Source organism: candidate division KSB1 bacterium, assembly GCA_022562085.1.
Classification (GTDB): domain Bacteria; phylum Zhuqueibacterota; class Zhuqueibacteria; order Oceanimicrobiales; family Oceanimicrobiaceae; genus Oceanimicrobium.
Genome location: JADFPY010000008.1, coordinates 1 through 42571, shown reverse-complemented (window position 1 = coordinate 42571; position 42571 = coordinate 1). Strand labels below are relative to the sequence as shown.

Genomic DNA, 42571 nt, shown 5'->3' with positions numbered 1-42571 from the left:
ATCAAAATAACAAATCCCAAGCTTGTCCCCGAATAAACAAAACAACAGCTACTATCAAGTGACTTTATCTTTGTTTGAGATTTCGGAAATTGAGCATTGGATTTTATTTGTTATTTGGCTTTTGCGATTTGTGATTTCAAGTCTTGCCAAAAAGCTTGTGCTCGAATGCTTCCCCGATAAAAACATTCGGGGACAAATTTATCGAGTATGGCAGAATTTGACTTCTCAGGTACTAACTAATCGGTTCGTTGGGTAGTAATTTGCTCTTTCGATTGAAATTGTGTTAGTCCCTCCCCAACACATGCCGCAACGCCCCCTCCAACTCAGGAAATTGAAATTGATAATTACTCGAGTTTAATTTAGTGGGTTCCACTCGGGTACTGGCGAGCAGGAGTTCATCTGCCATTTCTCCGAACGCCAGGCGGGCAGCAAAAGCCGGCATGGGAAAAATCGTCGGGCGTTTGAGAACAAGGCCCAGAGTTTTGGTGAATTCGCGATTTGTGGCCGGATTTGGTGCGACAACATTAACCGGGCCATTCAGAGATTCGTTTACCAGTGCATGATGAATCGCGCCGACCAAATCATCGATGGCAATCCAGCTCATGTACTGGCTGCCGCTCCCGATAACGCCGCCGACGCCCATTTTAAACGGCAAAAGCATTTTGGCAAGTGCGCCTCCGGCCGCACTCAAAACCACACCGATTCTTAAATTTACAACCCGGATGCCTTTTTTTCCGGCAGCTTCACAGGCCTCTTCCCACTCTTGACAGACTTCGGCAAGAAAATTTGAACCAGACTCGCTTTCTTCATCTAAAACTTCATCGCCGCGGTCGCCGTAAAACCCGATTGCCGAGGCAGACACAAGCACTTTTGGCGGGGCTTTTAGTTTTGCTAAAGTCTCTGATAATAACCTGGTTCCCTGTACACGGCTCTCGCGAATAAGTGCTTTTCTCTCCGACGTCCACCTGCCACCGGCAATATTCTCACCGGCCAAATGCACCACAGCATCTAAACCTTCAAGAGCTGCCTGTTCTATTTCAGAAGATGCCGGGTCCCACTTAATCTCGTTGGCATCCGGTTTGGGTTCTTTCCGAACAAGCTTCTTGATGTAATGACCCTTTTGGGTCAAGAAAGCTACGAGTTCGGAGCCAACTAATCCGGAGGCTCCGGAAATAAGGACGTTCATCTTTTTCCTCCTAAAATCTTTAACTGGTTCTAAGTCATCTGCGTTGGGTAAATAGTACAGATAACATATTTTTTAGCCACGGATTCACCCCATTAGATAAAGATATCAGCTTACCGGAAAACATCAAAGACTCTTATCTAACGGGGTGACCACTGATAAAAACACTGATTCTCTTAATTAATAAATGAAACACTTCAATCCTACTTCCTCTTTTCTGATATTCATAAGTAAACCTACTTTCATTTCTGTTGCTTTTAATTCATTGAGTAACTGTGGCTCATCTTTTGGACAGGATTCTTTTGACTTTTTCTAAAAAACCATATCGGAAATATTGTGCACTTCAAAGGCTGAACCTATAATTGCTTCTGTTATGTCTTCATATTATAATTTCATTTATCCGTGTACAATCAGTGTAAATCCGTGGCTTAATTTTTTCTAAATGTTTATCCATACAAAAACAACATAGAGCGTCTTACTGAATTGTTCAAGGCATTTTTTTTGTTGAATACTTTTTAAACATAGTTTATATTAGGTACATTAAAAATAATCAAATAAAATAAAAAACGCAACAACCGCCGGAGAAGTCAGAATGGCTAAATCTTATCTTTTTGGTCTTGGTGTCTTTGTTCAACTCACATTTCTTCCAAACAATTCAAACGCACTTTTACAAACAAACTTACTCGACAACCAAACGCGGGACCTCCTTCATGAAGAACTGAGTGGTGAAATTGGCAAAGACCACGTCATTCAAATTACGCGTCACCACCGGATACAGGGGTCGCGCGGTTATCGGCACGCTGCTGAATATGTCCTCGAACAACTCCGCCAGTACGGTTTCTCAGAAAAAAACGCCTATATCGAGTCCTTTAAATCAGACGGTAAAATAAAATATCAAACCTGGCAATCGCCTTCCGGTTGGGATATCAAATTTGGCGAGCTGCGCATGCTCCAGCCTTTTGAGGAAAGAATTGTCGGCTATCCCGAAGTGGCCATGAGCGTCATCACTTACTCAAATCCCGGAGACGTAACGGCGGAGCTGGTCTGGGTCGGTAAAGGCACACGCGATTCCGACTACACCGGCAAGGATGTAAAAGATAAATTCGTGCTTGCCACGGGGTATGGCGGTTCAGTGCATCGGCTCGCTGTTTTAAAATATGGCGCCAAAGCAGTTATCTGCTATCTCGATGATGAACGCGCTAAAGAATATCCCGACATGCTGCAGTACACCGGGATGTGGCCGAAAACGGAAGAATTGCAGCGGGTCACGTTTGGTTTCAATCTCACTAACCGTCAAGGCGGGAAACTCAGGAATCTTCTTGAGTCGGGCAAGAAAGTGGTGATGCAGGGCAAAGTTGAAGGCATTGGCTTGGAATCTTACTTTATGGATGTGGTAGTTGCACATATCCGCGGCTCCGAACTTCCTGGCGAAGAGCTTGTTTTCAGCGCCCATTTAGATCATCCGAAGGAATCGGCAAATGACAACGCCAGCGGTTCGGCCGCAATTTTGGACATTGCCAGAAGCCTCAAAACTCTGATTGACAACGGTCGCATGCAGCGCCCAAAACGCTCCCTGCGATTTATCTGGGTGCCGGAGTGGTATGGCACCATGGCTTACATCGACAAGCACCCTGAGATGAAAGGGCCGGAATTAGGCGGTAAGTTTTTGGCGAACATGAATCTCGATATGGTTGGCGAAAATCTTGAGCTGCTTCACTCCAAACTCATCCTGACCCGCACCCCTGACTCCATGCCATCTGTGGTAAACGACGTGGTCGAAAATATGGCCGAAATGGTAGATCAAATGAATGTCCGCACGCCTCGGGGGAGTCTTTCCGCGTTTAACTTTCGCATAACTCCCTACAGCGGTGGCAGCGATCACATGATGTTCATCGAGCGAAAAATTCCCGGAGTCATGTTTTCTCACAGCCCGGATTACACCCACCACACCTCTGAAGACACCCCTGACAAAGTCGATCCGGTAGAATTAGAACGCTGTGAAATTATTGCAGCCTCAGCCATGCTGTACTTAGCAAATCTCGAAACCGGCCAGGCTGCGGAGTTGACCTATCTGGCAGCTTCGAATTCTGTGGGACGTTTATCAGCAGCGCTTGGCAAAGCCACTCAACAAATTTCAGCGGCCACAAACAGCACAACCGACAAAAATTGGGCTGAAGGCCAGAATATCCTCGATCATGCTTTGCAGCTTGAAATGCAAACGATCAGTTCGGTACTCAACTTCAATAATGATAATTCAATTCACAGATTAGTTAAAAAATTCCGGTATGAATTTCAGCGCCAACATAAATTCTATTCCGGGTTACTGGAAGAAGCTGCCACAGAAAGAGGTGCAGAACTGGACTCCCCGGCGGCCCTTCAAATCAATCTTGACAATCGCGTCCCGGAACGCAAAACACGAGGGCCTTTGGATTTCGGTCTTCCCGAAAGTGCACTTCCAGGGTCCGAAGCAGCCTGGTACGCCTCTCCCGAATTTAATCTCAACGGTTCAGCTCGATTTGAGTTGGCAAATTTTATTGACGGCAAAAATACGGTTTGGGAAATTCGAAATGCACTTAGCGCAGAATTCGGGCCCAAAGATTTGAAAACTATTTCACGCTATATCGAGGATTTGGTAAAAGTCGGTGTGGTTAAATGGAATATACTTTAACCTTTCAAAGGTTAAAGTATATTCCTGTAAATAGGACACAGAGAACACTGAGGTGCACAGAACTCACAGAGAAAAGAATTTAAATAAACGAGAAGATAAGAGATGGCCGACATGGAAGATTAAATGCTCTTTCTGAAAGACGGAATCCTTAGAAAAAGAAATTAAATCTCTGAGTTTCTTTGTGATTTTCAGTGTTCTCTGTGTCCAAAAAGTTTTAAACGAATTCGCTCTTAAAAAATAAAGGTTAAAAACCAAAAGGAGAATCTAAAATGAACAAATTTTACTTCGTTCTGACATCTTGCTTTTCTTTATTTCTCACTGTCTATCTGTTTGCGGGCAATCCTTCCGATGCGAAAAAAAACTGGCCGCAGTGGCGCGGCCCTGATGCAACGGGAGTGGCACCCAACGGTAACCCTCCCCTGGAATGGAGCGAAGATAAAAATATCCGCTGGAAAATTCAGGTGCCGGGTAAGGGACTTGCTTCTCCCGTCATTTGGGATAATATGGTTTTTATTTTAACTGCCGTTCAAAGTGACCAGGGGGGAAATCTGAAAGAAGACGTAGAAGACCTAGAACCGCAAGAGCGCCGTCGTCATTTTTTTAGAGGACAGCGTGCCAAACCAACATCAGTTATTAAATTTACAGTATTAGCCATCAATCGAAAAGATGGTTCAATTACCTGGCAACACAGCCCACGGGAGCAAGTGCCTCATGAACGAACCCATCCGGATGGAAGTTGGGCGTCCAATTCAGCTGTTACCGATGGCAAGCACGTTTTCGCTGACTTCGGATCGAACGGCCTTTACTGCTACGATATGAAAGGTAACCTTAAATGGGAGAAAGATCTCGGGGACATGACCACTCGCAATGGCTTTGGTGAAGGCAGTTCGCCGGCCGTTTATAACGACAAATTAGTCATTAACTGGGACCACGAAGGGGATTCGTTTATCGTGGTCCTCGATAAAAACACCGGGAAAGAAGTGTGGAGAACTCAACGTGATGAAGTCACTTCCTGGGCCACCCCGATCATAGTCGAACAAAACGGCAAACCACAGGTTATTTCCAGTGCAACCAAACGCATCCGCAGTTACGACTTAGCCACCGGAAAAGTAGTTTGGGAGTCGGCGGGTATGACGACAAATACAATACCATCACCGGTGTATGGAAATGGAATGGTCTATGCAATTAGTGGCTTTCGCGGCAACGCCTTGCTTGCCATCCGTCTTGCGGCAGCAAAAGGCGACATCACAGATTCGGAAGCAATTGTCTGGAAATTTGACCGAGACACACCATATGTGCCCTCGCCCCTGCTTTACGATAACACGCTTTATTTCCTGAAAAGTAACAAAGGAATTCTCTCGGCTTTCAACGCCAAAACCGGCGAACAATTTTATGGCCCGCAAAGGTTGGAAAGCATTAAAGGGGCTTACGCCTCCCCGGTTGGCGCTAATGGTCGGGTTTATATTCTCGGGCGAAATGGCGTGACCCTGGTCATAAAGCACGGGCCGAAGTTTGAGGTACTGGCAGAAAACTCCCTCGACGACCGGTTTGATGCTTCACCGGCGATTGCCGGGAATGAGCTATTTTTGCGCGGACGTAAAAACTTATATTGTATTGCGGAAAAATAGAAATGTTTTGGGATTATTATTTAACCTTGATTAATTCATGAACTTCCATTTCAAGCAAAGGCTTCAATATTGTCAGGCCCGAGTAGTCGGGCATCCATTAGCTGCACTAAGTTATTGATATTTAATGGATTCGTGACGGAGTTTATCCCTGCGAAGGCAGGGACGGGAAAGACGACCCACTCCAAGCACAGGATGTAAACATGGTTACAATTTTATTAGTCGCGCTTTTATTGATAACCCCTTTGAGTGATGAAAAAGGGACTTCGATGTTTTTTTCGCAAGCTGACATGTTTTTCAGCAAACATGTTAAAGACGCTAGTGTTGATTACAAATCCATCCAGAAAAGCCCCGAGCAGCTAACGAAACTTTCTTCGACAATCTCAGCTTTTAATTTAAAAAATGTCGACAAAGATACAGAAATGGCTTTCTGGATTAATGCTTACAACATTCTGGTTATCCAGTCAGTTGTAAACAACTATCCACTTAAATCCCCTTTGGATGTGAAAGGCTTTTTTGATACACTGAAACACCTTGCTGCCGGTGAAAAGTTAACCTTGAACGAGATTGAAAATAAAAAGCTGCGTGAGAAATTTGGGGACGCGCGAATTCATTTTGTGCTGGTCTGTGCCGCACAAAGTTGTCCGCCAATTATTAACGAAGTTTACCTTCCGGCCAAACTCGATGAACAGTTAGATGCCCGAACAAAGGCAAATCTTAATGACGACTATTTTATTCAAGTGGATTCAAAAGCCAGGAAAGTTACAATTTCTGAAATCTTCAAGTGGTATGAGCCAGATTTTATAACCGGTGGGAATACGGTTCTTCAATACATTAATCGGTTCAGAAATGAAAAAATTCCTGAGGACTACGAGGTGGGTTTTTATCAGTATGATTGGAGTTTGAATCAAGCGAATGAATAAAAGGAGTTAGGTTTTTCTTTCATAGCCTAAAAACTTGCTCGCTTGAAGATTCGTTTCACACTTTGTCTAAAGTGTGATGTTTTTCCTGCTCCTTGCGAGGTTTTTTTATTTTAAAAATTACACCTACTAATTATTAAGAAACAAACTCAATGCTAGAATCTACGCGAAACGAGAATGAAACCAAAGCGTTAGCGCCCTATTCCAAATGGGGAATAAAAAATTTCGTTCAAGCAGAATTTCGGAAAGCTGGGATTACGATTAATGGAAATTCTTCCTTTGATCCTCAGATTAAAGATGATTCTTTTTTTAGAAAACTAATTTTGGGAGGCATTCTTGCGTTGGGCGAGATGTATGTTGACGAAATTTGGGATGTAGAAGATCTCTGCCATTTGATTTACAAAATGAAATTAGCTGAGTTGGATCAAAAGGGGAAGTTCCATTTTGGATCGATATTTTTGGGGATCTCTAATCGAATTCAGAATAAACAGAATCGTGTTAATGCTTGGCTCGTAGGTCAAAAACATTATGATTTGGGAAATGACATTTTTGAGCATATGTTGGGCAGACGTATGGTATACTCATGCGCCTACTGGGACAAAGTAAGTTCGTTGGATGAGGCCCAGGAAAATAAACTAGATTTGATTTGCAAAAAATTAGGACTTAAGCCTGGAATGTCAGTTCTTGACATTGGTTGCGGTTTTGGAAGTTTTGCTAATTTTGCTGCTGAAAAATATGGAGTAGAAGTCTTTGGGATCACTGTTTCAAAAGAGCAGAAAGCTCTGGGCGAAGAACTCTCAAAAGGATTACCAGTAAAAATTGAAACTTTAGATTTCCGTGATCTCCCTAAATCAGTTCAGTTTGACCGAGTAGTATCAATTGGAATGTTCGAGCACGTTGGGGTTAAAAACTACAGGGTATTTATGGAAACGGTGTTTCACCAGCTGAAGGAAGATGGGTTATTTCTTTTGCATACAATAGGGATGGAAGATCAAACTTGGCAACGGTCACTTGATCCTTGGACAGAAAGATACATTTTTCCAAATGCATCAATTCCATGTCTTTCCAAACTGAGTCGTTCCTTTGAAAAGCTGATGCTGCTAGAGGACCTACAGAATTTTGGGTACGATTATTACAAGACCTTAGTTTCATGGTATTCAAATTTCAGTGCAAATTGGCATAAAATAGAAGAAAAATATGGATCCAAGTTCTATAGAGTGTGGAAATACTACCTGCTAGTTAGTGCGGGTTGCTTTCAGGCGAGAAAGCTCCAGGTCTGGCAATTACTTTTATCGAAAAATGGAGTCGCCAATGGATATAGGAGCTTTAGGTGATCCGCCGGGCCGCTCAGCGACTCGCGACCGTTTTGTGCATGTTCACTATTAAACAAGAAGTGGCTGCCTGAGAAAATCTTGACATTAAATTAGGATTTCGTTATCATTTTGCGATGAGTGGATGCGTTTCCCCAACTTAAACTTTTCTCCATCTGTCAGAACCCCACACAACTCCTATTTACACTTTGGTAGAAGTGTAAAATTTACCCTGGTTTTGGCAAGAGTTTTTTTGTTCCCTATTCGCCCAAACGTGAAATAGACACAGCCATCTCACGCTCCCGGCTTCAAAATAACCCCTTTATTCTCCCGACCTTTCATCTTGATTTTGATGGGTTTTTCAAATCGAAAATGCTTCGTAAACTTTTTCTCTTCACAAGGCGTTTGTTTTTTCAGCCACTCCCAGTCGACAAAACTGTCGTTCGTATTGGCACTGACGGTAAAATAGCCGACCATAAAAGAAGTGATATTATGAAAAAAATGTGACCCTTGCGAAGGCTCAACATAAATATCCTCTAAACCAGTTTCCACGATTACCCGCGCTCCTGAGATCTGTTCCCATTTTACCGGAATGCCTAACCAGGGATCCAATGTCCCCCATCTACCCATTCCAAGCAATAAATAGGGCTTGTTCAGAGAAACCAATTTAGAATTAAATTGACTTACTTCCCTTGCTATTTCGCGGGTTTTGGCACGGTCAAATCGAGCAACATCCACTGAAACAACATCATAGATTTCATCAATGACCCCATTGCCCATAACTTTTTCACTCATGCAAATGAGATCTTCCTTGTCAAGTTTCTCAAATTTTAATGCTTCTGTTTCGCTGCTCAAGACCATGGGGCGCAGCTGCAGCAGGTTGAATTCTTTGGGGCTCTCTTGCGGCACCGAAAGGTTGACTGCAAACTCAATTTCGACCGCCGTACCCATTCCCCAGGCACCAATCTCCAGGAGCAATTCGGTGATTTCCGGCAATGGAAAAAAATTGTGTTTTAAAATAGGGGCAAATGTCACCAGCCGGTTTCCAGGACGGGAGATGCCGTCGTAAATTGTATCATTTTCATGAGAATAAGTCGAACCTGCGTGAGTCAGAGTTCCATCTTTTTCAGCCACTTCTAAACTGTGCTTTTCCAGAAGAGTCTCCTGGGTTTCATTTTCGTAGGTGGCTTCTTTGTCAATTGGCAGCGCGTAGAATTCGTGCTGATTATTTTTCAAGGCTTCATCAGTAGAAAAAAGCTGCGGTAAATGTTTAGGAAATTTCGGAGAAAATTTGACACAGTTGCCGCCCTCTACCACGGTTTTGCCTAAACCCAACGCTACCGAAACAATACCATCTGCTGATTGCTGTGGTCCGATTGGATAAAAATTGTGGGACTTAGCAACGCCGGAAAATTCCGGATAAAAGCGGCTGCCCCGGGAAGACCCGACCATTTTCTGAATAATTACCGCCATCTTTTCCTCTTCCATGCTGTAAGAGGTAAACTTCATGTAATCTTTCGCCGCCTGATAAAAAGTGGAGGCATAAACCCGCTTGATTGCGGTCAACAATTCTTCTAGTCTTTTGTGGGGATCCAGATTATTATTGGGGAGCATAAAGGTCTTATAGACGCCGGCGAAAGGTTGGAATTGTGAATCCTCGAGCAGGCTCGAAGAACGGATTGCCAATGGAACCCGGGCAACTTCAAGCAAATCGGCAAGATCAGAGACCGCATCTGTCGGAAAATGCGGCGCTTCTATAAACCTCTGCGTAATTTCTTGATCGTCTTCAGAGTTCAACGCAAAGTCGCATAAATCATTTTCATCGAGAAATTGATCGAAAACATTTGTGCCAATAACAATTACCGGAGGAACGCTAATTTTAATACCATCAAACCTGTTGTCTACATTGTTGTTGTAAATCAATATATTCAAAAAGCTTAAGCCCCGTGCCTTCCCGCCCAAAGAACCACCCCCAATTCTGGCAAAACCAGTCTGTGGATCAAAGGAGTCTTTATCAAAATCTGTGATTATTCCAACCTGGCGTATTTTTCTATATTCGCTGAGAGTTTTAATCAGATTCTGCCGTAACGCATCTATCGTTGGAAAATCAGAGACTCTACTCGGACGCAATTTATGGGCAAGCCAAAACTCTGTTCTGGCTTTTAACCAGTTTGAAAAATGATTCTTTTCACCGTGGTACCGGATACTTTCCGAGGGCACAGAATGAAGTTTCTCTTCAAGCATCAAGAGGTTTTCTGCGCGGCCAACTTCACTCCCATCCGGCGTCCGGAACACAAAATCACCAAAGCCAAAGTTATCATTCATGAACTTACGCAGATCATTCAAGAGAGTCGGCGAATCTTTTTGGACAAACGAAGCGCCGACTTCATGCGCCTTTTTTTTATTTTCAGGAGATCTCGACTGCAGCAGGATGGGGATATCAAGATGCTGGCTCTTCACATTTTTGGCAAATATAAGACCCGCATTGGGGTCCGCATTGCCCTTTCGTGAAAAATTAATATCCGAGATCACACCCAAAATATAATCTTTGTATTTAGAAAAACAATCCCAAGCCTCCTCATAGTTGGTAAAGAGAAGTATTTTCGGTCGGGCACGCATGCGTAGAAACCGGTGCTGGAAATTAACCCCTTCGGAAATCAATCGTTGTGATTGTTTAAAAACCTCGGTGTAAATGATGGGCAGAAACGAGGAATAATAACGAACGCTATCTTCGATGAGGATAATTGACTGGACGCCGATGGCCTGAGTATCGTGTTCAATATTAAGCCGGTCCTCAATCTGCTTGATGATTGCGATGATCAGGCGAAAATCACCGTGCCAGACAAAGACCCGGTCAAAAATAGAGGTGTCGCGATAGAGAGATATTTCTTTCAACTCTCTGTTGTCATAAACGAGCAGGACAATGGGAATTTTAACTTCGGCTCCTTTTACTAATTTTGCAAAAGTATGAGCCTGCATATCTTCGATATGTAAGGTTATGATAATTAAATCGAAGCGTGTTTCCTCCAGCACCATTTTCATCGCTTCCTCGCCGCTTGATACCCGGGTCAACTCGGGTGCGTGACTAAGATTGAGACCCTGGTATTCTTCCCTTAAGAGCTCATAGAGTCTACCATCCTCCTCGAAGAGGTATAAGTCATATAAGCTTGAAACCAAAAGTATATCTCTGATCCGGAAGGGCATCAATTTTTGAAATCCATGGGCACGCGTTCCATATCCCTGCTTCTCCCAAAGTGGATCAGAGCGGGCAACCGAATCTTTGATTTTGTTTTTCGTTTCTTTCATAAAAAATAAAGCTGACCTTCTTAGATTCCTAAGTTAAATATGACCCGAAAATTCGAGTATTTTTAACATGAGAATAACTTTAGTTCTGAGAAGTTCAGCTTTAAAATTGATATAGAGTAATTGGGATTTAAACCAAACCCTGATCCATCATTGCATGTGCAACCTTCAGAAACCCACCGATATTTGCGCCATCTACATAATTACCAGGGACGTCATATTGCTCGGCTACATCAACACAGGTCTTGTGAATACTCTTCATGATTTTCTGCAAGCGTTCATCTACTTCTTCCCGGGTCCAGGGCAAACGCATGCTGTTTTGAGTCATTTCCAAACCGGAAACGGCCACGCCGCCGGCATTTGCTGCCTTTGCCGGGCCAAATAGAATTCCTTTATCAAGAAAAAGTTTCACGCCTTCAAGTTCAGTCGGCATATTTGCGCCTTCGCAAACAAGATAGACGCCATTGTTTAATAAATTCTGAGCATCTTTTACGTTAATTTCATTTTGAGTCGCACTCGGAAATGCGCAATCTGCTTTGTGGTTCCAAAGTGCGTTTGAATCTGCACTTGAATCAACCGGCGTGTAGACGGCTTTAGTATATTTGTCCGCATATTCTTTAATTCTGCTGCGTCGAACATTCTTTAATTCCATAATGAATGCCAGTTTTTCAGAAGAAATGCCTTCTTCGTCATAAATATACCCGCTCGAATCTGAGACCGTTACGACTTTGCCACCTAGTTGATTGATCTTTTCAGTCGTATATTGGGCCACATTCCCGCTTCCGGAGACCAGGCATGTTTTCCCCTCAAAAGTCTCCTTTCTCGTGGCCAACATTTCTGCGGCAAAATAAACCGAGCCGTACCCTGTAGCTTCCGGACGAATCAACGAGCCGCCCCAGTCTAAACCTTTGCCGGTTAGCACCCCGGTAAATTCATTTCGTAATCTTTTATATTGGCCGAACAAATACCCAATTTCCCTGCCCCCGACTCCGATGTCACCGGCGGGCACGTCGGTGTTTGGTCCGATATGGCGGAACAATTCACTCATGAAACTTTGACAAAAACGCATAACCTCATTATCGCTTTTACCCTTGGGATCGAAATCTGAGCCGCCCTTGCCACCGCCCATTGGTAATGTCGTCAGGCTGTTTTTAAAGACTTGTTCAAACGCCAAAAATTTCAAAATGCCTAAATTGACCGAAGGATGGAACCGCAGCCCACCTTTGTAGGGACCTATCGCACTGTTCATCTCGATGCGAAATCCACGGTTGACATGGACTTCTCCCTGGCCATTCATCCAGGGCACCCGAAACATAATAACACGCTCCGGTTCGATCATCCGCTCGAGGATTTTTGCTGCCCGATACTCAGGGTGACGATCGACAACAGACGTCAGTGATTCGGCGATTTCTTCAACCGCCTGATGAAATTCAGGTTCGCTCGGGTTTTTAGCTTTAACCATACCTATTAACTCTTCAACGTATGCAGACATGTTTGTCCTCCATATGGGATATTGAGTGTGAGTTGTGTGAAAAAAATAAAAGCCACCTAATTTACAGAGGCTTTGTTGAAATTTACAAGTTTCTTTTGTGTGTCCGATTTCTCTTTGTTTGCTGTAATCAAGGACTCAATTCTTTGGGCAACCTCCTCGTTATTTGAAAAATCACTGGTTCTAAATATTTCTCCGTTAATAATAATTGACGGGACAGCAATCATCATGAAAAGTGCCTTCAAAGTGGACTTAAGTGATGGCCGAAAGACAAAAACATCTTTCAAAATTTTAGGATACAAATACAAAAAGTTTCGGGGATCTACAACGGAAATTTCAATCGAATCGGAAAATCTTTTGGTCAAAGTCTGAAAAACATCCCCCATGGTTTCCTTGATTTTTCTGGTTTCGGCAAAAACAAAGGAGTCATTGAATTTTGCGTTATCACCCTCCAGCTTGCCGCAACAGCCGCTGCCGGTCAACTGAGCATCGGTTTCACGAATTAAAATAATAGATGGCTTGAAATGCATTTCGTAAAAACGATTTTAATTTCAACTCGCTTCCGATTTGAAAGCAACTTTCTTCGAATTCAGGGATCTCTTGAAAATAATTACGCCTTCAGAAATAAACCAAAGGATCATAAATAAAATAATGCTTCCGATAATTAAAAGCGGTTTGTTTCCTTTTTGCCAAAAATCTATTAAGTTTAAAATCATAGCCCAGAGCGCCATGGATAACATCAAAATCATTGGCACTAAAGTATAAACAATCGGCCTGTCGGTTTTCAATAAATAAATTGTGACTGACAGAAGAACAATACCAGCCAGAATTTGATTGGTTGTACCGAACAGACCCCAGAGAATCAGACCCGCCGGGTTTCCATCAACTTTCAGGAGACCGAAAAACGCGATTGCGGTCACACCAATTCCCGAAGCAAGATAGCGATTGGAAAGGGGCTTAATTTTCAGACGGTTGCCGATTTCTTCGATATTAAAACGCAGCAAACGTGTTGCAGAATCCAGGGTGGTTAAAGCAAACCCAACGACTACGACCGCTACAAAGGCCTGGGCAAATGTTTCTGAAATTCCCAGATAAGAAATAAATTTGGCAGCCCCTTGCACAAAAGCGTTAATTTCCGGGCCCAAACTTGAAGCCGTACCCCAGGATTTATAGTGCTCCAGCCAAGCCTCCTTGGAAGCTAAACCGGCCGTGCAGGCGAGTACTGCCATCATACCCAAAATGCCCTCCGCAATAGCGCCTCCGTAGCCGATCAACCGTGCATCCGGTTCTTTGTCGATCTGTTTTGCGGTGGTTCCTGAAGAAACCAGGCCGTGAAAACCGGATATGGCTCCACAGGCAACCATTATAAAAATAAAAGGAAATAGCGGCGGCAGTCCGGAACTTTCAGTATTAATAGCCGGTGCTACGATCTCGGGCTGATAGATGAAAAGGCCTAAATACATAGCGCCGAGGCCCAAATACAACATGAAAGAATTGATGTAATCCCGGGGCTGCAAAAGCAACCACACAGGTAAAACGGAAGCGATGAAGGCATATCCAAGAAGGATATAAATCCAGGCCGTGTGCGAAACACCGGTGACAGGAAATTTAATTCCGACGGCCGTCGTAATGAACATGAGAATTACGCCAATGAGTGTCACCGGGCCAATTGTCATACGGCGTTTATAAACTGCCACACCCACTGCCATCGCAATGACCATCAAAGAAAAAGCAGGAATGACTGCCTCCGGATTGAAGGCTTCACTGAATAGGGTTGCAATCACGATAGCAAACACGCCCATCGCAAGCGCGATCAAAAAGAAAATAATCAGTAAAAATAATAGTTGGGCCCGTGGACCGATAATTTTTTCTGCAATATCGCCAATCGAGCGGCCCCGATTCCGCATCGAAACTACCAGAGCAGACAAATCGTGGATACCGCCGAAAAAGATGGTCCCGAAAAACACCCAGAGGAAAGCTGGAAACCAACCCCAAATTACAGCAATGGCCGGGCCGAGGATTGGACCGAGGCCGGTTATAGAGGCGAAATGGTGGCCAAAAAGCACAGGCTTCTTGGTAGGGACGTAGTCGATGCCGTCGGTCATGGTGTGTGCCGGTGTTTTAGCATCGGGGTCTAAGGCGAAGATTCGGCGTGCTATAAATTTAGCGTAGGTAAAGTAAGCTAAAAAAAAAGCACCAAGTGCAATAACCGCAACAAGTGCAGCGTTCACAATTCCCTCCTGAAGCCAGTTTAATGTTTTCGACTTAAAAAGAAAAACGCACCTAAAGTCGCCGAAAGCTTAAAGAAATGAAACAAATAAAAAACTTTGCGAAACTCAGCGGCTTTGCGTGAAATGGCTGTTAAACAAAAATCTCCTTGACAAAGATACTAATTCGTGCTCGACGAAAAATCGATCTTCGGCACCTCCTGTGCTTGGGGGCTTGCTTCAAAATAGGGGCGTTGTTGAAACCCAAACATGCCTGCAAAAATCAATGTCGGAAACGTGCGAACTTTTTGATTGTAACCCTGAACCGTTTGGTTGAACCGCCTGCGTTCGACCGCGATTCTATTCTCTGTGCCGGCCAACTCGTCTTGCAGGCGCACAAAGTTTTGGTTAGCCTTTAAATCGGGATAGCGTTCGATAGTAACAAGCAACCGGCTCAGAGCAGAGCTTAATTGGCCTTGAGCCTGTTCAAACCGCTGAAACAATTGTGGACTCAATCCCTCTGCGCTCACATTAAATTCTGGTCGCGTGGCACTCGCTCTTGCTTGGATCACCGCTTCGAGTGTTTCACGCTCATGGGACGCGTAACCTTTGACTATTTCAACTAAATTCGGAATCAAATCCGCCCGGCGTTGATAGACATTTTGCACTTGCGACCAGGAACCGTTAATGCTCTCATCGAGAGCAACTAATGAGTTGTATGTCCCTTTAATTGAAGAATACGTCCAAATTCCCATTAAGAGTAAAACGGCTAAAATGCCTAAAAATATTTTCATACCTTTGCTCATTAAAATCCTCCTTTTTACTCCATTTTGTCAACGATTTCCACCAACTTTTTAATTTCTCCAATAAAAGTTTTCGCGATATCCTGGAGTTGGACTTTTGACCCGTGCCACTGGCCGTTTTTGATGTTAATTAATTGCACCAGAACATTTTTTTGCAGGCCAAGCAGCTCCGCGGTTTTCTCAAAAATTTGCGCTTTTGTGGACGGAATCTTTTCTCCTTTTAAATGAAGTAATCCTTCAAATATTGATACAAAAGTCGAAACCGACGCGGCCAGCATCGCACGCAAATCATCGCGTTCGTTTCCGGTACTGAGAAAACCTTCCCGCAGGTGCAAAAGTTTTCCGCGGAGTTCGCGCTCGACCTGATGACGCAAATCGTCGTTTTTTATTTCAATATCCTTTAGAACATCTTCCCCGTAGACCAGTTTGTAAGCGTTTTTCATATCGAGAAATTCGATCGGAAAAGTGTCTAACGCAGAAGCAATGTACTCTTTAGTCAGAAACAAGGGTACAGCAACATTTCGTTTCTGCCATTTAGGAATAAGCTCTAAGGCCTTGTCTAGGTTTTCGATACCTTTCTGACTCAACACAATGAGAAAGTTAATATCAGATTTCTTGGGAACATACTCACCTTTGGCACCACTGCCATAAAGAACAATTGAAGTTAAATCAGAATTGTAAACCGATTGAACGTCCTGAGTAAATTCTTCGAATATCGATTCAGGTGAATGGGGAATTTTAGCCATTGACGTGCTCCAAATTATTCAAAAAAATCAAAACTTCTAATAGCTTCCGCCTGCTCCTCCCCCGCCGAAGCCGCCGCCACCAAAGCCTCCGAATCCACCCCCAAAGCTGCCGCCGCCGCTGAATCCCCCATACCCTCGTCCTCCGCTCATGAGGCCTCCCAAAAGAAGCCAGGGTAAAACTCCACTTCCTCTTCTTCTTCCTCGTCCGCCACCACGGAAAAATAAGAAAATAAGAGCGATTAAAAAAAACTTGAACAGAGATGCCACGGGACTTTTCCTTCTAACTGCTCTTCGGTCTTGGTTGATCCGGACAGCGCCGGTAATTTCCACTCCGGCATCCCTGGCGATAATGCCCGCAATCGCCTGAGTCCCTGCAAGCAAACCATTTCCGTAATCGCCCTTCTTGAAAAATGGAAAAACGTACCTGTCGCGAATCTCACCCGCTAAACCATCGGGAATGATACCCTCCAGCCCGTACCCTACTTCAATTCTAAATTTTCTCTCTTGAACGGTTTGAAAAATAAGCACGCCGTTATCTTTGCCTTGCTCCCCAAGCTGCCAATTTTCATCTTCCATCAGCCTGATAGTATAATCGGTGTATTGTTGATCTCCAATAGTTTCGACCGTTAAAATTGCGATTTCGGCGCCGGTCTTTTGTTTCACCTCCAGGCAAATCGCTGCTATTTTTCTCTCGGTAGCTGCCGGAATCACGTTGGCAAAATCATTAACGTGCCCAACCGGCTTGGGAAATTGATTTTGGGAAAGCAATGCTTGCGGGGTGAGAATCAAAGATAAGAGACCTACAAAAAAAACGATACTTAAAAAAGATATAACTTTATTTTTTAAAATTTTCAACCTGTATAGCCCCTTTATTATTTCGATTATTACGGACTTTTTTCCACTCCCAACCAAAAAATACCGCAGCAAGTTTTCTTGTCCATCTGCGTTTGCTCATTTTGCGTTTCAGCCAACCCCGGTTGCGTTTATCAGAGGAACGTTCGTGCGAATCGGCCGACCCGTCTGTTTTTACTATTGAAATATCCTTCACTGAATTCAAATAGAGACGCCGGGTCTGCTCTTCCTCAAATAACTCCTCTGCTGTGCAAATGCCGTTGCGAATTAAAACATTTACCAGCGCTTCCAGGGAAACAAGATCAGCTGCAACAGGGTTTTCCGAATTTTCAGAACCATTCTCCGGTTGTTCATTTTGGTAATCATCCGATTGATTCGATTTTGAATTTTCCATGATAAACCCCAAGTTGCAGATTATTCATAACATTGGTGTAAACATTTTACACCAGCATCACTCAATGTTTTAATTTATCAACTGTACAATCCCTTGTCTTCCCAATTACACAACTCGAAGATGACGCACTCTCCACATTTCGGTTTTTTGGCTTTGCAAGTATAGCGGCCATGCCATTGAATGACAATATTACCCCGATGCCACTTCTCTTTTGGTAACAGATCGCACAATGTCTGTTCAATTTTATCGGTATTTTTTGTGTTAACCCAACCAAGACGATTCGGCACCCTGATTGTGTGCGTATCAACACCGATGGCGGGGATTCCCATCGCATTGGCTAAAACAATATTAGCTGTTTTACGGCCAACCCCCTGCAGCTTGACCAAATCTCCTAAGGTATTTGGGACTTGACCGCCGAAGTCATTCACCAGCATTCCACAACAATTTTTTATATACTTTGCCTTGTTCCATGCAAACGTTATCCCGGCAATGTCACTTCGCAATTCGTCGTCAACGGCGCTCAGATAGGCTGCTGGATCCGGGTATTTTTTAAACAAACGCTTAGTGACTTCGTTGACTTTTACATCGGTGCACTGGGCAGCCAGGATGGTCGCAATCAAAAGTTCAAAAGCAGTTGAGAATTCTAATTCCTGATGGGCTTCAGGATACGCTTTGTCAAGTTTATCTACTATCTCCAAAGTTTGTTTGCGTAAATCTGCTGACAATCCCGCCTCAATTTTTCGTAAATAATTGCATGGAATTTATATGTTAAAATATAGAAAGTCAAGCTATTTTGTGGTTGTGCGGGTGGCAAAAAAAGAGGATCTATTTCATAAAAATCATCTTTCGGGTTTGGACAAATGAACCGGCAGTGATTCGATACGCATAAATTCCGGAAGCAACGGTTTCACCATTTTGACTGGCACCATTCCAGGAAATTGAATACCTCCCGGGGGGTTTGACTTCATCTAAAAGTAAGCGAACTCGTTCTCCGGCCAAATTAAAAATCTCAAGCTGAATCCGGGTTCCATTCGAGACTGAAGCTGGTATTGCTATTTCAATGGTCGTCACAGGATTAAAAGGATTCGGATAATTTTGCTCTAAAACAAAATCATTGGGAAGCGAAGATTCCGGTGTTTCTTTATCCTCAACAGAGGTTACAGGCTCAACAAAAAAGTCAGCCAAAATATTTTGTCCGGCCAATTGAATGTTGGTAACCGCTACACTTGTCGGAAAGCCATTATTACTATTCGAATTTGGGATAGAGCTTTCATCAAAAGCAGTTAAATCTCTTGTTCCCACATAATCTGTTGCATCATTGTTGAGCTGGCTAAAGCCGGGAAACGGATCGCCGTTATCCCCCCGGTTGCCGTTAAACAGGAATTCATGTGTAGGTAAAATCCGCTCTAAATCGAGCTGCTCGATAGCCTGGTTATTTAAGATGTAGGGACTGGCTTCTTCCACGTCGATCATCCGGTGGTTTTCGTTGCTCTGCCTTCCGGAATTATCGATGTGATAAACAACCAGACCGTAGGAATCAGAAAGCCCAAAGTCCTTTTGCCGCCGGGTGAGCCCGGCGTCAAAGCCAAGATTCTGGCGGTTTTCAACTAAAAAATATTCACCACCGGTTTGGCCGTTGGTCCAAAGGCGATAAGCGATCGGGTTCGACTCAACTGGTGGGATTTCGATCTGCATGACATTTCCCGTCACCACAATCGGCTCGAGCCACCCCAAACGCTCTTTACTCCAGGCAGTAAAATGAGATGGTGAGGTCCCCAATGGATCGCCTGACCTGTAGCACCAGCCGCCGCCTGCCATAAGGCCCCATTCCCCGATTCCTTCAGAAGAACCATCCGTATCATACAAATCCGGCAGTCCCAGGGCATGACCAAACTCATGACAAAAAACACCAATGGTACCATTTCCCGGTTCCAAAGAATAGTCCCTGACATTAACACCATCCAGGTTTAATGTTGAAATAGAAGCCTTGTGTGACCACAAATATTTTGCGTGGTCGGGAAAATTGACCGTATAAATTTCCTCAGCTCCCGGACCAGCATGTACGACAAACAATGCATCAACCAGGCCGTCATTATTATTGTCAAATTCGCTGAAGTCGATATCCGGGTCAGCCAATGCCACAGCTTCCTCTACCAATTTCCTGCTGCTATTCGGATAGAGACCAAAGCCTGAGTTAGCATTGGCATAAAAATCTAAATTCTCAGGAGCTGTGTACCAAACAGTTGTGACGCCCGTGACCTCAAATTGCCCATAAGAATTTTCAAGAAAAAAATCCCGCATACTGCCGGTATAGTCGCTTTGGCTGTACGGTGCTTTATATGTCCCCACACTAAACAGCATGTCCTTGAAGTGCTGTGTTGAATAAATAGAATCGGCGTTGTTGAAGTTTGCATCGTTCTGGTGATACCAGCGGTAGTCAGGAAAGTCGATAAGAATGACCAGGGCTTGCCAGGTACCGCGCGCCTGACCTTTTTGAATATGCGTGCTGGGTTCGCTGATTTCTTTTGGAAAGGGTGTTCTTTGCTTTAGTAATCTTAAAGTCGTTTCATTCAATGGGCCGGGAGGGCCGGCGGGCGGCATCAGGCAGAATTCCTGAGCAAATAGATTTAAATGGCAAGCTATAATTAGAAAAGAAAAAATCCAAAAGGTTTTCACAAATCACCTCAACTATTGTGAAGTTGGGAACGTAACAATCCTAAGAATAAAATACAATATTTTTTTGATTATACTTCGTCATCGGATTGACTCATAAAAAAGGCGCCAACAACAACAAACAGGTTACGCCCTTATTCTTCTGTATCCTGAAAATTACGTTGCTGCGGTGCCTATTTCAAAACTACGCCAGTCGCTTGTTTGAACCTTCCTTTCCTGAAAAATTGTCTTAAAAAGCAAAGAGAATTAAGAAATCAAATTAGCTGCTAAAACCTCAACGGGATGCTTGGCGCTCCTGCCGGTACCGTGTTCTATTTGTTGCCGGCAGGATACACCTGGCGCAATGATCTCCCAATTATCCTCTTTGGCGTTTACAGCTTCAAAAAGACGCCGTTGTCCCATCGCCATGGAAATCTGATAATGTTCTTTTTCAAAGCCGAAAGCACCGGCCATGCCGCAACAGCCGGAATCGACGGCTTCAATTTGAACATCGGGAAGTAAGTCCAACATTTTAAGAGTGGGTTGCATTCCCACAAGCGCTTTCTGGTGACAATGGCCATGAAGTAAGAATTTCTTTTTTAAATCTTTAAACTTCAGAGTTTTTACATTTTCCCTGCTTAAGAATTCTTCAATTAAAAATGAGTTTTTTGCCAAAGTCTCAACTCGTGAATCGTCGACTAGGTCAGGGTACTCATCTCTGAAAGTTAACATACAACTCGGTTCACAACCAATAATTGGCAGGCCATCCTTTATAAATGGGTGAAGATTCTCTACATTATACCTTGCACAACGTTGTGCCTGCTTAAGCATGCCTTTTGACAGAAACGGCCGACCGCAGCATTTTTTTTCAGGAAGGACCACTTCATAACCTGCGGCCTCGAGAAGCCTTACCGTGGAAATTCCGATTTCGGGATGGTTATAAGTCATAAAACAGTCATTAAAGAGTACGACTTTGTTTTCTCGTTTGCTTGAACTTCGCTTGTGCTGGCTAAACCAATTAGTAAAAGTTTGATTCGCAAAATGCGGCAGTTTCCGATGATTACTAACCCCAAAAAAAATGTGCAGCAGCCAACGCACAGGGAGTGTCCCGACAAACCAGTTTGAAACTGGTGCCAAAGCACAGCCCAATCGATTCAGAGATTCAATGTTGCCGAACAAGCGATCACGCAACGGTAAGCCGTTCTCTTTGTGATAATGATACAGAAATTCGTACTTAATCTTGGCCATGTCCACGTTAGTCGGGCACTCGCCTTTGCACCCTTTACAGGCAATACAAAGATCCAAAACATCATACATCGCTTTACTTGTAAATTCTTTTTTGTCTAATTTACCGGAAATAACCGCCCGAAGTGCATTTGCCCGTCCCCGAGTTGAGTGCTCCTCTTCCGAGGTTACCATGTAAGAAGGGCACATGGTTCCGGAGTCTTTTTTCCGGCAGACGCCATTGCCGTTGCAAATTTCAATCGCTGTATCAAAGCCGCCTTCTTTGGAAAAATCCAGAAAGGTCGGCATAGATCGAGACTCACCCTCCGGGATGACTCTCAGGTTCTCGGTTAAAGACTGGGCATCGACGATCTTGCCCGGATTTAGAATATTTTGGGGGTCGAAGGCTCTCTTGATCTCTTTAAAAGCTTGATAAAGTTTAGGGCCGAACATCTTCTCATTAAAGCAGCTTCGAGCCAGTCCATCGCCATGTTCACCGCTGAAAGCGCCGCCATATTTCAGCACCAAATCACTGACATGATCCGCGAGGGACTGCATTTTGGTGAGATCTTCTTTGGATTTTAAATTCAAAAGCGGCCGAATATGTAAACAGCCGACGCTGGCGTGGGCATAATAACAAGCCTCAGTTTCATGCTCGCGAATCAGTTTGTCGAACTCACGGATGTATTCTGCCAGTCTTTCAGGTGGTACAGCGGTGTCTTCAATAAAGCCAATCGGCTTTCTGACCTCTTTGGTTCCCATCATGAGGCCGAGGCCGGCTTTGCGAATGAACCAGACATTCTCCTGCTCGTGCGGTTTAATCACAGCCACATGTGCATAACCGAGTTTATGCTTTTTCAGAAAATTAATGAGTTTATTTAGAGAATCCAGCAAACGCTTCTCCGAATCTCCTTGAAATTCTACAAGGAGTATTGCTCCCGGGTCGCCCTCGACGAAAGTCATCCGACGGGCATATTCAAGGGTCATCTTGGTTTGCCTGATTATAAACTGGTCAAGCAGTTCAATCGCCGACGGTTGAAAATCCAGAATTGGTGTAACGGAATCCAATGCTGAAAAAAGGTCGGAGAAATGCAGAACCCCTAAAACTCGGTGTTTAGGTAATAAAACTAAATTGACTTTGGCTTCAGTTACCACTCCCAGTGTCCCCTCCGAGCCAACGATCATTTTAGCTAAATTAAATTCCTCCCCGTTTATAAATCCATCTAAATTGTATCCACCGACACGCCGGAGTATTTTTGGAAAACGTCTATCTATTTCTTCTTTATTTTCATGTGAAATTTCGGAGACCGATTTATAAATAGACCCTTGAAAGTCAGATCGCCTAACCTTGCTGGCCAATTCGTGAAGATTTAGTGGTTTAAAAACTGCCTCCTCGCCAGTAGCAAGCTGCATCTTCAGTTCCAGTACATGATCGATTGTCTTGCCGTAAAAAATAGACCGTGCACCGCAGGAGTTGTTGCCGATGAGTCCGCCTAAATTAGCCCGGTTGCTCGTTGCAGTATCCGGTCCGAAAAAAAGGCCCAAATGCTTGACGTGAGCATTTATTTGATCCAGGACCACGCCGGGTTGAACACGCGCCCATTTTTCTTCCTGATTGACTTCCAAAACCTGATGCAGATATTTCGAGCAATCCACGACAATTCCCGAGCCAATCGACTGACCAACAAGACTGGTTCCTCCGCCTCTTGGAATTATTGGGACTTTGTTTTTTGCGGCGATTTCGACAATGGCCTGGATGTCTTCAGGAAATTTTGGAATGACAACGCCCATCGGTTCAATTTCATAAATGCTGGCGTCGGTGCTGTAGAGAATGCGGGAGATTTTGTCGAAACGGACATCCCCTTGAACCCGCTTCTTTAATTCATGGATAATGTCTTGCATGTTTAGTCCAAAAAGAAAAGGCAAGCAGAGTTTTCTACTTGCCTTTTCTTTCTATCTTAATTGACAATTTAAGGAGTTAAGCACTCATTAACTGCTCTAAATCGATATTTCGAAAGCTCATTATCTTTTCAATGGCTTCGCCTATTTTGTTATTCGGAGTCGAAGCGCCGGCGGTTATGCCGATTTGCAAACGGCCGTCAGGAAGCCAATTTTCAGTCGTTTCGATTTCCTCACTCCCGATTAATTTGTATCTAATTTGATTTTTATTTAATATGGATCCGGGGTCATCAATGTGATAAGTGGTTGTGTGTTGAGAAGTAATCTCGGCCAGATGGTTGGTGTTGCTGCTATTGAATCCGCCAATCACGATCATTAAGTTCAACTTCCGTTTTTTAACCAGATCGATTACTGCGTCCTGCCGATCTTGAGTCGCGCTGCAAATGGTGTCAAATGTTTGAAAATGTTCGTTTAATTTTTCTTCGCCAACTTTATTCACGAACATTTTTCTCAGTTCTTCGGCTATTGCTAAAGACTCGCTGCTAAGCATCGTCGTCTGGTTAGCAAGACCGATTTTCTGTAAATCCCGGTCGGGGTCAAAACCCGGTGACACAGCTTTAGAAAAATAGTCCATAAATTGTTTTTTATCACCGCCCGTTAAAATATAGTCCAGAACCATCTGCGCCTCTTCCATCGAACGGACAATCAGATACTTGCCATTGGCATATTTCAGCGCTTGAGAGCTCGTTGCAATCGTTTCTTCGTGGTAGTACTTCCCATGAATGATCGACGTATAGCCGTTCTGCGCATAATAATCGACGCGCTTCCAGACATTGAGCACAGACCCGCAAGTCGTGTCTACTAAAATGCAGCCCTGTTTCTTGAGTTCCTGAAATTCGATAATTGACACACCAAACGCCGGTAGAATGACGACGTCTTCCGGTTTCAAATCTGCGATGGTCGTGCCGTTGCTATATTGACCGCTAAGAAACAGCACGCCCATTTCAATCAGTCGATTATTAACATGTGGATTGTGAATAATTTCACCCGTCAGAAATATCCGGCGGTCGGGAAACTTTTCACGGGTTTGGTAGGCATAATCCACAGCCCGGTCCACGCCGTAGCAAAATCCAAATTCCTTCGCAAGATGAATCGTTAAATCACCGCCCTGAAGTTTGAAATCATTCGCCCGCAGATATTCCACTAAATTGCTGTAGTAGTCTTTTTTGAGGATTCCCTGGACTTCCTTCTTGAGGCCCAGTCCCCGCTGATAAAATTGTGGCGATTGTGTTGCGTGTGCTGTATTCAAGGATTCTCCTTCCCTGGGTGTATTCAAAGGGATTTCAAAATAGTTTTTCATAACGACAAATATAAGTAATTGCAGAAATAAAGTCAAAACAAATTACAAGAAACCAAATCGCAAATATCATGCACTATATTTTGAGATTGGTTTTTTTATGTTTTGGAATTTGTTTATTTATGGTATTTCTCACCTTTCAAAATTGAAAAAGCCCGATAAATTTGTTCCAGCAAAATCACTTTGCATAATTCATGCGGCAAAGTCATCCGGGAAAGTGAAAAAATCGAATCAACCTGATTGAGAAAATCGTCTGACAGTCCTAAAGGTCCGCCAACAATAAAAGTGATTCTGCTAGCGCCGTGCAGCATCTTGAAGCTTAAAAATTCAGCAAATCCTTGGGAGGATATTTGCTTTCCCTGCCTATCTAAAGCGACCGCAAATTCGTCCTGCTTGATCTTCGCCAAAATTGAATTCGCTTCGAGCTCCATAACTTTCATGGCGTTTTTAATTGATCCGGCTGGCGCATTTTTCACCTGGACATGTTCTAACTGTGCATAGCGCATGATACGTTTCGAATACTCAGCCTCTGCCGCCCGCCAACTTCTTTCTTTAGTGTTGCCAACTGAGATTATTTTGATTTTCAACTTCTTGCCCTTCGCTGAAATTGCTCGTACAAACTTCGTAATCGGTCCATTGCGTCAGCTTGCTCCGGAAACTTATCTCAACGAATCCTATTAACACGCGCACACCGTAAAACAATTTTATATTTGCAAATTCGGAAAAAGAGATTTTATTGCTTATAAACTAAAAAACCCTCAACAATGATTGAGGGTCTCGTTGCCTTATAACTTCGTTTATATCTTAGAAATTTTTCACATCGACCCACGCTTTCTTTGCCACTTCTGAGGAGTAATCACCCACCAACCCCATTAAACTTCGGCCTTTTTCGTTCTGGTTTACGATAACCTCTACCGGATTGGACGTGGCACAGTAAATTTCGGAAATATTCGGTACGCGTTTAATGGCCTCCATCGCATTAATAGGATAGTCATTACTCAAAAATAAAATAAACACGCCGCCGGCGCCAATTTTACAGGCGTTTATTCTCGCTAAATGGACGAGTGGCTCATCTGTTCCTGAATATTTGACAACGGTAGGCTTTGAAGCCTCTATGTAAGTCAAACCGAATTGGATCCTGGGAAAAGTCTGCAGCAATTGTTGGTGAATTTGTTGAACCGTTTTCAAGTTGTGTACTTCCCCCAGAATGATGCTGGAACCGTTCGGATTTTCGACTTTAATGGTTTGAAACTGCACGGGGAAGCCTCCCTGCTATTTTCGGCTAGAATTGAGCTTTCTAAGAGAGTAACGGAATGAATGAAAAATTAATAATTCATACTACAAAAAGTTAATTGAAATGTCAATAAAATTTGTGGGAATTGGGGGAAAGCGTTCAAGCATGAAAAGAAACCTTGTTTAGATTCAACCTGAATCAGAAAAAAAGAAAAATGGCAGACCCATGCTGGCCTGCCTTGAATATCTAAAAAATGATAAAGGTTAGCGCTTCTCAGTAATTCGTGCGGCCTTGCCTTTTAATTCACGAAGATAGTATAATTTTGCCCGACGAACTTTGCCTGATCGCTTATTTTCAATCTTGGAAATATTAGGAGAATGTAAAGGGAAAATCCTCTCAACCCCGACGCCATTTGAAATTTTGCGCACGGTAAACGTTGCGTTTATTCCGCCGCCTTTTCTTTTTATTACGACGCCTTCAAAAATTTGTATCCTTTCCTTGTCACCCTCCTTAACCTTCGTGTGAACCGTCACCGTGTCACCTGGGCCAAAATCCGGAATATCGGTTTTCAGTGTGTCGGCTACAAGCGCATCAATTTTATTCATTTTTACCTCCCGTGTTCAACTAAAATATTCAATTCTTTAATGCTTTATCATTTATAAAATGAAGGTTTTGCACTCCAGGAACAGCCCGCAATAACTTTCTTTAATTTTTTATTAGCAAATCAGCGCGTTGTTCCTGGGTTCTTGCAAGCGCCTTCTCTCTGCGCCATTTCTCAATTTCACCGTGATGACCGGAGAGAAGCACTTCCGGAACCTTCATGCCATGAAAGTTCTCAGGCCGGGTGTAATGCGGACAATCCAGCATGGCTCGCTCAAAAGAATCCGTTTTTGCTGAATCAAAGTCACCGATAACGCCAGGCAGCAGCCGTACGACTGAGTCAATGACAACCATCGCCGCCAACTCCCCGCCGGTCAAAATGTAATCCCCAATGGAAATTTCTTCAGTGATCAGGTTCTCCCGAATTCTCTCATCCACGCCTTTGTAATGACCGCAAAGAAAAATGATTTCTTTAGATTGCGCCAATTCTTTAGCTTTTCCTTGAGTAAAAGTTTCGCCTTGCGGCGTCATTAAAATAATCAAAGGATCTGCCAGATTCTCGGCGGTTTTTATATTTTCAACAGCTTTAAAAAAAGGCTCCGGCTTTAAAATCATCCCCGGACCGCCGCCGTAAGGATAATCATCGACCTGCTTATGCTTGTCTTCAGTGAAATCCCGCAAATCTACCATCTTAATCTCGACGAGTTTTTTTTCCTGTGCCCGCTTTAAAATACTTTCATTCAACGGGCTATTCAGTAGCTGCGGAAAAGCTGTGACCACAAAAATTCTCATACTAATCTTTATTCTAAAAGACCTGCCATGGGTTCTATAATAATCTCTTCTCTCTCCATGTCCATTTTTTTTACAACATTCTGAATCACGGGAATAAGATATTCTCGATTCTGCCTTTTGACGACAAGAACTGCGTTTGCGGGCAAATCCAGAACCTCTTCAACATTTCCTAAAACCTCACCTGATATTGTTTTAACTACAAAACCTAGAATCTCGAAATGGTAAAACCGTCCGTCTTCCAGGGGTAAGATATCTTCCCTTTTTATATTGATGAAAGCCCCTCTTAAGGATTGAGCCTCATCGCGTGTGTCAATGCCCTTGAAATTAAGATATACTACATTTCCACGCACCAAGATTTTGGAGATTTCAAACTCTTCTATCTCCCCGGCAGGACGCTCAACAATCACTTTGTTCAGAGATTTAAATCTTGGCGGGTAATCCGTAACCGGTCTTACTTTTACATCCCCCTTGATTCCGTGCGCCTTTTCAATAATGCCGATGGCGACGAAATCAGGTAATCTCATTTTTCTCAAATTTTCTGTTTATTCAAGAATTTCAAGTACCGACCTTTTACCCATTTTGGCAGAAGCCGCTGCTAAAAGGGTCCTCAAAGATTTGGCGGTCTGCCCTCTGCGTCCAATCACTTTACCCATATCCCCTTGATCGACACGCAATTCAAAAACAATTGTGCGCTCGCCGTCGACCTCGTTGACATGCACTTCATCAGGGTTATCGACTAAATGCTTAACGATGAATTCAAGGAACTCTTTCATAATTCACCTCCATTTGAATAACAATCGTCTCCTTCATAGATACTAGGCTCTTTTTTCACTACACCTGTTATTCGAAATTCAACCCAGAATGCGGCTTTGCTTTTTATATTGTAATTGTCAGCGCTCAGACCCTCAAATTTGTTTAAACTAAATTTTGCCTTTATGGTTATTTAGTTTCGTCCTTGCTTTTTTTCGCCGTAGTTTTTTTTGGCTGTCTTCTTTTCACTCCCACTATCTGCTTCTGACATTTCCGATGCTTTCGCTTTACTCTCTTCTTTTACATCCGATTCGTCAGCAAGCTTCTCTTCTGCCTTTTTTGCTTTGGTCTTTGCTGCGGCTTTTTTTTCCGTTTCCTCGTCTTTCTTCTTATCTTCTGTCACCGGCTCGGCCTCAGCTTCTGTATCCGCTTTCGCTTCGACTTCCGGCTTGGTTTCTTCTTCAGATGTCGCGTCTTCGGTTTTTTCTTCCTCGGCGAGTTTGGCTTCAGCGGCGGTCTTAGCTTCTTCCTTTGGCTCTTCTGGTGCAGGTTCGGCTTCCGGCTTTGCGTCTGCTTCTTTTGCTGGTTCCTCAGCGGCTTCGGCCTCAGCTTTAACCGCTTCGGTTTCTACTTCAGATTTAGCTTCCGCTTCGGGTGTGGTTTCAGCTTCCTCCACTTTTACTTCAGATTCAGCTTCCACTTTAACTGCAGGTTCAGCTTCGGCTTTAACTGCAGGTTCAGCTTCGGCTTTAACTGCAGGTTCAGCTTCGGCTTTTACTTCAGGTTCAGCTTCGGCTTTAACTGCAGGTTCAGCTTCGGCTTTCGCTTCTTCGGCTTTCTTGGCTTTCTTCTCGCGTTTTTTCTGTTCCGTTAACGCTTCCATGCGTTTCTCCTTTTCGAGCTGCAGAACTTCCCACTTTTTCAGCTCTTCTTCGATGGTAGCCTCGTCAACGCCTTTTTTCAGCAGATGCCATTTAAGCAAAACGCCTTTCTTTTTCAGGAAACTTTTTACGGTAAAGCTTGGAATAGCCCCTTTGCCAAGCCAATATAAAGCTCTGTCTTCTTCAATCTTGATGTCCATCGGCTGTGTAAGCGGGTTATACGTTCCCAACTTTTCGATATACCTGCCATCACGGGCAGCTCTGGAATCAATCACAACGATTCTATAGAACGGTTGTTTTTTCTTGCCCATTCTTCGCAAACGTAACCTTACTGACAAACTAAACCTCCTTTTGAAATATTCATATCATCCTTAGAATCCCATCGGCAAGCCCTTCATGCCGACTTTACTCATTCTTTTAACCATTTTTTGCATCATTTGAAATTGCTTCAAAAGCTTATTAACTTCCTGAACATTGGTTCCGCTTCCTCTTGCCACGCGTTTTCTGCGGCTGCCGTCAATCATTGTAGGCCTCCTTCTCTCTTCAGGAGTCATCGAGTTAATGATAGCCTCGATGCGAATCAAAGCATGTTCGTCAACTGCCAAGCCTTTCATGGCTTTCCCGCCCATTCCGGGAATCATTTGCATGAGCTCTTCGAGTGGCCCCATATTTTTGATCTGTTGAAGCTGATCATAAAAATCTTCAAGGGTAAACTCCTGTCGGCGGAGTTTCTTCTCTATTTTCCTTGCTTTTTCTTCGTCAACGGCGTGCTGGGCTCTCTCCACCAGCGACACGACATCTCCCATCCCGAGGATTCGAGAAGCCATCCGGTCCGGATGAAATTTTTCCAATGCATCAAGTTTCTCGCCGACGCTGATAAATTTGATCGGTTTTCCAGTAACGGCTCGAATTGACAGCGCTGCACCGCCACGGGCATCTCCATCCAATTTAGTTAGAACAATTCCTGTGAAATCCAGGCGTTGTACGAATTCTTGCGCAGTATTTACCGCATCTTGACCGGTCATGCCGTCAGCCACGAAAAATATTTCATGAGGCTGCGTCTTTGCTTTGATTTCGGAAAGCTCCTCCATTAAAGCCTCGTCAACATGCAATCGACCGGCAGTATCAAAAATTACGGTGTCATTTGATGCTTTCTGAGCCTGTTGCAGACCTTGTGAACAGATTTTCACCGGTGTGCTTTCGAATTCGGCAAGCACACTAACCCCAACCTGGTCGGCAATGATTTTTAATTGTTCCACAGCAGCGGGCCGTTGAAGATCTGCTGCCACCAACAAAGGATTGCGGCCTTTATTTTTGAGGTGTTTGGCCAACTTACCAGCCAAAGTTGTTTTTCCTGAACCTTGCAACCCTACCAACATAATTACCGTTGGCGGAGTACTGGCTGTCTTGATGCCCGCCTCTGACTCACCCATTAGAGCGGTCAACTCAGCATGCAAAATTTTGATAACCTGTTGAGCCGGAGTGACACTTTTGATGACCTCGTGGCCTAATGCTCTTTCCTGTACGCTTGCAATAAAATTCTTTGCGACCTTGAAGTTTACATCTGCCTCAAGCAAGACCCGGCGGATTTCCCGCATAGTATCCGCAACATTTTTTTCGGTTAATTTACCGTGGCCGCGAAGGTTTTTAAAAACAACTTCAAATTTTTCAGTTAAATCCTGGAACATCTCTTCAATATAAAAGAAATTCACAGAGGATTCTGTGAATTATTTGAACTACGTAAATCCTTAATTTTACCTCTTCAGGTGCCGAGTTTAGCACAGCAATGTAAATAAAAATCGTGCCAGATGCAAGATATTTTTGAATTTATTTAAGCAAAAAAAGAGAGCTATTGACTGGCCAACAGCTTTACCAAGTCCGAAACCAACGCGCCATCATCATGGTTCAAGAAACGAATGTTTCTCTTTAAATGCTCTATTTAAGCAGATCCCTTAATTTAGTATTTACTTTTTGAGTGCTAATCTTACCACCGGCCTCGGTTGGTGTCAAAACGCCTTCTTCGGTAATGATACCGGTGAAAAGATCTAAAGGCACGGAATCAAAGTAATAGTTTTCAATCGTGGTCTCGGGTGGCGGGTCCGTCCAAACTTCATTTGGGTCGCGGGATTGCTCCTTTTTAGGGCTAAGTTTTTGAGGAATGAATTTACTGGATTCACAGGCTGCATAACATGGAACTACGGCTTCTTTTGCCAACAAACAGATTGCTTTAGTGCCGGTTTTATTAACCAGTGAACCTTCAGATAAACTATCTGCTCCTAAAAGCACAACATCTGCCCGTTCAACGCCGCGCCCAATCGCTGCATCGAACAGGTAAATTGATTGAATTCCCAACTCCGATAATTTGGCAGCAGCGGCCCGGCCTTCGCAGATGGGCCTTGATTCCGATTGAATAACTTGAAAAGATTTCCCTGCCTGGTGTGCTTTTTTTATGATTTCAAAAATCGTGCGACTGTTGCTGTGAACAAGCACAAACGCGTCCTCAGAAATCAATTCAGCGCCAAATTCAGCAACCTTTGAAACCGCGTTCCTCGAAAACTCGTCAAAGCGTTTAGCCTCACCGGAAATTTTTCTGGACAAAGCCAGAGAGTCTGTCGAAGTTTCTTTTTCAATTGTAAAAAAGATGGAATTAAATAAGTTCGTTAGTTGCGCCATGCCGACCTGTGCTTTCAATATTTCACCGGCGACCCGCTCAACTTCAGAAATCAACTTCTTTACCGGCTCAGCTGATTTTTCCTTTGCAAGAGCTTCCAAACAATCGGCCGTTTTCTGGGCTATCACAGAGGCCCCGGATTTATTATCACTTTTGATATCTTCTAAAATATTTTTGTAACTAAGATTCATTAATCATACATCTCCAAAACAACATCTAAAACATGAAAAGGAGTTTAAAACTTCTTTCGTCAATCAACATAATCGGTGTTTACTTCCGGTTAAATCATCGAGACCATCATTTTCTGAAACATCTCAATCCAGTGAGATGGGAAGAGTCCTAAGCCTAAAGTACCTACTGTAGCAAGCAGTAAACTTAGAGAAACAGCAGATACGCGTCTCGTCGAAGGCCATTTTTTATCAGATTGCCTCATAAACATGGCCACGACGACTCCTAAATAATAGTATACGGAAATCATCGAATTGACAACACTCAGTATAACCAACGGAATTTGACCCGCTTTTACCGCGGCCGAAAATAGATAAAATTTCCCAATAAATCCGGCGGTTGGCGGCAGGCCGGCGAGTGAAAACATAAATAGTGCCATGACGACCGCGATTACGGGTTTTTGAAACCCCAAGCCTTTGAAGTCGTCGAGTTCAAGAAACTCCTTCTCTTTCGTGCTTAAAAAGGAAATAACCCCCAAAGCACCGATATTCATAAAAGTATAAGAGAGCAAGTAAAAAACCACACTAGAGGCACCTGCCTGATTCCAGGCGACGATGCCAACCAGGATGTAACCCGCATGCGCAATTGATGAGTAGGCCAACATTCTCTTGATATTTTTTTGCACAAGCGCTGCTATGTTGCCAAAAAACATGGTAAGTACGGATACCACCCAGAGAACCGTGACCCAATCTGAAACCAATCCATCGGTTGCGGAAAACAGCACACGAAGCATCGCAGCAAAACCGGCCGCTTTTGAGCCGGTCGACATAAAGGCTGTGATTGGCGTTGGCGCACCTTGATAAACATCCGGGGCCCACATGTGGAACGGGAACATGGCTACTTTGAAACCAAGCCCGACGATGATCAAAATGCCTCCCAAAATCACCAACGGATTATCTTTAATTGAGGCGCCTAAAATAAAATTAGCGACTTCACGCAAATCAAAACTCCCGGTAGCGCCATAAATAAAGGCAATGCCATAGAGTAAAAACCCGCTGGCAAAAGCGCCGAGCAGGAAATATTTGAAAGCGGCTTCAAGGGATTTTTCTTCGGTCCTTTTAATGCCCACAAGAATGTAAAGCGAGATTGATAAAGTTTCGAGGCCCAGGTAGATAATCAGCAAATGACTGCTTGCAACCATGAGCATCATGCCCACGGTCGCGAATGCGGTAATGGCAAAAAACTCGGCATATAATAAATAACCGCCTTCATGCTGATTAAACGCGAGCATCATGCTGAGCGCTGCGCCAATCAGAAAAATAAAATTAAATACCAGAGAGAAATTATCGGCGCGAACCATTCCCCCAAACGCCAGGGCGTTTTCATTCCAAAGGCTTACAGAAAAATAAGCGCTCGCTGCCAGGCCCAACAAAAATATGATTAGGAGCATACTCTTGTTAATCCTCGAAAAAGCGAGGCTCAGACCTATCACGAGAAATCCCGTGAGGGTTAAGGCAATAATTGGTGAAATTGCGAAAAGGTTAAAAGACATAACTGAACTTATTTACCCTCTTCATCATTGAAAATATTTTTAAAAGCTAACTCACTTTCCGCTTTCAGAGAAACTATTTGCTTATCTTTCACAGTTTTGATCAAAGCCTCAACCGTGGGTTCCATTTTTTTCAAAAAGGCGTTGGGATAAACCCCAATAAATATGATGAAAGCTAGAATGGGAACCAGTACAGCAATTTCTCTTTTCGAAAGATCTTTCAGATCTTGGTTTTCTTTTTTGTCTAGTTTGCCAAACATGGTGCGCTGGAACATCAGCAGCATGTAGACCGCTGCCAGGATCACACCTGTTGCCGCAAGTACCGCATAAATTTTGTTATTCAGAAAAGTGCCCAATAAAATCAAGTATTCTCCGACAAAGCCATTCAGTCCTGGCAAGCCAATTGAAGACAAGGTTACGATCATAAAAAATGTAGTAAAAACCGGAAGCTGTTTGGCCAAACCGCCGAAATCCGCGATGAGCCGGGTGTGTCTGCGTTCGTAAAGCATTCCGACAATCAAAAACAAAGCACCGGTTGACAAGCCGTGATTGACCATTTGGAGCAAGCCGCCCTGCACGCCTTGATTATTTAAAGCAAAGATACCGAGCATAACCAACCCGAGGTGACTTACGCTGGAGTAGGCAACAAGCTTCTTCAAATCCGGCTGCACCATCGCGACCAAAGCGCCGTAGATAATGCCAATGACTCCGAGAATGAAAATCAGTGGTGTAAATTGTTCGATTGCGGACGGAAATAACGGAAAGCAGAATCGCAGAAATCCGTAAATCCCCATTTTTAAAAGTACACCGGCCAAAATGACACTGCCGCCGGTGGGCGCTTCAACGTGGGCATCCGGGAGCCAGGTATGAAATGGGAAAAGAGGGACTTTAATTGCGAAACTTAATCCAAATCCTAAAAACAGCCAGGTCTGATAGCCAAGAGGAATGTGTATTTGCTGGATTTTAAGAATATTAAATGTATACTCGCCGGTCAAGCCGCCGTGATAAAAATACAGAACGAGAATTGCAACCAGCATGAGCAGACTTCCGACAATTGTATAGAGAAAAAACTTGATTGCGGCATAGATGCGATTTTCTCCACCCCAAACTCCAATGAGAAAATACATCGGAATGAGCATAACTTCCCAGAAAACGTAAAATAAAAACAAGTCCATCGAAACAAACACACCAAGAATGCCGGTTTCTAAAAGTAACATCGAAACCAAATATCCTTTGATGTTTTTTGCCACTGCATTCCACGAAGCCAGGATGACAATCGGTGTTAAAAAGGTCGTCAGAAGCACCATAAACAAACTGATACCGTCGATGGCCAGGTGGTAGTTTATTCCGAATATGGGAATCCATGAGTGAAATTCCTCGAACTGCATTCCAGCTTTATTTTCAAAGACAAAGTATAAGGGTAGTGACAACAAAAAAATGGCCAGGCTGGATATCAAAGCCACATTTTTGAGCGCCGCCTCCTGGTCATTCTTAATAAAAAGAAGTATTGCAGCCGCTAGAATGGGTAAAAAAATTAAGAGTGTGAGTATTGGCAAATCCATTTCGTAATTCTTATCTCCATAAAAAATAACCGACCAAAACCACCACTCCAAAAATTATCGACAATGCGTAATTCTGAATGACCCCTGTTTCAATCCGCCGTAAAATATCGCTGCTCTTACCAATAACCCGCGCAATTTGGTTTACAAATCCATCGATAACTTTTATATCGATCCAGCGCCACAAGACTAAGTCCGAAACCAGTTTAATTGGGCGAACGATTAATGTATCGTAGACTTCATCAACATACCACTTGTTGGCAAAAATCCGGTAGATTCCGCGAGCTTTTTCGGCAACATCATCTGCCAGGTTGGGTCTGGCGACATAAAAAATGTAAGCAAATCCAATCCCCAGAAACGCAATCAGGATTGAAATGCCCATAAAACTCAATTCTAAACCCGGAAGATCGTGAGTGCTTTCGAAGATTTCAGCGTGGACATATTGAGTAAACACCGGCTCAAGGAAATGTTCGAATTTGTTAAAAATATGCGGGATTCCGATATATCCGCCCACAATTGCTAAAACTGCCAAAACGCCAAGTGGGATGGTCATGATTTTCGGCGATTCATGAATATGCTTGGCAACTTCCTTAGAAACTCGCGACCGACCATGGAACGTCATGAAAATCAGCCGGAACGTATAAAAGGCGGTTAGACCGGCTACCACTGCGCCAGCAAACCAAAGCCAGAATCCGCCAAACGGACTGCTCACGGCTTTCCAAAGAATTTCGTCTTTTGAGAAAAAGCCGGACAACAGCGGCACTCCGGCTAAAGCCAGAGCTCCGATTAAGAAAACCCGGTAGGTAATCGGCAATTTCTTTCTTAAACCACCCATTTTCGTCATATCCGTTTCATTACCCAGAGCGTGCATAACGCTGCCGGCGCTCAAAAACAAGAGCGCTTTAAAATATGCGTGGGTGCTGACATGGAAAATAGCTGCTCCAAAAGCTCCAACTCCACAAGCCAAAAACATATACCCCAATTGACTGATCGTCGAATAAGCCAGGACTTTCTTGATATCGTTACTCACCAAAGCAATCGTCGCGGCTAAAAAAGCAGTGCAAATACCAATAATGGCAATCACATTTAGCACAAAGGGTGAGCTTAAAAACAAAACATGGCAACGAACCACCATGTAAACGCCGGCGGTGACCATCGTGGCAGCATGAATCAAAGCGGAAACCGGCGTCGGACCGGCCATCGCGTCCGGCAGCCAGACGTAAAGAGGGATCTGGGCCGACTTCCCGGTCGCTCCGAGAAAAAGCAGCAAACAAATCGCAGTTGCAAGACTGGTGGTCAGTACTTCAGGTGCTTGGCTAAATACTACGTTGAAATTCAATGAACCAAAATGCAGGAAGATTAAGAACATTCCCAACAGGAAACCGAAATCGCCGATTCTGTTCATGACAAAAGCTTTTCTACCAGCATACGCGTAGTCGTTATTTTCAAACCAGAACCCGATGAGCAGATAGGAACAAAGTCCCACACCTTCCCAGCCGACAAACAGCAGGAGAAAATTGTCGGCTAAGACCAAAAGCAACATCGAGAAAGTAAACAGATTCAGGTAAGCAAAATAGCGGGCGAAGCTCCGATCGCCGTGCATGTAACCGATGGAGTAAACATGGATTAAAAAGCCGACTCCGGTCACCACTAAAAGCATCACCAACGAAAGCGGGTCGATGAGGAAACTAATATCGACTTGAAAATCGCCGGTTCGAATCCACGTGTAAATTGTTCTGCTAATGCTGCGTTCAGAAGCCGGAAGTTGCAGCACCTGAAAAAAAACAGTCGCAGACACAAAAAAGGAGAGTCCGATGGAGCCGCAAGCAACGGCACCGATTTGGCTCTCTTTCAATCGAGATCCGAACAACCCGTTAATTAAAAATCCCATTAAAGGGAATAAAGGAATCAGCCAGACGTAGTCGATCATTCTTAATGATTAAGATTTGTGGTTTATGGTTGTACTTAGAAATCAATATAAAATGAGAATTGGCGAGGAGAGAATAAAATAACGAGATTTGACAACAGCATTTTTCCCAGTGATTAAGGCCAGAAGCTAAACACCTCACTTCGCCTCTGAGAACGCCAGATTTCTCCTCCGCTATCGCTTCGTCGAAATGACAAAAACGTGCTCTCGAATCCGAATTCTTTCTTATATCTTCTATCCTCCATCCTCGATCTTCTATTCTCTATCTTCGAAAATTACCACTTCAAGATATTTATCTTGTCAATGGACACGGTCTCTTTAAGTCGAAAAATTGCAACGATCAAGGCAAGGCCCACTGCGACTTCTGCTGCAGCAACAACCATTACAAAAAAAACAAAAATCTGGCCGTCCAGAGCATTGAATTGTTTTGAAAATGCCACCAGGGTTAAATTAACCGCGTTAAGCATCAATTCAATGGACATGAAAATAACGATTGCGTTCCGTCTGGTCAGAACTCCCACGACGCCAATGGTGAAGAGTATTCCGCTTAGGAGCAAATAATATGAAATTGGTATTTCCATTATTTTAATTTAAGTTTCGCAAGAATGACTGAACCAATAATCGCGGAAAGCAGCAGAACGGACGTAATTTCAAATGGCAAAAGGTACTCGGTAAAAAGTAAGTTTCCAATTTCTTTGGTGCTGCCAATTTTTAAATCGCCTTCAACCAAAGGCGGGTTTGTAGTTCCGGAACGTAAAAATAAAACCAACTCGGCAAACAAAACGCCTGAGACTACAATACTCAAAATACGCAGAAGTCCGCCGGGACGCTGCCGTGAAGTCTCGCTTTTTAAATCTAAAAGCATGATCACAAACAAAAATAAAACCATAATTGCGCCGGCATAAACAATGATATGCACCGCTGCAATGAACGGTGCATTCAATAAAACAAAAAGACCGGCGACGGCAAAAAGGGTTAAAATCAGGAATAAGGCACAATAGATGGGATTACGATGAACAATCATCATAATCCCGGATGCGATAGCCACTGCAGCAAAAAGAAAAAATAAGATTGGAATCATTTAGAAAAAAATCCAGGCCGTAAGAGCAAACAACGGAACTAAAATTAAAACTGAATAAAGCATGTAACCGAAAAAGCTCGGCATTTTTATTTTCGATTCTTCCGCAATCGATTTTACCATAAAATTGGGTGCGTTGCCAATATAAGTATTGGCTCCAAAAAATACTGCGCCACAGCTAATTCCTAACAAATACTTGGAACCGTCCGTCATCAGCCAATCAACTGTTTCACCGAATTGTCCAAGAGCCGTATTAAAGAAGACCAAATAAGTCGGCGCATTGTCCAGAAAACTGGAAAGAGTTCCGGTTATCCAGAAATAATGGACGGGCTCCTTTACCGCATCGATAATAAAACTAAGCTGGCCTTCCTGTCCTGCTTTTAACATAGCAAGGGCGGGGATAATCGTGATAAAAATTCCGGCAAACAGCTTGGCGACTTCCTGAATCGGAAACCAGGTGAATTCATTGCCTTCGCGATAAGGTTTAGGTGTAATTTTTAATGAAAGCAGGCCCATTGAAATTAAAAAGAGATCGCGAACAATGTTTTGCCATTCCATGTGGACGCCGAAAATCGTGACTTCGCCCAAATGAAACTTACCGCTGAACAAAACCCCGCCAATCACGCCTAAAAGGAAGAGGACATTAAACAGTCCTTTTATATCCATTTTATATTTATGAGTTTTCATTTTATGGGTGTGGGGATTTTCAACCTCCACTTCTTCTTCAATTTCTATCACCATATGATCTGTCTTGTCGTGTTCGATATCAAAGTCAACGTCTTTCAAGTGCATCTTCTCATGCCAACCTTCTTTGCGGAACATGTAAGTATCCCACACAAAGAAAATAGCGAACAAGCAACCTACCAAGAAAATCATAGATGGAAAAAGCTTGAACGTCCAGAAAAATTCAACCCCTTGCAAAAAGCCAAGAAACAGGGGCGGATCTCCCAATGGAGTTAAAGAGCCGCCGATATTGGCAACTAAGAAAATAAAGAAAACAATAAGATGAACTTTAGACTTGCGGAATTTATTCATTAAAATATAAGGCCGGATGAGAACCATCGCCGCACCCGTGGTGCCAATCCATGAGGCCAGAGCGGTTCCAATCGCCAGGACAATTAGATTATTCAGCGGAAGACCGACCGGCGCTCCTTTGACAAAAATGCCACCAGCAATTGTATAAAGAGCCCAAAGTAATATAATGAATGGAATGTACTCTAAAAAATAGACGTGCAGGATTTCATGAACGGCTTCACCCCGGTAAGCGGTAAGAAAGGGAATTGTAAATAATAAGCCCCAAAATGCCGCTACTTTTCCAAAGTGATGGTGCCAGAATTCTTCAGCCACAAGAGGAAAGATTGCGATGGACAACAAAATGCCGACAAAAGGAATGATGCTCCAAAGAGGCAGGTTGGCGCCGAGACTTCCCCCTTCACCGCCTTCCGATTCCAAAGCATAGGCAGAGGCAAACGAAACTACCAAAAAAATTGCGGCCAACAGCACAATTATTTTCTTCATAATTTCCCTTTTCCCTAATTACTCCATTACAACTTTACTCGAATTTGCAATGCTTCGACCGGACAAACTTAATCAAATAATTTTTTCTCAAAATGTGTAAGGAGAATCAACAAACGGTGAAGTGCCGTTTTAGCCGAAGACAAAATATAACAAAATTCATATAAAGTCAAGCTAATTTTTGAAAACTCCAAGAACTAAAAAATTCATAAACCAATAAAATAAAGAACTTACGTGGGTATGAAAAGAAGATGGATAATCGTTAACCTATTTTGCAGGTTAACGCTCTCGGGGGAGGCATCAAGATAAAAAAGGCTCGATCGAATATCAACATTCGACCAAGCCTTTAGTTGGTTGAGAAAAAACTGCGGATTACTTCATCAAGATGCTTATCTTTAAAGGAGAATTTAAGATTAGAAATCGATGGCGGTATTAAAAATTTAGGTTGGGGAGATCAAAAGGTCAAATTTTAAACCGATATAAAAAAATAAATAGCATTTCTTTAAACATCTCGGCATTTTAAGCAGTCTTTCTTAGAAAACAGGGAGGAACGATAGAGAGGGATGACCTGTTTTGAAACATCGCGAAAAATTGCGGAGAAAACCAAAATTTTCTCCGCCAATCTTCACTCTTTTAACTTTCAGTACTTCTTACAAAGCCACGTTCAATCAAATAATTAAGAAGTTTTCGGGCGTTTTCTTCAGGGGTTTGGCCGACTGTATCCAAAGTTACCTCGGGATGACGGGGCTCTTCGTAAGGATCGTCAATGCCGGTAAAGCCGGTAATTTCTTTGCGGCGGGCTTTGGCGTACATCCCTTTGGTGTCCCGGGCTTCACAGACATCCAGTGGTGTATCCACAAATACTTCGACAAAATGTTCTTTCCCCATCATATTTCGGACATCGTTGCGAGTTGCCCGATAGGGACTTACCGCGGCACAAATAACAATGCCGCCGTGACGAATGATTTCAGACGCCACGTAACCAATTCGCCGGATGTTGGTATCCCGATCTTCTTTGCTAAAACCGAGGCCTTTTGAAAGGTGGGTTCTGACCACATCGCCATCAAGCACAGTAACATTCCGGCCATGTTCTTGCATAAGTACAGTCAACACATCAGCGGTAGTGGATTTACCGGCGCCGCTGAGTCCGGTAAACCAGACACACACACCCTGACGATGCCGGGCCGGATAGGCATCGGAAAGAATCTCAGCGACTTCCGGTCGCGAAAACCATTCCGGCAGAGGTTTACCTTTATTCAGATATTCTTCCCGAACTTGAGTACCGGAAATTGATGCCGTTTTCGTATCCGGCTCGATTTTCGAAACTTCTTCATAAACTTTTTTCTCAGGAAGATAAACAAATTCACGGAACGGTACCATGCCCACGCCAATTTCCTTTGAATGCTGTTCTACTAATTCCTGAGCATCATAAGGCCCGTAAAAAGGCTTGCCGGTGGAGTCCTTACCGGGACCAGCATGATCGCGGCCAACGATCAAATAATTGGCGCCGTAGTTTCTGCGAATGATGGCATGCCAGAGCGCTTCTCTTGGGCCGGCAAGTCTCATCGCTAAAGGTAGCAGCGAAAGCAAAATCCGGCCGGGTTCGTAATATTGATCTGCCAGGGCTTTGTAGGCACGCACGCGGGTAAAGTGATCGACGTCACCCGGTTTGGTCAATCCAACCACCGGATGCAAAAGCAAGACGCCATTTACTTCTTCACATGCCCGCTTTGTCAACTCTTCATGAACACGGTGCAGCGGGTTGCGTGTCTGAAATGCAACGATGTTTTTGCAACCAATTTCCTGCAGTTTTTCACGCGCCTGGGCCGGGGTCATGCGGAGATTTTGATAATCGAAATGTTTTGGCAGCTCGATCACCTGCAGCTTCCCTGAGATATTTAGCTTTCCCCATTTGTGCATTTCCGCCACCAAAGGATGACGGGAATCCTCGGAGCCAAAAACTTTTTGACACAACTCGGATTGATCCCACTCGTAAATATCTTCGACAGTCATGACTGCCAGCAGTTCGTATTTTGAGTTACGAAGTGCGATGTCCTGACCCTGCTCAATTCCTGCTTCAGAGTCAACAGACAGGGTAATCGGTATTGGAAAAAGGGTTCCGCTCGCCAAACGCATTTCATCCAAAACACTTTGATAGTCGGCTTTGCCCATGAAGCGATCCAGAGGCGAAAAAGCGCCGGTTGCTAAAAGCTCAAAATCACAAACCTGCCGGTCTGACAATTGGATCGAGGGGAGTTCGCCGGCATAAGTTTTTACTTCTTGTTTTTTTTCTTCAGGGACCAGAAGATTAACGAGAGTGCTACCATACGGTGGGATTAGTTCGAAATTCGCCGCCGCCGTTTTGGATTCCACAGATCTAGACTTGTGCATTTAAATATCTCCTTAAAAACAAAAACCCGACTGAATTCACCGATGAAAGCTGTATAATACAAGACCATACTAAAAGAAACTCAAACAAAAAAATTTCTTAACATGTGTGACGGCCATTGAATATTAAGGCGCTTTCAGATTTGTAAACCCATTTGAAATTTAGTTACCGGGATTAAATGAATAGAGGGAAACACTAAGAACCAGAATTCTCTATGTCAAGTTCAGTGTATTTTGATTTGATAATTTCGCTTTTTTCTGATGGTACAACTACTTTTTTTAACCAAATATCGTCCGGCATCCATCCTTTAAAACTTGAATAGTAAGTGTATAGTTGTTCTCTAATTATATTCTTTGAAAGCGGAAACAAATCTGCTTCTTTCTCAAGTAATCGATACAAATAAACGGCAGTTAGTTGATTCGCTGCTTCATTCCAGTGACCTTCGTTCTTAAAGCGAAAATTTGAGTAATCGTAATTATCGATATCATTATCAAATTTCTCATAAAGGTTTATCACATTATACTCTGAAAGGAGATCTTTTGCGGAATGCTCTTCATATCTCGGCAGAAGAACTACATAAAACTTCCCTCCATTCATCTCCACCGATTCTTTCCAGGAATGAAGCAATAATTTGAATATCGCCAAACTTTTCTTCAAATCATCGGTCTCCTGACCTGCAATAAAGGCTTGCTGAATCCCATCAGCCCGCTTTGAGTGAAAATGTTTCTTGCGATTTTTTTTGGCGAAAAAATCTTCTATAGCGCGTTTATTGACATTCCTGCTTTTTGACAACAATACTTGTCGAATATCTATCATTAAATAGGTA

At 43.4% G+C, this 42571-nt stretch carries 34 protein-coding genes; 4 read left to right on the top strand and 30 right to left on the bottom strand.

From position 1 onward, the window contains the following. Window positions 1-283: 283 nt before the first annotated feature. On the bottom strand, window positions 284-1186 hold the full coding sequence (locus tag IH879_01650) for a TIGR01777 family protein (protein ID MCH7673641.1): 903 nt from the start codon (window positions 1184-1186) through the stop codon (window positions 284-286). Window positions 1187-1775: 589 nt separating this feature from the next. Here IH879_01650 and IH879_01645 point away from each other — a divergent pair. The 4 genes from IH879_01645 (at window position 1776) to cfa (ending at window position 7730) form a co-directional block, all read left to right on the top strand. Continuing rightward, complete coding sequence (locus IH879_01645) at window positions 1776-3851, top strand: DUF4910 domain-containing protein (protein MCH7673640.1); 2076 nt, start codon at window positions 1776-1778, stop codon at window positions 3849-3851. Between the two features lie 269 nt (window positions 3852-4120). After that, window positions 4121-5479: a PQQ-like beta-propeller repeat protein gene (locus tag IH879_01640; protein ID MCH7673639.1), complete on the top strand. Its 1359-nt coding sequence runs from the start codon at window positions 4121-4123 to the stop codon at window positions 5477-5479. Window positions 5480-5679: 200 nt separating this feature from the next. After that, window positions 5680-6399, top strand: coding sequence for a DUF547 domain-containing protein (locus tag IH879_01635; GenBank protein ID MCH7673638.1), 720 nt, complete (start codon window positions 5680-5682; stop codon window positions 6397-6399). A gap of 149 nt (window positions 6400-6548) precedes the next feature. Continuing rightward, the gene (gene cfa / locus IH879_01630) at window positions 6549-7730 is read left to right on the top strand and encodes a cyclopropane fatty acyl phospholipid synthase (GenBank protein ID MCH7673637.1); all 1182 of its coding nucleotides are present in this window, start codon (window positions 6549-6551) and stop codon (window positions 7728-7730) included. A gap of 270 nt (window positions 7731-8000) precedes the next feature. On the opposite strand, the gene IH879_01625 is transcribed toward cfa, so the two are convergent. The 29 genes from IH879_01625 to IH879_01485 form a co-directional block, all read right to left on the bottom strand. Next, entirely contained in the window at window positions 8001-10910 is a 2910-nt protein-coding gene (locus IH879_01625) for a histidine kinase (GenBank protein MCH7673636.1), read from the bottom strand. 229 nt (window positions 10911-11139) lie between these two features. After that, on the bottom strand, window positions 11140-12501 hold the full coding sequence (gene gdhA, locus IH879_01620) for an NADP-specific glutamate dehydrogenase (protein ID MCH7673635.1): 1362 nt from the start codon (window positions 12499-12501) through the stop codon (window positions 11140-11142). Between the two features lie 56 nt (window positions 12502-12557). Further along, window positions 12558-13028 (bottom strand): hypothetical protein, encoded by a 471-nt coding sequence (locus IH879_01615; protein MCH7673634.1) that lies wholly within the window; start codon window positions 13026-13028, stop codon window positions 12558-12560. A 21-nt stretch (window positions 13029-13049) separates the two neighbouring features. After that, the gene (locus IH879_01610) at window positions 13050-14729 is read right to left on the bottom strand and encodes a carbon starvation protein A (protein ID MCH7673633.1); all 1680 of its coding nucleotides are present in this window, start codon (window positions 14727-14729) and stop codon (window positions 13050-13052) included. A 158-nt stretch (window positions 14730-14887) separates the two neighbouring features. Further along, on the bottom strand, window positions 14888-15499 hold the full coding sequence (locus IH879_01605) for a LemA family protein (protein ID MCH7673632.1): 612 nt from the start codon (window positions 15497-15499) through the stop codon (window positions 14888-14890). A 26-nt stretch (window positions 15500-15525) separates the two neighbouring features. After that, window positions 15526-16254 carry a nucleotidyltransferase domain-containing protein gene (locus IH879_01600; protein ID MCH7673631.1) on the bottom strand — a complete coding sequence of 243 codons (729 nt, stop codon included), beginning with the start codon at window positions 16252-16254 and terminating at the stop codon, window positions 15526-15528. 36 nt (window positions 16255-16290) lie between these two features. Next, the gene (locus IH879_01595; GenBank protein MCH7673630.1) at window positions 16291-17022 is read right to left on the bottom strand and encodes a TPM domain-containing protein; all 732 of its coding nucleotides are present in this window, start codon (window positions 17020-17022) and stop codon (window positions 16291-16293) included. Window positions 17023-17089: 67 nt separating this feature from the next. Further along, a complete protein-coding gene (locus tag IH879_01590; protein MCH7673629.1) occupies window positions 17090-17500 on the bottom strand; it encodes a hypothetical protein in 411 nt (136 codons plus the stop codon). A gap of 77 nt (window positions 17501-17577) precedes the next feature. Continuing rightward, complete coding sequence (nth, locus tag IH879_01585; protein ID MCH7673628.1) at window positions 17578-18237, bottom strand: endonuclease III; 660 nt, start codon at window positions 18235-18237, stop codon at window positions 17578-17580. Window positions 18238-18325: 88 nt separating this feature from the next. After that, window positions 18326-20101 (bottom strand): M6 family metalloprotease domain-containing protein, encoded by a 1776-nt coding sequence (locus IH879_01580; protein MCH7673627.1) that lies wholly within the window; start codon window positions 20099-20101, stop codon window positions 18326-18328. Between the two features lie 318 nt (window positions 20102-20419). Then, complete coding sequence (locus IH879_01575) at window positions 20420-23278, bottom strand: anaerobic glycerol-3-phosphate dehydrogenase subunit C (protein ID MCH7673626.1); 2859 nt, start codon at window positions 23276-23278, stop codon at window positions 20420-20422. A gap of 76 nt (window positions 23279-23354) precedes the next feature. After that, window positions 23355-24635, bottom strand: coding sequence for a 4-hydroxy-3-methylbut-2-enyl diphosphate reductase (locus IH879_01570; protein ID MCH7673625.1), 1281 nt, complete (start codon window positions 24633-24635; stop codon window positions 23355-23357). A gap of 113 nt (window positions 24636-24748) precedes the next feature. Continuing rightward, window positions 24749-25219: a 23S rRNA (pseudouridine(1915)-N(3))-methyltransferase RlmH gene (locus IH879_01565; GenBank protein ID MCH7673624.1), complete on the bottom strand. Its 471-nt coding sequence runs from the start codon at window positions 25217-25219 to the stop codon at window positions 24749-24751. Between the two features lie 217 nt (window positions 25220-25436). Beyond that, complete coding sequence (locus IH879_01560; protein ID MCH7673623.1) at window positions 25437-25889, bottom strand: hypothetical protein; 453 nt, start codon at window positions 25887-25889, stop codon at window positions 25437-25439. A 240-nt stretch (window positions 25890-26129) separates the two neighbouring features. Continuing rightward, entirely contained in the window at window positions 26130-26471 is a 342-nt protein-coding gene (rplS, locus tag IH879_01555; GenBank protein ID MCH7673622.1) for a 50S ribosomal protein L19, read from the bottom strand. A gap of 100 nt (window positions 26472-26571) precedes the next feature. Beyond that, the gene (trmD, locus tag IH879_01550; protein ID MCH7673621.1) at window positions 26572-27258 is read right to left on the bottom strand and encodes a tRNA (guanosine(37)-N1)-methyltransferase TrmD; all 687 of its coding nucleotides are present in this window, start codon (window positions 27256-27258) and stop codon (window positions 26572-26574) included. Between the two features lie 8 nt (window positions 27259-27266). Then, window positions 27267-27782, bottom strand: a complete 516-nt coding sequence (gene rimM / locus IH879_01545; protein ID MCH7673620.1) for a 16S rRNA processing protein RimM — start codon at window positions 27780-27782, stop codon at window positions 27267-27269. A gap of 18 nt (window positions 27783-27800) precedes the next feature. Then, a complete protein-coding gene (locus IH879_01540; GenBank protein ID MCH7673619.1) occupies window positions 27801-28031 on the bottom strand; it encodes a KH domain-containing protein in 231 nt (76 codons plus the stop codon). Between the two features lie 170 nt (window positions 28032-28201). After that, window positions 28202-29227: a 30S ribosomal protein S16 gene (gene rpsP / locus IH879_01535; protein ID MCH7673618.1), complete on the bottom strand. Its 1026-nt coding sequence runs from the start codon at window positions 29225-29227 to the stop codon at window positions 28202-28204. A 33-nt stretch (window positions 29228-29260) separates the two neighbouring features. After that, entirely contained in the window at window positions 29261-30577 is a 1317-nt protein-coding gene (gene ffh / locus IH879_01530) for a signal recognition particle protein (protein MCH7673617.1), read from the bottom strand. 247 nt (window positions 30578-30824) lie between these two features. Continuing rightward, the gene (locus IH879_01525) at window positions 30825-31751 is read right to left on the bottom strand and encodes a translation initiation factor eIF-2B (protein MCH7673616.1); all 927 of its coding nucleotides are present in this window, start codon (window positions 31749-31751) and stop codon (window positions 30825-30827) included. Window positions 31752-31840: 89 nt separating this feature from the next. Further along, the gene (locus IH879_01520; GenBank protein MCH7673615.1) at window positions 31841-33280 is read right to left on the bottom strand and encodes an NADH-quinone oxidoreductase subunit N; all 1440 of its coding nucleotides are present in this window, start codon (window positions 33278-33280) and stop codon (window positions 31841-31843) included. Window positions 33281-33288: 8 nt separating this feature from the next. Beyond that, on the bottom strand, window positions 33289-34839 hold the full coding sequence (locus IH879_01515) for an NADH-quinone oxidoreductase subunit M (GenBank protein ID MCH7673614.1): 1551 nt from the start codon (window positions 34837-34839) through the stop codon (window positions 33289-33291). Between the two features lie 10 nt (window positions 34840-34849). Next, window positions 34850-36766, bottom strand: a complete 1917-nt coding sequence (nuoL, locus tag IH879_01510; protein MCH7673613.1) for an NADH-quinone oxidoreductase subunit L — start codon at window positions 36764-36766, stop codon at window positions 34850-34852. Window positions 36767-37038: 272 nt separating this feature from the next. Continuing rightward, the gene (nuoK, locus tag IH879_01505; protein MCH7673612.1) at window positions 37039-37338 is read right to left on the bottom strand and encodes an NADH-quinone oxidoreductase subunit NuoK; all 300 of its coding nucleotides are present in this window, start codon (window positions 37336-37338) and stop codon (window positions 37039-37041) included. Window positions 37339-37343: 5 nt separating this feature from the next. Further along, window positions 37344-37844, bottom strand: a complete 501-nt coding sequence (locus IH879_01500; GenBank protein MCH7673611.1) for an NADH-quinone oxidoreductase subunit J — start codon at window positions 37842-37844, stop codon at window positions 37344-37346. Beyond that, a complete protein-coding gene (locus IH879_01495; protein ID MCH7673610.1) occupies window positions 37845-39359 on the bottom strand; it encodes a sodium:proton antiporter in 1515 nt (504 codons plus the stop codon). Between the two features lie 630 nt (window positions 39360-39989). Beyond that, on the bottom strand, window positions 39990-41747 hold the full coding sequence (locus tag IH879_01490; protein ID MCH7673609.1) for a bifunctional sulfate adenylyltransferase/adenylylsulfate kinase: 1758 nt from the start codon (window positions 41745-41747) through the stop codon (window positions 39990-39992). 193 nt (window positions 41748-41940) lie between these two features. Then, window positions 41941-42402 (bottom strand): hypothetical protein, encoded by a 462-nt coding sequence (locus IH879_01485; GenBank protein ID MCH7673608.1) that lies wholly within the window; start codon window positions 42400-42402, stop codon window positions 41941-41943. Window positions 42403-42571 lie beyond the last annotated feature (169 nt).

Excerpts from the sequence above, each read along its gene's own strand:
- IH879_01650 (MCH7673641.1), bottom strand. The coding sequence starts at position 1,186 with ATGAACGTCCTTATTTCCGGAGCCTCCGGATTAGTTGGCTCCGAACTC.
- IH879_01645 (MCH7673640.1), top strand. The coding sequence starts at position 1,776 with ATGGCTAAATCTTATCTTTTTGGTCTTGGTGTCTTTGTTCAACTCACA.
- IH879_01640 (MCH7673639.1), top strand. The coding sequence starts at position 4,121 with ATGAACAAATTTTACTTCGTTCTGACATCTTGCTTTTCTTTATTTCTC.
- IH879_01635 (MCH7673638.1), top strand. The coding sequence starts at position 5,680 with ATGGTTACAATTTTATTAGTCGCGCTTTTATTGATAACCCCTTTGAGT.
- cfa (MCH7673637.1), top strand. The coding sequence starts at position 6,549 with ATGCTAGAATCTACGCGAAACGAGAATGAAACCAAAGCGTTAGCGCCC.
- IH879_01625 (MCH7673636.1), bottom strand. The coding sequence starts at position 10,910 with ATGCCCTTCCGGATCAGAGATATACTTTTGGTTTCAAGCTTATATGAC.
- gdhA (MCH7673635.1), bottom strand. The coding sequence starts at position 12,501 with ATGTCTGCATACGTTGAAGAGTTAATAGGTATGGTTAAAGCTAAAAAC.
- IH879_01615 (MCH7673634.1), bottom strand. The coding sequence starts at position 13,028 with ATGCATTTCAAGCCATCTATTATTTTAATTCGTGAAACCGATGCTCAG.
- IH879_01605 (MCH7673632.1), bottom strand. The coding sequence starts at position 15,499 with ATGAAAATATTTTTAGGCATTTTAGCCGTTTTACTCTTAATGGGAATT.
- IH879_01600 (MCH7673631.1), bottom strand. The coding sequence starts at position 16,254 with ATGGCTAAAATTCCCCATTCACCTGAATCGATATTCGAAGAATTTACT.
- IH879_01590 (MCH7673629.1), bottom strand. The coding sequence starts at position 17,500 with ATGGAAAATTCAAAATCGAATCAATCGGATGATTACCAAAATGAACAA.
- IH879_01580 (MCH7673627.1), bottom strand. The coding sequence starts at position 20,101 with ATGCCGCCCGCCGGCCCTCCCGGCCCATTGAATGAAACGACTTTAAGA.
- IH879_01575 (MCH7673626.1), bottom strand. The coding sequence starts at position 23,278 with ATGCAAGACATTATCCATGAATTAAAGAAGCGGGTTCAAGGGGATGTC.
- IH879_01570 (MCH7673625.1), bottom strand. The coding sequence starts at position 24,635 with ATGAAAAACTATTTTGAAATCCCTTTGAATACACCCAGGGAAGGAGAA.
- rplS (MCH7673622.1), bottom strand. The coding sequence starts at position 26,471 with ATGAATAAAATTGATGCGCTTGTAGCCGACACACTGAAAACCGATATT.
- trmD (MCH7673621.1), bottom strand. The coding sequence starts at position 27,258 with ATGAGAATTTTTGTGGTCACAGCTTTTCCGCAGCTACTGAATAGCCCG.
- rimM (MCH7673620.1), bottom strand. The coding sequence starts at position 27,782 with ATGAGATTACCTGATTTCGTCGCCATCGGCATTATTGAAAAGGCGCAC.
- IH879_01540 (MCH7673619.1), bottom strand. The coding sequence starts at position 28,031 with ATGAAAGAGTTCCTTGAATTCATCGTTAAGCATTTAGTCGATAACCCT.
- ffh (MCH7673617.1), bottom strand. The coding sequence starts at position 30,577 with ATGTTCCAGGATTTAACTGAAAAATTTGAAGTTGTTTTTAAAAACCTT.
- IH879_01525 (MCH7673616.1), bottom strand. The coding sequence starts at position 31,751 with ATGAATCTTAGTTACAAAAATATTTTAGAAGATATCAAAAGTGATAAT.
- IH879_01520 (MCH7673615.1), bottom strand. The coding sequence starts at position 33,280 with ATGTCTTTTAACCTTTTCGCAATTTCACCAATTATTGCCTTAACCCTC.
- IH879_01515 (MCH7673614.1), bottom strand. The coding sequence starts at position 34,839 with ATGGATTTGCCAATACTCACACTCTTAATTTTTTTACCCATTCTAGCG.
- nuoL (MCH7673613.1), bottom strand. The coding sequence starts at position 36,766 with ATGATCGACTACGTCTGGCTGATTCCTTTATTCCCTTTAATGGGATTT.
- IH879_01500 (MCH7673611.1), bottom strand. The coding sequence starts at position 37,844 with ATGATTCCAATCTTATTTTTTCTTTTTGCTGCAGTGGCTATCGCATCC.
- IH879_01495 (MCH7673610.1), bottom strand. The coding sequence starts at position 39,359 with ATGAAGAAAATAATTGTGCTGTTGGCCGCAATTTTTTTGGTAGTTTCG.
- IH879_01490 (MCH7673609.1), bottom strand. The coding sequence starts at position 41,747 with ATGCACAAGTCTAGATCTGTGGAATCCAAAACGGCGGCGGCGAATTTC.